Here is a 57,394-nt window from a genome sequence, read left to right as displayed (position 1 = left end):
CAGAACATTAAAAGTCCGCTCAGTCTGCGGGGTAAAGCGGTTCACATGTGACAGCGCGAGAGACATCTGTTCGAGTGCAGGGCGGATGTCGTTGGCCAGTTGAACGGCAGCATGTGTCGGGCTGATCCCCCGTCCTTCCCGGACAAATAGCTCTACTCCAATTTGCTTTTTTAGGCGTTTCAACGCAGTACTGACTCCGGGTTGGGTCATGTTGAGCGATTCGGCCGCAGCGGTTATCGACCGAAGCTCATAAACAGTCAGAAAAACGGATAGCAAATTGAAATCGGGTTTGGTCATTGTAAACACATAACGATTGATTATATTTTTATTAAAATTGACTTTATTTTTCATTATATGTCAAGGCGGTAATGTTTCTCTCCATTAGATGATTCACAGATTGCGATGGAGATAGATGATGATTAACCCTTGTGCTGCCCGCAGTGCCAACAAGCAAGGCTTGGACGCTTCCCACCATTCCTTCACTTCGACCCGCAAAGGCTTTTTGCTTACTCCTTTGGTTGCCTTTGGACTCACTTTTCAGGTGCATGCTAAAGAAAGTGACCTGCAGGATATGTCTGATCCTCTGGCCGTATACACGCAGGCGGGCGTTGGAGTGACGAATAATGGTCTGAACTTCAAACTGGGTATGACCTACGATACCGGCATTGATACCACCATGGGGATGAACATTATCGAGCTGAAAGGCCTGGCAGGGGATTTTTTACACCTTGGTGGTGATGACAGTTTTGACTCTGTTCGTTTCCGTAACTTTGGTTTGGATACCCAGACGGGTTGGGGCTCTCAGATAGATATCAGTTGGGACTTTGATAGCGGTCTGGGAAGTGCCTCTTACAGCAAAATCCACGCTTTACCAGCAGTGGGAGCTCTTCAATTATATCCTCTGGCTGGCGCAGGTTTAACAGTATCAGACACGGCAGAAATCAGAGGCACGGAAACCCCGATAGGCAGTGTGGGCTATGCCATCCCATCTACCTATGTCGTGGTAGGAACTTACTCCAAACTGACGGTCACCGACGATATTTGGCTGAATTATAATCCTATGTATATCAACACTCTGAATGACAATCACTATATGAAAGGAGTGATGGATGGTTGGCATCATGAAGTGGCAGCGAGCTACCAAATGAACCCTCGTCAGAATGTCAGGTTGTTCGGCAACTTCTCTGATTCAGATATCGCAGGCTCTACACGGGATTGGCGACTGGAGTTTAATCATCAGTTCTGAGGCTTATTACGGTGCGGTTCGGGATAACCGCTCTATCTGGCTATGAATCTTCTCAGCAAGTTTGTCGACTCCCCGTTGATTCATTTCAGCCTGCTGGCCTTTGATTTCGACAATCAGCTCAGGGTATGCCCGCTTTGCTTTCACGTTGACGACCTGAACTATCAGATAGGAAAACAGGAAGCTGGGTTTATGGATCCGGGTGATAACTATCCAGTCAGCGCCAAGACTCTCGCCAAGTTCAGCTGCGGAGTCCGCATGTTCAAACAGGTAACCAAACCCTTGGTTGGCATTTTCATAGGCGTCGAGTGGAATCTGTACAGTGTCATATCCATGTTCGCCATTCAGCGCTTTTCGTAGCATTGGGGCGAGGCTGGCAGTGCGTATGACTTCTTCAGTGTTGTTGTCGACCTGGGTTAAGTCTGCAAGCTCAAAACTGAGGACAGCAATACCAGAGGAGAGTGAGGAGGCACTGAAAAACAGCGCTGTTATCACGAGCGCTGTGGGGGTAGACAAGAAAAAACGGGCAGTCAGGCTGCCCGTATAGCGGTCAATCATCGTCATCATCTCGCCTTGGTTTGGATGATGCCTCCACGACAGGAACGCCATAATCCTGAAGGATCATGGCAATTTGCGGAGCGTTGGCATCCATTGCCATTTCGACTGTTTCTTTCCATGGACGCTCACCGTATCGCACGCCCATCGAGATGGCGAAATCAAACACCTTACTGCCTTCTGAGGTCATCGGGACGACGGTGACTTCAGACTGGTTCTTGGCAAAATAACCAGCAATTGGCCCCCAAATCACCAGAACATCGTACTCACCATCCGCTACCCGTTTTACCATCTTGCCTGGGTAGTCTTCTGGGTCTCCGTTCATGATGCGGAAGAACTCAGTATTATCTTTAAAGCCGTTTTCACGCAGCCATGAAACCGCAGGGGACGGCGCAAAAGCAGCCACTTTTAAGGACTGTTTCACCGATTCTGGCAAGTCAGCCAACGCTTGTTGACTATCTACCTCTGCTAATGCCCCTTCTTTTTTGAAAAGAAGTGAATAGGCTGAGCGGTAATAGGGCTTGGTGGTGGCCGCAATGTCGAACTGAACGGGTACACCAATGACCAAATCACAGGCAAAGCGACCGTTATTATCAGACCAGTTCTTCAGCGTGTTACGGATAAAGCCCATACGCTGGGGAAACCAGGCATATTCCACATCAAGCCCGAAATAATCACCGAGTTGCTCGGCGATTTTATTTTCGAACCCCTGTTGCTCGCGGTTGGAGTAAGGCAAGTTATTAGGGTCTGCGCAGACGCGGAGTTTGTCCGGCAGGGGGGATGGAAAGGATTTTTCTGCCGCGAGAGATGAACTGGTGAACGCCAGTGAGAGCGATATGATAAAAAGCGAAAACAAAGACTTCATGCTGACCTCCTACTTGGCTGCTGCGGTGACTTGCTGGGACACAAAGCACTCGTGCTCGGCGTCATCGCGAATGGTCAGAAGTCCTTTGCGCGCGCTGCGACTGTCTTTGGAAGAACGGAAGTAACCGCCCCGTTCTCCACGCATGTTGCGAAGGCGTACAAACGCATCGGCATGGACGTATTCTTCGAAGGTCATTTGGCTGGCAATTTTGTCAATCACACAACTGCATCCATACATGTTCACGTAGGTTGGTCCGCCTTTCAAAGCCATACACTCCTGCACATATTTCACGCGCTCAAGGGTCGGAAAATCGTTGGCACTGGCTGGTGCTGCCAGTAAAAACAGGGCGGGGATAACAAGTACGCTTATTCTTTTAACTGCTTGCATAAGCTGACTCCTTTACTTCAACACCTCTAAAGCACGCCTTCGGCTTCAAGATGCTTTTTGAATTTTTTTAGCAGCCCTTTGGCAGGGAGCAGAGATTTGTCTTTCTTGATTTCCTCGAAGTAGGCATCGATGGTGCCTTCGATATCGGAAGGGTTGCCGACCAATAAAATGCCACCCATGCGCGCGCCCCAATGCGGGGTACATTTGTAGACATAGATGCCTTCGTTATCAAAGACAAAGCTCACGTCTACGCCGAGTTCAGTCTGAATTTTCTCTGTGCCTTCCGGCACCATGGCGTCAATGGTTTCAATAAGATGAGCGGGCATATTGGTCCAGCTCACCCTGTCCCCCGGTTGGAGAATGACGAACATGGGGTCGAATTTCACACCGACGGCGCGCACTTCGTATTCTTCTGCAAAAGCGTTACTTACCAGCCCCAAAAACAATAAGAGTGACCCTATTAACGTCTTAGCCATACGCATTATCCTTTTGCTGCTTGTTGAGTGTAGATGCCCCAAAGGCAACTCAACCCGATGCAGTGCATCAGAGCTGAGAAAGGGGAGTAGATACTCCCCTTAGTGGTTATTTTTGATTTAGTTAGGCAGAGCAAAGACTGTTAACACACCGCCGAGTTGGGTGTAGTCAGACAGTTTACGGTAAGCACCTACTGCACCCAGGCCATCGGTGTCGCCTTCAAGCCCGGCGGCCATTCCGATGCCAGCCCAGCCACCGATACCAGAGAGGACAGCAATGTACTGTTTGCCATCATGCATGTAGGTATTGACGTTGCCGATGATGCCGGATGGGGTTTTGAAGCGGTAAAGCTCCTTGCCGGTCTTCTCATCCACTGCTTTCAGGTAGCCTTCCAGCGTACCGTAGAACACCACGCCGCCGCCAGTCGCCAGCGCGCCACTCCATACAGAGAATGGTTCTGGCAATGACCAGACGATTTCACCTTTCTCTGCATCCCAGGCAATGAAGTTACCCAGACCGCCATGGCTGTCCGGTGCAGGGAACATAGAAAGGGTTGCACCTACATAGGGTTGACCGGCGGTATAGGAAACTTCGAAAGGTTCATAGTTCATGCACACATGGTTAGTGGGCACGTAGAAAAGGCCAGTGCGTGGACTGTAGGTCGCTGGTTGTTGGTCTTTTGAACCAAGTGCAGCAGGGCAAATGCCTTTGGTATCAACATCCTCACCGTTTTGAGCGGTCGAGTATTTAGCAACAACTTGTGGACGACCGGTTTCCATATCCACATGGGTCGCCCAGTTCACTGCAGGGTCAAATTTCTCTGCGACCAGCAGCTCGCCAGTGACACGATCCAGAGTGTAACCAAAGCCATTTCGGTCAAAGTGCACCAGCAGTTTGCGGTCTTTACCCTTGAACTTCTTATCTACCAGGATCATCTCGTTGACGCCGTCGTAATCCCACTCATCATGCGGTGTCATTTGGTAGAGCCATTTCGCCATACCCGTATCCGCATCACGCGCCATGATGGTCATGGAATATTTGTTGTCGCCAGGACGTTGGGAAGGGTTCCACGTACTTGGATTACCTGTGCCGTAGTAGATGAGATTCAGTTCAGGATCGTAGCTAAACCAACCCCAGGTGGTACCGCCACCAATTTTCCACTGATCGCCTTCCCAGGTTTTCAGGCTGGCATCTTTGCCAATGGGCTTAAGCATTTCCGTGGTTTTTTCAGGATCGACGAGCATTTCTTCGTCCGGGCCTGTGCTGTAGGCGCGCCAAGCAACACTGCCGTCTTTGATGTTGTAAGCCGTGAGATAGCCGCGAACACCAAATTCACCGCCACTGATACCTGTGATGATCTTGTCTTTAACTACCAATGGCGCGTTAGTGTTGGTCGCACCGACTTTAGGATCGCCGTTCACCACTTTCCAGACAACTTTACCGGTTTTCTGATCCAGCGCGACGAGCGTGGTATCCGCTTGTTGCAGGAAGATCTTGCCGTCAGCGTAGGCAAGACCGCGGTTAACTGTGTCGCAGCACATCACAGCAATGACCGAGGAATCCTGTTTTGGTTCATAGACCCAGTTAAGTGCCTGGGTTTTGAGGTCGATTGAGAAGACTTTGTTGGGAAAAGGGGTATGGATGAACATGGTGTCACCCAACACAAGTGGACCGCCTTCATGACCTCTTAAAACGCCCGTTGAGAATGTCCAGGCGACCTGAAGGTCTTTGGCATTTTCTGCGTTGATCTGATTGAGAGGGCTATAGCGAGTCCCCGAGTAATCACCGCCCCACATGACCCATTGGTTTGGATCTTCCTGCAACTTGATGAGCTCATCATTCGCTTGCGAAGCTGCGGGAAACAGCAGGGTGAGGGATAACGTGGCGACTGCCGCCAGGCAGCGTCGTAACCTTACAGCACCGATCATATTTACTTCCTCCGTGACAGCACGTTAAGCCGGACACCAAGGGCATCCTGACTTCGGCTTTATTGACTCAATTTGTTTGCGTGTTCCGCGGAGTTGTGGGGACGCTGTGTTAGCCAATGTTCGCTCTGTCTGTAACCCCATCGTGGCGTGTTGGCGACATTCGCGATCTACAACTTAGGCGGTTTCGCGTTTATTGAATAAATCCAGAGATCATTTCGATTCAACTATCTGGCGCAGCAATCCGTGCCGCATGTTGAGGTCAAAACGTCGTGAATTGAGTGTATGGCAGCTTTTGAGGTTGTGTGAGGAGGAAAAGGACACAACACTTTTGTCCGCGGGCAACAATGTTTTAGGGGTGGGATTGTGCCGCTAAGTCTTAGAAAAACCTGACACTTTATGTGTCTTATTTTAGGGAAGGGACTCAATGGATGGCATAAGCGTCAGGTGCCATATCCTTAAAAGTCATTGGGATACGGCTCCGCTGTTGTGACGTTTTTTTATGAGACTTCGCAGAGCTGATATCAAATGTCCCATTCACTGGAAAATTCACGGCCAGTAGAGTCTTTCACGTCAGCTTTCAATTTACCGGTTTTGCCTTTATCAAGGTGAAAAGTAAAGGTGGGATTCTCACTGATGGAGATACCCCCGTTAAAGCGCATGACAGGTTCCCCCTCGAGGGTAATATTGACGTCACTCACGTAATCAGACGGGATCCAGTGGCGTGTGAGCTGGTCGATTTGCAGGCCGCTGTAGTTGGGATGACTGATTAAAAGTTGCATCATGCGCGAGTTCTCGCCCGCTAGGTCTTTAAGTTTCATTCTGCCCATTCGCTGGCGCGCCAGCATGTCATCAGCACCGGCAGGGGCTGAACAACCCCCCGAGGCTTTGACGAACTTACTGTGCATATGGAGTTTGCCATCAGCGGTTTGGGCTATCACCCGAACTGGACTGTAGGCATTGACCCTGACGCGGGTAGCGATGTTAGCGACACCGTTGTTCGGGCTCATGTCGAAGCTGCCGACAATCGGCGATGGATTGTTATCGACAATAAGATGTATGCGCTCAATAGGATTTGTATCGTCCTGACGCACATTGACCTTCACTTCAAGTGGCACCAGTGCGGCATCAATCGCGCGTTTCGGAGCGGTCAGCGAAACAATCTCTTCGCTTTCCACAATGTCAGGTGAGCCGGGAAACAGGCTGTCACGGATCAGTGGCCAGGTGGCGCTGTCGGTTTCAGATTCAGCAAAGCTTTGCAGTGGCAGGGCAGTGAGCAGTGCTGACAGCAGCAGGGGCGTTATTTTCATAGGAGAGTCCTCTCATCATTCCCATTCCAACTCCTTGTAAGCCTGAATCACATTGCGGGGATGAAATTCTCCATAAAGTTTCCATTCCCCGGGAGACGGCATGACGGTGGTGCTGGCTGTGTTGATATCGATGTTATCGTTGATAGCGGCACGAACAGCTTGTGCCAGAGAAGAGAGATAGCGCGTTTGCTTTTCAAAAGCCTGTTTTGATTTTTGTAGTGGGCCATGCCCCGGGATCACTTGGTTATAAGGCATGGCCTCAAGTTTTTCAGTTTCTGCCAACCAGCCAATCAGGTTGCCATCCAATGTCGGTAGATGATCGATAAACAGCAGATCGCCAGTGATCAGTGTCCCCGAGCTTTGATCGAACACTGAGAGATCATGGCGGGTGTGCGCACGTTCATGAGGCGTCAGTACTAACGTTCGGTTGCCGAGATCAAGCTTTGTGGTTTCATTGATCACCCGCGTTGCCCCAATCGGTGTGGTGCCGATAAACCACGGGTTGGTGAGTCGTTGCAGGTAATAACCTGATTTTGCGTCAAAGTCGCCGGGATAGCGGGCATGGGCGACAAACTCAGGTTTTTCATCGACAAAGGCGATGTTGCCGAAGTGATGATCGGGATGGACATGCGTATTGATCACAAAACGGATAGGTAAATCGGTTTGTCGCCTTATGACATTGAGTACCGCTTGGCCCGCCCGTTTACTGCCGCCTGTATCAATCACAGCAACGGCTTCTTCTCCGACAATATAGGTGATGTTGGCGACCGGATCGCTGTCGACGGTAAACAGATCAGCAATCTTCCCCTGATGCATGAAAACACCCGGTGCGACCTCACTAAATGCAAGCTCCAGCGATGCTTGCACGGGGAATGTAAGCATCAGAAAAAGCATGACCAGCAGACGATTCATGGCCTGACCGGATACTGCGTTTCGAGCGCATAACCCGCCTCTTTCCAGCCTTTGACACCCGCTCGATACCAATAGACTTCTTTAGCCCCCAGCTCAATCGCCCTTTTTCCCGCATTCCACGAATGCCAGCAGTTAGGCTCACAAAATATGACCACTGGCGCGTCAACCGGCAGTTGGTTTTGAAACAGATGGATGAGTGAGTCAGGAGCAATCCCGTGGCCGACATTGGCCAGCCATAAAGCTCCTGGCAAGGTCTCGCGTGAAGGCTCAATCCAAAGGGTATCGGATGAGAGGTTGTCGGGTTTATTAGGGGCGGGAAAAACATCAATCAACACCGGGCGTCGCGCTTTAATGAAAGTCGCAAGCTGCTCGGCAGAGGCGATGACCTGACCACCACTTAATGTCTCAGGAACTGCCGCCCGATAATTCTCGGTGCGGTAGTCATCGGGTTCAGGGATTGTTTCAGCGCTGATGCTTATGACTTGCAAGCTATACAATATCGCGCATATGAAACTGATTTCCTTGAATAATTTAAGGATATTCATACTACTTTATTCTGATAATACTCATACCTTAGTAGGAGTCGGGCAGAGCACTACACATTATGGGTTAACATTAGGATAACAATCAGACCGTCAAGGGGCGGGTTTTATTGTTGCAGCCATCAATAAACTTCTTTTCAGTGGGGCAAAGATGAACCGTTGGAGTGGTGTTGAAGAATTTGTTGAAGTTGTCAACAGTGGCAGTTTTACCGCCGCCGCACGTAAGTTGGGGGTATCTACTTCCCATGTCAGTCGTCGTATTGACGCGTTGGAAAGTCGGCTTACTACCCGCTTGCTCTATCGTACAACGCGACAAATCACGCTGACTGAAGTCGGCAAAATGTATTTCGAGCAGTGCAATGACCTCATTGAGAAATTCGCTGAGGTAGAAGCGCTGGTGACCCAGATGCAGACCGAGCCAGTTGGCACATTGAAAATCACGGCACCTTCGGTGTTCGGTGAGAAGTTCATTGCGCCACTCGCCAATGATTTCATCGAAGTGCACCCCAAGCTCAGTGTCGAATTTCATTTCACCAATGACGTGGTGGATTTGGTGCATGACGGCTATGACCTGGCGATTCGCACCGGGGATCTGAAAGACAGTACCCTGATGGCGAAAAAGCTCGCGCCGCGAAAACTTTTCGTTTGCGCTTCGCCTGCCTACCTCAAGGAATTCGGCGCACCTGCCAATTTAGAAGATCTGCAGAATCACAATTGTCTGGTAGGGCTGGTGGATAGCTGGAGTTTTCAGGATGGTGGCAACGCGGTGAACATCAAGCCGCAGGGGCGCTGGCATGGAAACAGTGGCAGTGCAGTACTGGATGCCGCTTTGCATGGTTTGGGTTTGGCTCAATTGCCAGACTATTACGTGAGCCAGAAAATCATCAGTGGCGAACTGGTAGAAGTCTTGTCGGATTATCAGGCCCCGGACTCGGCAGTCTGGGCGGTTTACCCGTTTAACCGCAACCTGTCAGCGAAAGTCAGGCTGTTCGTGGACTTTCTGTCAGACCATTTCCAGCATCACTTACCCTGGATGGTGGAAGAGCATCACAACAATGATGATCATCAGGAAGCGGCGGGCTAGGCCGGAATGACAAGCACAAAAAAAGCCAGCATGAATGCTGGCTTTCTTTTTAGCAAAACTTACAGGATATCCAGCAGTTCTACTTCGAATACCAGTGCTGCGAAAGGAGGGATCGCTGCACCCGCACCGCGCTCGCCGTATGCCAGGTCTTGTGGGATGTACAGTTTCCACTTAGAACCAACAGGCATCATTTGCAGGGCTTCAACCCAACCTTTGATCACGCCGGTTACTGGGAATTCAGCTGGTTGACCGCGCTCTACAGAGCTGTCGAACTTAGTGCCGTCAGTCAGGGTACCGTGGTAGTGAACACGTACTTGCTTGTCAGAAGTCGGGATTTCGCCGTTACCTTCAACCAGTACTTCGTACTGCAGGCCAGACTCGGTCACAGTCACTTCGTCACGCTTCGCGTTCTCAGCCAGGAAAGCTTCGCCTTCTGCTGCTGCTTCTTTTGCTGCTGCTTGGCGAACTTCTTCTGCTTGAGTGTGCAGTTCACGCAGTGCGTTGTTGATCTCGTCGATCTCAATCTCAGGCATGTTACCCGCCAGAGCGGTTGCGATACCTTTCGCGATTGCATCTACGTTCAGACCTTCCAGACCAGAACCTGCCAGTTGCTGACCCATTTGCAGACCGATGCCGTAGCTTGCTTTCTGCTCTACGGTTTCCAGTTTTACATCAGACATGTCGTCTCTCTTTATTTGCGGGTTTAAAGTGGGCAAGGATAACAGTTACAGGGCGTACGGGACAAATCGACTTACAGCTTTAAGGTTGTAATTAGGACGGAATTCTTTGAAAGTACAAATGTCAGACAATTGTTCAGGTTAAGTCGACTGTCTGACATTTTGCTGATATTGCAGATCTAGTATTCAGAGTTATTGGATTGACTGAGATACTGGAACTACCCCATGAGGAAATTGGGAGAGGTAATGACCTTGAAAGGAAAGCGCGAAAAAGGAACTGCATCCGCCACGCCGCCTCTGGGCGAGGTAGTGAAAAACGCGTTGGAAAAAGTGAAGGCTGCGTTGAGTCCTTTGGTTGAGCGTATTCAACCTCACTGGCAATCTCTGCCGAAATTACACCGCACCGCGATTTCAGTATTGGGCGCGCTGTTGGTCGTGCTTTTAATCTGGCCATCAAGCGAGGATTCTCTGCCGGAGACTAATACGGCTGGTGAACGCGTATCCGTGCCACTTGCGGTTGGACAACAGCAAGCCAGCAACGACGATGGCTTTGATGCTGACGGTGCGCAAGTGATTTCTACGCAGACTGTGGGTTCACAAAACGCCAGTACGGATTGGGTGAATTACGAAGTGAAGGGTGGTGATACGCTGTCTAACATCTTCCGCGCGCAGGATTTGCCGCTACCAGACCTTTACGCCATCTCAGCGATTGAGGGAGACGATAAGCCACTCAGCCGAATCCAGCCGGGACAACTACTTCGCTTTAAGCGCAATGACCAAGGCACCTTGGACATGCTGCAGATTGAAACGTCGGGTGCATCAGTGATTTTCTTCCGGTTGTCAGATGGCAGCTTTGCCCGCCGCAAGTAAATGCTGAAAACAGAGAAAGGCTGCCATGGAGCAGCCTTTTTTTATATCTGTTTACCGCCAATTAGGCTGCGACGCGGCGCATGTCGATGTGCGGAATGCCGTCCTCCAGATACTGCTCAGAAATTTCTTCAAAGCCGTGGCGACGATAGAACTCCCGCAGGTGATATTGAGCACCAATGGTGATCGGCGCTTTTGGCCACAAGTCTTGAGCCTGAATGATGGCCTGTTTGACCAGTTCACTGCCACAGCCGTTTCCGCGTTCAGTATTGGCGGTCACAATGCGTCCGATACTCATTTCCGGATAGGTGAGGCCTGCTGGCAGAATGCGGGCGTAGGCTGTCATTTTGTCATCGCGGTAGCCGAGCAAGTGTCGGGTTTCGGGATGGGTGTCATGGCCGTCCAGCTCCGGATACGGACAATTTTGTTCTACGACGAACACGTCGGTGCGCAACCTCAATAGGTCATAGAGTTGCCGGGTCGACAACTGACCAAAGGTCAGGGTTATCCATTGCATTATTGTTATTCCTGATTTTTAAAAATCTCTTGGGCTACTTTTTTCATAGCCCATTTCCCTTTGGGTAGCCGGATAACTTATAAAAAAACCGCGATCAAAGCCGCGGTTTTTCTGTATCAATTTTGGTTGTTTTCAATAATTAAACATTGGTGCAACCAATTATTAATCATTTTTTCAGGTCAATGCGGTACTGCGCGAAGCCCACATCATCTGTGCCCACTTTCTCCATTGGGTACTGACCTTTTGCCTTCACAAAATCAGCGGCTTTGTCACTTGGTGAGGTTTCAAATACCACGTTCAGATCAGCGTCAGTTTCGATTGGGGCAAACGACCAGTTATTGTCAGCCGTTGGGGTAACCACACCTTTCTCTTTGGTTACCGCACTGATGTAGTTGGCGACCACGGTACGGTTTTCATCCGGTGAGGCGAAGGCAATGAAGTCATTACCTGTGCCAGGGAATTTGCCCAGGTATGCACGATAGTTGTTAGTTGCAATCAGGAATGACTGCGCCATATCGACAGGTTTACCGTTGAAGGTCAGGTTCTGGATACGCTCGGCACCTTCGTTAACCAGTGTACAGTCACCGTCGTAACGTGCTGGCTGGGTGATATCCACCTGATAGTTCACGCCATCAATAACATCGAAGTTGTAGGTGCGGAAGCCATCCCAGTTAATGAGTGACTGCTGGGCGCTGGATTGAGGGTCGATTTGATTAAACTGACCCGCACTGCACTCCAGCCACTCTTTCACTTCTTTACCGGTGACTTTCAGTGCCACCAAGGTATTTGGATAAAGGTAGAGATCTGCTGCATTGCGGAATGTCAGCTCTCCTGCTTCCACCTCGGTGAAATTCGCTGGATCATTCTTACGGCCTCCGGCTTTAAAAGGCGCGGCTGCTGACAGCACAGGAATACCGTCCAAATCCGGGTCACCCTGAATGAAGCGCTCGACGTAATCTTTCTGTGCCAGGTTAACAATTTGAACCGTTGGGTCGTCCTGTACCAGCGAGAGGAAGCTGTACATTACGTCGTTTGCTTTACCGATCGGCTGATTGACGAAATCGCGGGTGCCTTTATGATCATGCGCCAGTACCTTACGCATTTCCATATCTGCAGCTGCCAATGATTTGCCATCAAAAATTGGGCGCGATTCGCTTTGTACCGGCGTGACAACCCACTCATCGCCTTGCTTGTCGAGTTGCAGATCCATGATACCGACATGGCTACCCCAGCGACCCGGCATTACGGCAGCAACACCTTTTATAGTGCCTTTTTCGTTATCGACGCCTTTGATGTTGTCAAAGCCTTTGCCCGGGAACACTGCGTGAGAGTGGCCGAAGGCGATGGCATCGATACCTTCAACATCGGCAAGGTAGTACACCGAGTTTTCTGCCATGGCTTTATATTCATCTTGCGACAGGCCAGAGTGCGGCACTGCTACAATCACGTCTGCGCCTTTGGCTTTCATCTCAGGCACCAGCTTTTCCGCGCTGGCTTTGATGTCTTCAGCAATCACTTTGCCTTCAAGGTTCTTCTTGTCCCACACCATGATTTGCGGTGGTACAAAACCGATATAACCGACTTTCACCAGATGAGCGTTGCCGTCGGTGTCTTTGAAGGTGTGTTCTTTGATGATGTAAGGATTGAAGTAGTGCTTACCAGTGTTGGCATCAATCACGTTAGCGGAGATATAGGGGAACTTCGCGCCTTCCAGCGAACGGTCGAGGAAGTCAAGGCCGTAGTTGAATTCGTGGTTACCGATGTTGCCCACATCGTAGTCCAGCAGGTTCATTGCCTTATAGACGGGGTGAACTTCGCCTTTCTCGATACCTTTCGCAGCCATGTAGTCACCCATCGGGCTGCCCTGAATTAGGTCACCATTATCGACCAATACGCTGTTTTCGACCTCTTCTTGTGCAGCCTTCACGAGCGTTGCAGTGCGCACCAGACCGATTTTTTCACTCGGCTTGTCCTTGTAGTAGTCGTAATCCATCACATTGGTGTGAATGTCGGTGGTCTCGATGATGCGCAGTTTAATGGTGTCCGCCATTGCTGGGCCTGCCATGGTAAGCATACCGGTCAGTACAGCGATGGAAAGCGGACGGGCTGAAAGAGTCATGATTATCTCCCAAGGACAGAAATGTGCCTGTATTTTGCATATCGACGACTAGGAATAGTTACATTTCATCTCTAACTGTGATCTATGACTTGATTAAGTGATATGTAATCGAATGCAGTGCTGGCGCGGCTTCGCGGCGGTTGGAGAAAACTTCGTCGCTATGAGAGTGAAGGTCTAATAGCCATAACGTTATAAAAAATGAATTTTTAGAATTTCAAGTAATAACATCAACTCTCTATAGTGGCCTCAATGGATTGAAAGGGCTGACACTATGGATTACTTGCCAATTTTCGCAAAGCTTGAAGGACGCGCTTGTCTGGTCGTCGGCGGCGGTGAAGTCGCATGGCGCAAAACGCGCATGCTGATGAAAGCCGGGGCGTCTGTCACCATCGTGGCGCCTGAAGCGGATCATGAAGTTATTGAAGCGGCTGAAAATGGCGAACTGGTGTGGCTGAAAGAAGGTTTTAAGCCGGAGCACCTCGACAACGTGTTTCTGGTGATTGCCGCCACTGATAACCCGCTGGTAAATGAGCTGGTATCTAAAGCTGCCGACAAACGTCGTGTGCTGGCGAACGTGGTGGATGACACCCCGAAGTGCAGCTTTATCGTTCCCTCTATTGTTGATCGCAGCCCAATTGTGATTGCGATATCTTCTGCCGGTAAATCACCGGTGTTAGCAAGACTCATCCGAGAGAAACTCGAAACCCTGATCCCGTCGCACGTTGGCCGTATGGCTAAACTGGCTGGCGATTTCCGCGACACCTTAAAACAGAAAATCTCGACCCTGAATGGTCGCCGTAAATTCTGGGAAATGGCATTTGATGGCCGTTTTTCCTCATTGGTTGCTTCTGGCGACGAAGAGGGTGCCAAAGCAGAGCTCGAGCGACTGACCGATGGCGTTTCCCTGCAAGGTGAAGTAGCGCTGATTGGCGCTGGCCCGGGCGACCCAGGTCTTCTGACCCTGCGTGCGCTGCAATTGATGCAGCAAGCCGACGTGGTGCTATACGACTATCTGGTCTCTGACGAAATCATGGAGCTTTGCCGCCGTGATGCCGAGCTGATTTGTGTCGGTAAGCGCGCGAGTTATCACAGCGTATCGCAGGAAGAAACCAACGCCATGTTGGTGAAGTATGCACAGAAAGGCCATCGCGTAGTGCGACTGAAAGGCGGCGACCCCTTCATGTTTGGCCGTGGTGGTGAAGAGCTACAAGTGCTGCAGGAAGCGGGCGTTCCATTTCAGGTGGTTCCGGGTATTACTGCCGCAGCAGGTGCAACCGCTTATGCCGGTATTCCGCTGACACATCGCGATTATGCACAAACAGCGATGTTCATTACCGGACACCTCAAGAAAGAAGATGACAGTTTCCGCTGGGCGACACTTGCGCGTGGTCGCCAGACGCTGGTGATTTACATGGGTCTGATGAAAAGCGCCCATATTCAGCAGCAATTAATTCAGCATGGACGTGACCCGGAGACTCCGGTCGCAATCATAGAAAACGGCACGCGTACCAACCAAAAAATCTATAAAGGCAAACTCAACGAGCTGGAGTCGCTGGCGGAAGGTGTAGGTTCACCTGCATTGATCGTCGTCGGCGAAGTGGTGCAGCTCGCAGACCAGTTGAACTGGTACGGAAAGCAATCATTCGAAGCGGTAGGTGATGTTCGTGCACCGTCCGTGGTTAATTTAGGCTAAGGAAACAACATAGAATGGAAGCCAAAACTCTTACCCACCTCAAGCAGCTTGAGGCAGAAAGTATCCACATCATTCGTGAAGTGGCGGCGGAATTCGATAACCCGGTGATGATGTACTCCATCGGTAAAGACAGTTCCGTGATGCTTCACCTGGCTCGTAAAGCCTTCTATCCGGGCAAGATCCCTTTCCCTCTTCTGCACGTCGACACTGACTGGAAGTTTAAGGAAATGATCAAGTTCCGCGATGAAACGGCGAAGAAATATGGCTTCGAACTTCTGGTACACAAAAACCCAGAAGGTCTGGCGGCGGGCATCAACCCGTTTGACCATGGTTCTTCCAAGCACACCGACATCATGAAAACCCAGGGTTTGAAGCAGGCGCTGAACAAGTACGGTTTTGACGCAGCATTCGGCGGTGCCCGTCGTGACGAAGAGAAAAGCCGCGCAAAAGAGCGTGTTTACAGCTTCCGCGACAAGAACCACGTTTGGGATCCAAAGAATCAGCGTCCTGAGCTGTGGCATACCTACAACGGTCAGGTGAACAAAGGCGAGAGCATCCGTGTGTTCCCGCTGTCGAACTGGACTGAGCTGGATATCTGGCAATACATCTACCTCGAAGGCATCGATATCGTGCCGCTGTACCTGTCTGACGTGCGCCCAGTGGTTGAACGTGACGGCATGCTGATCATGGTCGATGACGACCGTATGAAGCTGCAGGAAGGCGAGGAAATTGAACACAAGAGCGTCCGTTTCCGCACCCTGGGTTGTTACCCATTGACCGGTGCTGTGGAGTCGGAAGCCAACACCCTGACAGGGATTATTGAAGAGATGCTGGTGGCGACGTCGAGTGAGCGTCAAGGACGTGCGATCGACCACGATCAGTCCGCCTCCATGGAATTGAAGAAACGTCAGGGATACTTCTAAGGGATTAAACATGAATAGTGCTATTGAACAACAAGTGGCCGAGCTGGGTATCGAGGCCTATCTGGACCAACATCAGAACAAATCCCTGCTGCGTTTTCTGACTTGTGGCTCGGTGGATGACGGTAAAAGTACGCTGATCGGCCGCCTACTGCATGACTCTAAGCAAATTTATGAAGATCAGCTGGCAGCGATCCACGCGGACAGCCAGAAAGTGGGCACCACAGGTGAAAAACCGGATCTGGCGCTGTTGGTAGATGGTCTGGCCGCGGAGCGCGAGCAGGGCATCACCATCGACGTGGCATATCGCTACTTCTCGACTAAAAAACGTAAGTTCATCATCGCGGATACTCCGGGACATGAGCAGTACACCCGTAATATGGCGACCGGTGCGTCGACTTGTGATCTCGCTGTGATCCTGATTGATGCGCGTAAAGGCGTATTGGATCAAACCCGTCGTCACTCGTTTATCGCGAGCTCTTTGGGCATCCGCCACTTTGTGGTTGCGGTGAACAAAATGGATCTGGTGGATTTCGATCAGGCACGTTTTGAAAGCATCCGTGATGATTACCTGGCGTTTGCTGAAAAGCTGAATGCGGACATCGACATCAAACTGGTGCCACTGTCAGCGCTGGAAGGCGACAACGTGGTAGACCGCAGCCCAAGCACCCCTTGGTATGACGGCGAGACCCTGCTGACCTTGCTGGAAGATGTAAACGTGACTGCGGAGAAAGATAACAGTGCATTCCGTTTCCCAGTGCAGTACGTGAACCGTCCAAACCTCGACTTCCGTGGTTTCTCTGGCACCATCTCTGGTGGTGAAGTGCGCCCAGGTGATGAAATCAAAGTGCTGCCATCAGGTAAAACCTCGACAGTCGCGCGTATCGTGACCTTTGATGGTGACCTGGATTATGCACACGCAGGTCAGGCCGTAACCATTACCTTGACTGATGAAATCGACATCAGCCGCGGTGATTTGATTGTGCCAGCTGCTGATACCCAGCAAGCGACCAACAAACTGGCCGCACGCATTGTTTGGATGGCTGAGCAACCGCTGGAAGTGGGTCGTCAGTACGATGTCAAAGTCGCGGGCAAGAAAACCGTGGGTGCCGTGAGCAAAATCCGTCATCAGGTGGACATCAACTCGCTGGAAACGTTCGACACTGAAAGCCTGCCACTGAACGGCATCGCTGAGTGTGAGGTTGAACTGACCGAATCTGTGCCGCTCGACGTTTACACCGATTGCGCCGACACTGGTGGCTTCATCCTGATTGATCGCCTGACCAACGTGACCGTGGGTGCAGGTATGATCAGCGAGCTGCTCGAAGACAATGTTGCCCAAACTTCAGGTACTGATATCTCTGCGTTTGAGGTAGAACTCAACGCGCTGATCCGCAAGCACTTCCCACACTGGAATGCACGCGACATCAGTAAGCTGTTGGGGTAATTCCAATGAGCTGGGATCAGTCTCTGGTATTGGGATTGCTGCTGGCGATTGTGGCAGGTTTGGTGTTTACCAAAATCAAACCTGCCGTGCTTTTCGCAGGCGTAGCTTTCGTTGCATTTCAATCCGGACTGGTATCGGTGGAAGCGATGGCAGGGAACTTCACCAACAGTTCCCTGTTAACGCTGGTACTCCTCATCCTTGCCTCTGCGGCACTGGAAAAAACACGTTTGGTCAGCTGGGTCAGCGGGCAACTTGCCAGCGGCCGTTTAGGAACCGTCGTCGCTAAATTAGGCGTCTCGACCGCGTTTCTAAGCTCTTTTACCAACAACACCGCTGTCGTGGTTTCTCTGATTGGTGCGGTGAAGCGTAACCGTCGTCATGCGCCATCACGACTGCTGATTCCTCTTTCTTACGCAGCCATTCTTGGTGGCACCCTTACCCTGATTGGCACCTCGACAAACCTCATCATTAACAGCTTTGTGGAAAGTGCTGGTCTGCCTACACTGAGCTTCTTTGCGCCATCGACGATTGGCCTTGCCGTATTGGCTGGCGGTCTTTTGGTGTTGATCCCGTTTTGTTATCTCCTTCCTAACTATGACGACGACAGTGATGACGATTTGCCATATGTATTGGAAGCAGAAGTCAAAAGGGGCTCGCCATTAGCGGGTAAAACCGTGTCTGAAAATGGGTTGCGTGCGCTTCGCCGTTTGTATCTGGCCGAAATTGTTCGCGATGGTGAGCTTATCGCCCCGGTTTGTCCGGATACTGTGATGCGCGAAGGGGACAAGCTTCAGTTCTGTGGCGATGTGGAGAGCGTGGCGACCTTGCAGGAAATCGAAGGTTTAGCGCTGTTTGGTCAGCATCACATCAACGGGCAGAACCTGCTTGAAGTGGTAGTGAGCCATAGTGCATCGATTCTCGGTAAGACGCTGAAAGAGGCCAAATTCCGTGAAAACTTTGATGCGGTCGTCGTCGCCATCCGTCGCGGTCATGAAAAGCTCGAAGGCGGTTTAGGCAATATTACCCTGCTTGCCGGTGACACTTTGGTGATTGTCCCTGGTAAAGGATTTGCGAAAGAGCAACAACGCATGCAGCGCGAATTCGTGCTGGTAAATGGCTTGGACTCCAGCGCACGCCTCGATAGCAAAATGAGCACTTGGGTGCTGGCAGGTTTTGCCGCGGTAATTGGTTCCGCTTTGATGGAGTGGATGCCACTGCTGAATGGCTTGGCGGCCTATCTGACTGTGCTGTTGCTGACAGGCGTCGTGAATCTGGTGGAGCTGAAACGCCGCTTCCCGGTTGAGATCGTGGTGATTGTTGGCAGTGCGCTAAGTCTTGCGCAGTTGATGATTGAGTCTGGGCTTTCTGAGCAAATGGGCGAGCTGTTTATCTACTGGTTTAACGGCTGGGGCGTTTATGGCGCGCTGATTGCAACCTATTTGCTGACGCTGGTGTTAACGGAGCTTGTGACCAACAATGCCGCGGCTGCACTGTCATTTCCGATCGGATATAGCCTCGCTCTCGGATATGGCGTAGATCCGATGCCGTTTATTATGGCAGTCTTGTTTGGCGCCAGTGCGAGCTTTATTTCGCCATATGGTTACCAGACTAACCTTCTGGTCTACAGTGTGGGTAATTATCAGTTAACGGATTACCTGCGGATTGGATTGCCGTTGTCGTTGGTGTACTCCGCATTGGTGTTGGGTCTTATCCCTCTGTTTTTTCCATTTTAATCACCTCAAAGGCCAATAGAGCCTGAGATGAGGTCAACAAAGGATTGAGTTATGAGTGCAGCGGATACGCCGCATCCGGATGAAAACGTCGTTTGGCATAAACACGTTATCGACAAGCAATACCGCGCAGAACAGAAAAAACAGCGTCCGGCGCTGCTTTGGTTTACTGGCCTTTCAGGCTCTGGCAAATCCACCGTGGCTGGCGCGCTGGAAAGCAAACTGGCACAGATGGGTTACCACACCTATCTGCTCGATGGTGACAACGTACGTCACGGTCTGTGCCGTGATCTGGGCTTTTCCGATCACGACCGCCGCGAAAACATCCGCCGTGTGGGTGAAGTTGCGAAACTGATGACAGATGCGGGTTTGATTGTCTTCTCCGCGTTTATCTCCCCGTTCCGTGAAGAGCGCCAATTAGTGCGTGAACTTCTGCCTGAAGGTGAGTTCTTGGAGGTATTTGTCGATACGCCTTTGGAAGTGTGTGAGTCACGCGACCCGAAAGGCCTCTACAAAAAAGCCCGTGCGGGCGAAATCAAAGCCTTCACCGGTATCAGCTCTGCCTATGAAGCGCCGGAAGCACCGGAGGTGCATCTTCATACTGACGAGCATTCCGTTGAAGCTTTGGTTGATCAGTGCATTGCATCACTGCGCCAGGCAGGCATTATCGGCTGACTCTGATTGTTGCTGAAAAATGAAAAACGGCTGGGATTTCCCAGCCGTTTTTGTTTCCAGCCTTTCAGTGCTTCATCCCCAAAATAGGGTGGAGATTAGGCTTTCTCGTTGACGGTGGAGCCTACATCACTCTCTACAACAAAAGCTTTGGAAAGCAGCGCCATCAGGGCATCGAGATATTCAGGATGGGCTTTTTGACCCACCAGTTTTGCCAGTTCATTGCCTGTTGGGCTGAAGCGATAGTAGTAAATCCGAATGCCTTTTTTCAGTGGCGTGAGCATAAAGGTTTTGTTTTGCCCCATCAGTGGGAAGGAAGCAGGCGGCTCAAGCAGGCCAGATTCCAATTCGGTTCTCAATATGAGTCCCAAATCCATCAAGAGCATCAGGTCGGTGAATGGCAATTTGAAATTTCCCAGCGCCAAACGCTCGGCAATGTCCGGTTTGAAATAGCGCTTCATGCCATCTTCCGGTTTTCTAAACCCCGTAATGAGTTTGTTGCTGCCATCGCCGCCGAAGGTACAGGCCAATGCGCAAGCACGTTGAAGAGCTTGTGCTTCGCGTTGTGTCATGGTCTCCAGTAATGACAGGGCCTTCAGCGAAGTACTACCGGGTCTGATGATTTCCTGTTTCAGAATTCGCGCCCACAAATTCTGCATGCCATCGCCATAGATGTTCTTCGCCATTTCAAAGAATCGGTACAGCCAGTCAGGATCCGGTGAGCTCGCTGTTTCATCGCGGCAAAGATCGTTACAGGTCTTGATGATTTGCTCAAGATTTTCCTGCTGCTTTTGTTTGATCTCAAGCTGGCGGTAAGCAGCACGTGTAGTCAGGGTATCGTGTTCAATATCGTGCAACTTTGCATCAATATGGTGAGCTGCTGCAATGGCGGCCAGACGATGCTGGCTGGATTTGATGTGGCTCTCCTGCTGGCTTTGTGACTTTTCGCCACGCTTCGGGCTCTCTTTTTCGACGCTTTCTGCTTCAATCACGACAGGTTTGTTTGGTTCGGCCATGCTGTACCCGCTTTGAACACGTTAAGGTGATGTTTTCGCGATGATTTAGCGCAATTCGTGTGCAATCAACTATGTTAAAATTAAATTAAACTTGTTAACATTTGATCCATGTATGGAAGCGAAAGGAGGATCATTGCAGTGAAGAAGTTCAAAATGAATTCTGTCAATCTCCTGCTTGTCGCGTTTTACATTGCCACGCTGCTCTATCTTTCTCAGTTTATCGGCTAAATTCCGCTAAACATTAAAAAAACCCGCAAAGAGCGGGTTTTTTCGTTTCAGGGAGTGAGCAAGATCACTTCATCAGCTTATTCACCAAATCAATGACTTGAGTGATTTCTGCTTCGTCCAGGGGACCCTCTTTGACAAAACGGACGGTACCCTCAGTGTCCAGCACGACAATGGCTGAGCTTTCGTCCTGAAGTCGCCATGCGCCAGCAACAGCACCACTTTTATCCAAGATAATAGACGACCAACTGAATTCTTTTTTGCTGTCTTCCGCAGAAGATTTTACAAAACCACCCGTCCCCCAAATGGCGTCATCTTGGTTGATGATGGTGGTGGTTTGATATTTATCGCGTGGGAAATCAGCGACTTTGACCGCTTCAATCAAAGGCGCATTCATTTCCTTTGCGCTGCTGCGGCCAGCAATAGCTTGAATGATACGGACTTTGCCGTTAAGGCCAGCACTGTTCCAGGTTTCGTAACCGATTTTGTCGCCATTCAGGGTGAGTTCACCGTGCTTTTCAACGGAGACAGAAGGCAATGCCTGCCCGTTTGAGAGATTGTGAGCCGAGGCAAAGGTTGAGATGAGAGCAGTCGCCAAGGCTAGAGTTTTAATACGACGCATGAGTGATTGTTTCCTGTTCATTGATGTATTTGTTTTTATGCGTAACCCCTCTGAATTTGTTCAGTTTACGGGGTACGGTATTGAATATAGCTGATACAGAAAGTGAGCCCGAACCAATAACTGGCCCAACCACTCAAAATGAGAAATTCAACTCAGTTTAAATTGAATCTTTTTCAAGACACTGTGTCGTAATTTTGCCATGTGAGGATTTTTGTCTACGCTTATTTGGTTGTGGTAGATAACTAAACAATCTTCGTCTTTCTGATTGTTTGGGTTTGTTCGGGAAACCTATGTCGATTTTGTTGTCAAAAAAGTGATGGCGACAGCCCCGAATACTTGGCATTTAGATTGCATCGTACAAATGTCAGCCAATGTGGAAAGCATTGGTGTGTGATGCAGGTCTTTTATCATAGGCATGGAGGAGTTCATCAATGTTGCGCATTTTTAACCAATACCGCCCTCGTCAGGTTGCCCGTTATGTGAAAGGCTTTTTCCGCGGCAGAGTATATATCGATGGCGTGGGAGCCTTTGAGTTTGACCGAGGCAGACTGTTACCACCGCACAATAAAGACAAGCGCGCGCTGGCGGTGATGACCGAGGTTAACAACGAAATCAAGGCCATGGCAGCTGCCGCCTGACTTCGCTAGAGAACATACAAAAACGCCCGTCATCTGACGGGCGTTTTGCTTTTCAGGGGTTATCTTTCCCAAGGTGGCAGACAAACTCCCGTACCACCAATACCGCAATAGCCGTTTGGATTTTTCTCCAGGTACTGCTGGTGATAGGTTTCGGCAAAGTAGTAAGGGCCTGCCGGAGCAATCTCTGTCGTGATCTCTGCTTTGCCTTCTGCAATCAATGCTGCTTGGTAAGCATCTCGGCTGGCTATTGATGCTGCCTTCTGTGCCTCATCGAAGTAATAGATCGCCGAGCGGTACTGAGTACCTTTGTCATTTCCCTGACGCATACCTTGCGTTGGATCGTGGCTCTGCCAAAATTGTGTCAGAATTTCTTCCAGTGAAATGCGCTCAGGGTCGAAAACGACCTGCACCACTTCGGTGTGACCTGTCTGGGCGCTGCACACGTCTCTGTAAGTGGGGTTCACGGTAAAGCCACCGCTGTAGCCGACTGATGTGGATGTTACGCCATCAAGTTTCCAGAACAGTCGTTCTGCGCCCCAGAAACAACCCATGCCCAAAAGGATTTGAGCTTGGCCTGCAGGTGCCTCTTTGCTCAACATTGAGCCATTGACGGCATGCGCTTCAGCCGGAATAATTTCCTCGAGTCGATCTGGCAACGCCTGATCCGCGGTGATGGAGAGTTGCTTGTGATTGTTAAGCATATATCGACTCCTTGTCGTGTCTGGGTTGCGCCTGTTTTTCTGTCGAGTTTCCACAATCGGAACTGAACAGGCAGGAAAACTAAAGAACGGCGCAATGAGCATATTCTTTCATTGATGCCGGAATCCTCTCAAGGTGCTTGTGTAAGTTGATTCTGCCGGGCACTCAAATGATCCGTTGAGGACATTTTTCCTTGCTTTGATGCATATTTGCAACAGAACAACCGAACTCATGGACGGTCATACTGTCACTATTCTATTTTTAACAGGCTCTCAGGGTGAGAGAAAAGCATACGGTTGATGATTAAGAAACGATTAATACCTTGGGTTGTAGTCACAGCAACATGGGTGCCTGGGGTGGCAATCGCTGATGTGGATTTCGAAATCAAAGGGTTGGACGATGCCCTTGAGAAGAACGTTTCCGTTTACCTGGACGCCATACCTGATGGCGAGCGAAAGCTGACCTTCCGGTTCCAATCCCGCGTAACAGACGAAATCAATAAAGCGCTGCAGGCTCTGGGATATTACGACCCAACCATTACTTATACCGTCGAAGATAAAACGTCGATCGACGATGCCACTGTGGTGCTGGATATTGCGCCCGGCGAACCTGTGCGCATTGCAGAAGTGGATGTCGAGCTGACTGGGGATGCTAAAACTGATGAAGCATTTACTGATCTTCTGAAAACCGCGCCGAAAGTCGGCGACGTGCTTAACCAGGGGCAATACGATGCCCTGAAATCGTCGATTCAAAGCCTTGCAGTGCGTCGCGGCTATTTTGATGCGGAATACACCCTCTCAAGGTTGGAAGTCGCCCCAGGCCGTCATCAGGCTTTCATTCGTCTCCATTTCAGTAGTGGGATGCGCTATCACTTTGGCCCAGTGGTGTATCACAACAGCCAGATCAATGAAGAGCGCCTCGACAGCATGCTGACTTTCAAGGAAGGGGACCCGTATCTGGTCTCCGATCTTGGGGCTTTTAACCAATCGTTATCCAACACGGGTTGGTTCTCTTCTGTGCTAGTCGAAGCAGGCATTGATGTTCTGCGTGATGATCGCGTCCCTATTTCGGTGAATCTTGCACCTTCCCCGCGAAACCAGTTTGAAACCGGTATTGGTTATTCCACTGATGTGGGACCGCGCGTCAAAATTGGTTGGAAAAAGCCATGGTTTAACAGTCGTGGCCATAGTCTGAATACAGATTTGTACGTCTCCAAACCGAAGCAAACACTTGAATCAACCTACAAAATCCCACTTGAGGATGTACAGCGTGAGTACTATCAGGTGCAGGTTGGTCTGGAAAACCTCGATAACAATGACACCGAAAGCCTTGAGCTCACCTCTTCGATTTCCCGACATTGGAAGTACGACACGGGCTGGCAGCGTGCGCTATATCTTCGCTGGCTTTACTCGGACTACACCCAGGGCAGTGTCTCGAATATTTCGAATTTGATTCTGCCGGGTATTAACTTCTCGCGCGTCCGAAGCCGTGGTGGTGCGATGCCGTATTGGGGCGACAAACAGTCGATCACCTTTGAAGCTGGCGATCCTGCACTGCTATCAGACATCAGCCTGTTTCGTGTAGTGGGGCAAACGGCTTGGATTCGAAGCCTGAATAGCGATAACCGTTTCCTGACCCGGGTCAATGCAGGCGGTATTTTTACCGACGAGTTTGATCGCGTACCGCCATCTCTTCGCTTCTTTGCTGGCGGTGATAACAGCATTCGTGGCTATAGCTATGAATCCATTTCCCCCCGTGATGACGAAGGTAAACTTGAAGGCGGCTCCTACATGACAACTGGCACACTGGAATATAACTACCGTGTGACAGGAAACTGGTGGGGGGCGCTATTTGTGGATGGCGGTGACGCCTGGACAAGTAGCGATCCGGAATGGAAAACTTCAGCCGGTGTGGGCGTAAGGTGGGAGTCGCCCGTTGGCCCTATCCGCTTCGATATTGCCCACGGTTTTGATAACAAAGACGATGATTTCATGATCCACTTTAGTCTTGGACCAGAACTATGATGCGTTGGATTAAGCGATTTGTTATCGCCATCGTATTGTTGTTAGTTTTGGTTGTAGCTGGTGTGTTTGCGGTATTGTTGACACCTGCCGGCGTGAAACTCGCGGTCTGGGGCGCTCAGAAAGCCCTGCCGGAGTTAACTATCGAAAAAAGCAGTGGAGCACTGCTGAACGGATTTGCACTGGAAGGTGTGGCGTTCAGCATGGAAGGCTTTTCGCTGTCGGGTAAATCCCTTTCCCTTGATATCAACAGCCGGTGTCTGAGTGGTCCTGCGCTGTGCGTCGAGTCACTGACGGGTGATGGCATAGAGGTAGTGGTCGGAGAAACCGAACCTTCACCGGAATCACCGCCTTCGGAGCCACTGACTGAAATCAAAACGCCAGTGCCGCTGTTTCTCAATGGTATCGCGCTTTCTGATATATCTCTCGATATTCTCGGCACCAAGGTGCATTGGGACAGCCTGACCACGTCTGCGCAAATGCAGGGTAATACGGTGACCTTAAAACCGACAGAGTGGAAAGGCATACAGGTAAAGCTTGCTCAAAGCGAGGAAAAACCCGCTGAGACGGAACCTACAACTGCGGGCACGACACCGATTGAGCTGCCCACGGTGAATATCCCGCTCAACGTAGTGATTGAAGGCTTTGCACTGAAAGATGCAGAACTCCAGTTGCCACAAAAACAGGTGATTCACGAGTTCTTTGTGAAAGGAAAAGCGGGTGGTTCTGACATTGCACTTGAAGAAGTGCGCCTCGATGCAGAGCAGGGCAAAGTGTCGCTCAATGGCGATATCAAACTGCAGGAAAACTATCCGCTGAACCTTGCTGCCAAGGCCAATGTTAGGATGGAGCCGTTGCAGGGACACTCACTGACGCTGGATGCAAACGGTGACCTTCGCGATTTGGCGCTGAAAGCCAACCTCAACGGTGTGTTACAGGCGGTGCTTTCCGGAAAGCTTGATGCGCTTGACCCGGACTTACCGTTTAACGTGCTGCTGACCAGCAAGAACCTGCAGTGGCCGATTGACAGTAAAGCCGAATACACACTGGCTTCCACGGCGATTAACGCCAGCGGTAGCCTGAAAAAATACAGTGCATCGGTCAAAACCCAAGCGTCCGGTGAAGCGATTCCGGATATCGACTTGTCGACCAAATTAACGGGCGATCTCGGCAACGTGATGTTGGGTGATATCTCTTTGAAAACCCTCGGTGGCAGCATTGATGGCTGGGCGAGTGTCGATTGGTCTAAGCAGGTGAAATGGCAAACCCGACTGGCATTTTCCGATATTCAACCTGGGCTACAGTGGCCGGAGGCAGAAGGAAAGCTCTCCGGTGAGGTGCAAAACAGTGGTGAGCTGACCGAGCAAGGTGGTTGGTTAGTGCGCTTGCCAGAGCTTGATATAGAGGGGATCATCCGCGATCAGGCGCTGGACTTAAGTGGCCAGCTCAATGCTTCCGACGTGAAAGGAAAAGGTGACCTGCTGGTAGAAACCAATGGGCTTTCCCTTCGCCATGGCCCGAACCAGATTGATGTATCCGGCAAGGTGGATAAAGCGTTGGCACTGAAACTCAACCTGAATCTGCCGACGCTTTCCGCATCTATACCACAAGCCGGTGGCAGCATCAAAGGCAATATCGGTCTTTCCGGCACGCTCGAAAAACCGGAAGCTGCACTGCAAATCAATGCCAATGCTCTGCGTTGGGAAGAGTTGGTGACCGTGCAGGATGTCAGCATTCGTGGCTCAGTGACGCCATTACCTTTTATTGGTGGCGGGCTGATTGTTGAAGTAAACGGCGTGAAAGCTGAAGGCGTAGAGGTAAAAAGCCTGGCCCTCCGCGCGTCAGGCGATGAGAAAGACCAAACGGTGAGCCTCAAGGTCGATGGTAAGCCAGTCGGCGCAAATCTCTCTGTTCGAGGCAGTTTGGATCGGGAAAAAGGCTGGAAGGGAGCCTTGTATTCTTCTTCCGTTAAAACGCCTGTGGGACCATGGAAACTGATGAACGATGTGCCACTGAATGTGGATTTCAAATCCGGCGCAGTCGATATTGGCGCGTTCTGCTGGATGCAAAACCAAAGCAAAATCTGTCTGGATAAGCCAGCGAAAGTGGCTGACAGCGGGGAGGCTCAGCTTTCTATCGTCGATTTCAACCTGGATATTGTGCAGTCCTTTCTACCTGTGACGACCACGATTGAAGGACAGGTTAATGCAAACGCCAACGTGGCTTGGAAGCCCAATGCTTTGCCAGATCTGAAAGCGTCAGTGAACTTGTCGAAAGGTCAGGTGACCGAACAATTGGATGCACCGCTGACCATTGGTTGGGATGCGGTGAATCTGGACGCGACGCTTGCCAACAACACCTTGAATGCTGATTTATTGTTGGCGTTGACGGACAACGGCAAGGTGTCTTTGAATGCGGTGATGGGGAATCTGGAAAGCCAGAAACGCACGCTCAAGAGCACCTTCGGTATCGATAGTATTGACCTTGATATTCTGGCACCGGCGCTGGGTGAAGACACCACACTGGCAGGTATGCTGAACGGAAACGTTGTCCTTAATGGCGATCTGGATGCGCCAACGGCGAACGGCAGCATTGAGCTGAGCGGCCTGAAATTGCAAAGCCTCGCTGCGCCAGTAGAAGTGAGTGAAGGCAAGATCACTACCACGCTCAATGGCACCAGTGGCCGTATTAACGGTGATATTAAAACACCGGATGGTGACTTGGTGCTGGCGGGTAACGCGGACTGGAAAGATCTCAATGCCTGGCTGGCGTCACTGAATGTGAAGGGCCAGCGATTGAAGGTCGTGTTGCCGCCAATGGTGGCGTTGGAAGTGAGCCCTGATATGACGCTCAATGCTTCACCAAAGTCTGTGAACGTGAATGGTAATGTGTCGGTGCCTTGGGGGCGCATTGTCGTTGAGAACTTGCCTGAATCAGCAGTGCAGGTGTCCAGTGATGTGGTAATTCTGAATGACGAGCTCAAACCAGTCAAAGAAGAAGAAACCAACCCAATCACAGTGAATGCCAAGATTGCCGTCAATATTGGTGACGATGTCCGTCTTGAAGCCTTTGGTTTGAAAACCAATTTGGTGGGTAAGCTTGATGTGGCGAGCAACAACAAAGGGCCAAGCGTTAACGGCGAGATCAATCTGGAAGAAGGGACATATCGGTCATTTGGTCAGGATCTTCAAATCAAAAAAGGTCAGATCCTCTTTAATGGTCCGCCAGAGCAGCCTTATCTGCAGGTAGAAGCGATCCGAAATCCTGATGCCATTGAAGATGGGGTCGAAGCGGGTATCCGAGTGACAGGACCTGCTGATGCGCCGGAAGTACAGGTATTCTCAGACCCTGCTATGCCGCAGGCGAACGCATTATCATATCTGACGCGTGGTCGGAATCTGGACAGTGAATCTGATGGTAATGCCATGACCTCCATGCTGATCGGCCTTGGCCTCTCTCAAAGCGGAAAGCTGGTGGGGCAAATCGGTGAAGCGTTTGGCGTTCAGGATCTCTCGGTTGATACCTCGGGTAGCGGTAATGATGAGAAAGTGGAAGTTTCTGGCTACATCTTGCCAGGGCTGCAGGTGAAATATGGGGTGGGTATCTTTACCAGCCTGCCGGAATTCACCGTGCGCTACCGATTGTTGTCAGATCTTTATGTTGAGGCGGTTTCAGGCGCAGACAATGCCGTCGATCTGCTTTATCAGTTCAGTATCAAGTAATCTCAAAACGAAAAGCCCGGTTGCAAAACCGGGCTTTCTTTTTAGAGGCTTACTCTTCGTCTGGGAAGTTCTCGAGGAACTCTTCGACTTTCTCAACCATGTGGGTTGAGCCGACAAAAAACGGCACACGTTGGTGTAGCTCGGTAGGTTTGATATCCATAATACGCTGCGCACCGTCTGACGCCTTACCGCCCGCTTGCTCAATAATGAAGGCCATAGGGTTGCACTCATAAAGCAGACGTAGTTTGCCGCTTGGGTAAGCCGCTGTGCTTGGATACAGGTATAGGCCGCCTTTCAGCATATTGCGGTGAAAGTCTGACACCAGTGAGCCGATGTAGCGCGAAGTGTATGGACGGCCATCTGCAGGTTCATTTTCCTGACAGTATTTGATGTACTTTTTCACTCCGAGCGGGAAACGGATGTAGTTCCCTTCATTGATGGAGTAGATTTTTCCATCTTCCGGGATCGTCATGTTCTCGTGGGACAAGCAAAACGCACCAATGGATGGGTCATAGGTGAAACCGTGTACGCCGTTACCAGTGGTGTAAACCAGCATGGTTGAAGAGCCATAGATGATATAGCCGGCAGCAACCTGTTGATTACCTGGCTGGAGAAAATCTTCCATCGTAGCTGGCTGCCCAATGGGAGAAACGCGGCGGTAAATGGAGAAGATGGTGCCTACCGATACGTTCACATCGATGTTGGAGGAGCCATCGAGTGGGTCCATCAGGATGACATATTTGGCGTTACGACCGAGTTCGGTATCGAAGATGACCGCGTCATCCTCTTCTTCACTCGCCACTCCACACACTTGATCGCGTGCAGCCATCGCGGCTTTGAATTTTTCGTTCGCGTAGACGTCCAATTTTTGTTGTTCTTCGCCTTGGACGTTCTCACCACCAAATGCGCCAGTGATATCAGCGAGCCCAGCTTTGTTGATTTCACGGTTAACGATTTTGGCGGCCAGTCGGATAGAGGAGAGTAATGAGCTGAGTTCTCCACTGGCGCTAGGGTATTCATGTTGTTTTTCAACAATGAACTCGCCAAGTGTACGCATATCGGACATTCCAGATCCTTTTGATGTCTGTTATTAGATTCTTGGGTAAGATGCTGGAAAACAAAGTTGCGAGCGAAGTGCAAAAAGGCCTTTGCTTTCCTGGTTAATTTCGAGCGTCCAGCGCGCCGCTTGGGTGACAGGCAAAAATTTTTGCCAAAAACGTGACGTCACAACCGGACAAAAAATCAACTTGTTACACATTTTATAGTGTAGAACTTTTTATTCGTATCGAAGTAATTTGGACATGTCGGGATCTGTGATCCTTGGAGATACAGAACGACAGTTTTAAGCTGACGGAACCTTATGCATATACACATTTTGGGGATTTGCGGCACCTTTATGGGCGGCGCAGCCATTCTTGCGAGACAACTGGGTCATAAAGTGACAGGTTGTGACGCCAATGTTTACCCGCCAATGAGCACACTGTTGGAATCTCAGGGTATTGAGATTATTCAGGGTTATGACCCTTCTCAGCTTGATCCTGCGCCGGATCTGGTGGTGGTGGGTAATGCCATGAGCCGCGGCAATCCGTGTGTGGAATATGTGCTGAATCACAACCTCAACTACACATCTGGCCCACAGTGGCTGTTGGATTTTCTGCTGAAAGATCGTTGGGTGCTGGCGGTGGCGGGCACGCACGGCAAAACCACGACAGCAAGCATGCTGGCGTGGGTACTGGAAGATTGTGGCTACCAGCCAGGCTTTCTGATAGGTGGAGTACCTGGGAACTTCGGCGTGTCTGCGCGCCTCGGTGAAACCATGTTCTTTGTGGTCGAAGCCGATGAATACGACAGTGCTTTTTTTGACAAGCGTTCTAAGTTCGTTCATTACCATCCGCGGACACTGATCATGAACAATCTTGAGTTCGATCATGCGGACATCTTCGACGATCTGCATGCGATCAAACGTCAATTCCATCATTTGGTGCGCACTGTACCGGGTATAGGCCGTATCATTGCACCTTCGAATGACGAGAACATCAAATCAACCTTGGAGATGGGCTGCTGGAGCGAGTTGGAGTTTGCTGGCGAAGACGGTATCTGGAAGGTAGAAAAGCGCGTAGCTGACGGCAGTGAATTTGATGTTTGGTTTGAGGGCGAGTTGGTTGGCAGCGTGAAGTGGGATTTGATTGGTGATCACAATGTCAGCAATGCACTGATGACCGTCGCCGCTGCCCGTCACGTCGGTGTCACCCCAGATCTGGCTTGTGAGGCGTTAGGCAGTTTCATCAACACCAAACGCCGTCTCGAGCACAAAGGCGATTTCAATGGTGTCACGGTATACGACGATTTCGCCCACCACCCAACGGCAATTAAAACCACCTTGGAAGGACTTCGTGCCAAAGTGGGTGAACGCCGAATCCTTGCTGTGCTGGAGCCGAGATCCAACACGATGAAGCTTGGCGTACATAAAGATGAGATTGCCCCGTCATTGGATGCCGCTGATAAGGTATTGTTGTTCCAACCGGAACACATCAAATGGTCTGTTAAAGACGTGGCGGATGCATGCAAAGCACCAGCGCAAACCTTTGACGAGATTGATGCATTGGTTTCAGGCATCGTCAGCGAGGCCAATGCAGGCGACGTTATACTTGTGATGAGTAACGGCGGTTTTGGCGGCATTCACGACAAACTGAAAGCTGCGTTAGAACAACGATAAGGGAAACATGGCAACTTCAATGAGCGACAAACGCATCACACTGGCATGGAGCGGTGCATCAGGCGCGCCTTATGGACTTCGCCTGCTAGAGTGCTTGTTGGCGGCAGACTACGAAGTTTATCTTTTGGTGTCATCCGCAGCACGCGTAGTGCTGGCTACTGAACACGGTTTGAAACTGCCATCAGGTCCCGAAGCGGCAAAAGAAGCCTTGGTGAAGCACCTCAATGCACCGACTGATAAATTGGTGGTGTGTGGTAAAGAAGATTGGTTCTCGCCAGTCGCATCTGGCTCCGCAGCGCCCAAAAAAATGGTAGTGTGCCCGTGCTCTGCTGGCTCGCTGGCGGCGATTGCCCATGGGATGTCGGATAATTTGGCAGAACGTGCTGCAGATGTGGTGCTGAAAGAGTGTGGCCAATTGCTGTTGGTAGTGCGCGAAACCCCGTTTTCTACATTGCATTTAGAGAACATGCTGAAGCTATCGCAGATGGGCGTGACCATCATGCCGGCTGCACCAGGCTTTTATCATCAACCCAAATCTATCGACGATCTGGTGGACTTTATGGTGGCGCGTATCCTCGATCATCTCGGTATCGAACAAGTCCTTGTACCAAGGTGGGGCTACGATCAGCGAGATAAATGAGCGAATAAGATACGAGAAAAGCCATCTGTAAAGATGGCTTTTGTGTTTATGGCAATCACTTACTTGCTGTAGTGCTTCATGCTCATGGTGCTGGTATCGATTTTTTCGACAAAGGGTCCTGCTGCAGGTGCTTGCATGAAGCTATTCATTGATGCCTCAGCGTCGGCTTCTGTTTCCCAGTGCACAACCACCAACCATTCACCATTTTGGCCTTTTGCGGATTCACGGCTAATAAAACCGGGTTGTTTGGTGACGTGTTCAACTTCCACTGCTTTATCAAGCGGTGCGAAGGTTTCGTAACTTACCCCTTCCTTCAGTTTGAAGGTGGCAATTTCGATCACCTCAGCAACGGCGAGTGTTGGCATCAACAGCAGCACTGGCAAAGAGAGCGTACGCAGAGTGTGTGTCATTGGCTTCATTATGTTCTCCAGTCCTTGGTTTCAATCTCATCAGGTAAGACTTTAAGTGTCGTCGATAAGTTACTGCCTTGTGGAACAAAAATTGGGAAAAGAAAAGGGCAGTGAAATCACTGCCCTTTCTAATAACGCTTGATGCCGATTAGCCTTGTGGCTTCATGATCAACACGTTGATTTTTGACTGCTCCAGCACCTTTGAAGCCACAGAACCGATGATCAGTTTGTTAGCTTTAGAGCGCTTGTGGCTAGGCATCACAATCAAATCACAGCCCAGGCTGTCAGCGGTTTTGACGATGGCTTTGTAAGGCTTGCCTTCTGCCACTGACAAATCGTACGCCACGCCTTCTGGAACGATGCGTTCAGCAAAGGCTTTCAGGTTGTTACGAACGTCCTGCTTCATTTGACGGGCAGCATCTTCCGGGAAGTAAGACTGCACCATGGAGTTGTGAATGCCTGGCAGAGCGGTCAACAGGTGCAGCGTGGCGCCGGTTTGTCCTGCAAGCCAAACAGCATGTTCAACGGCTTTATCAGCGAAGCTTTCATCATTCAAATCAACAGGGACCAGAATGTGTTTATACATGTCGTCTACTCTCTTGTGTGGTAGTAACCGGGGCGTGATGCCCCGGACCGATTACGCTGTTTGTTGTTCTGCAACTTTGATGCGACGGCGTTGGTTCCAAGCCATAGCAGCAAGCAGAAGCAGGGTAGGAACAAATACCCACTCTTTGGCTGGTCGATCTGCCGGTGTACTCACCTGAACAATCTCCCAGTCGAAGTCGATACCCGCGTCCGATGCAGGGCTGCCCCACTGAACCATATCGACCAGCTTAGCCCCTTCCTCATCACGTAGTTCCAAACCGGTAGACATCACACGCGCCAGACCTTCAGCCTGTGCATAGTCAACAGGTAGGTGAACGTGTTTGGTCACGATATCACCGTCGATGGTTTCACCGCGGACCTGTAAGTTAAGCGTTTGACCATCAGGCAGTTTTTCTGCGACTTCAATGATAGACGAGCCTGGGTAATCGTTAGTTGCCGGATGAATTTGATCCCACCAGTAGCCAGGACGGAACAGTGAGAAAGTGATCAACAGCAGGAGCAGCGTTTCCCACCATTTGTTCTTGGTGAACCACCAACCTTGAGTGGCAGCTGAAAATGCGAGCATTGCTATAACCGCTGAGCCTATGGTCAGCATGAGGTGTACTGGCCCTTCAATATCCATCAACAGCAGTTGGGTGTTGAAGATGAACATAAACGGCAGGATCGCAGTACGGATATCGTAAGTGAAACCCTGAATACCAGTTTTGATTGGGTCAGATTTTGCAATCGCCGCTGCCGCAAATGCCGCCAGACCAACTGGTGGGGTGTCATCTGCCAGAATGCCGAAGTAGAACACAAACAAGTGAACGGCGATCAGCGGGATGATGAGTCCTTCCTGCGCACCCAGTGTTACGATAACTGGCGCCATCAGGGTAGATACCACGATGTAGTTTGCTGTGGTTGGCAGACCCATACCCAAGATCAGGCTGATGATTGCGGTGAACAGCAGCATCAACATGATGTTACCGCCGGAGATGAACTCAACGAAGTCCGTCATCACAAGACCGATACCGGTCAGTGTGACCACACCTACCACAATGCCCGCTGCAGCAGTCGCTACACCGATACCAATCATGTTACGTGCACCGGCAACAAAGCCTTCCGCCAAGTCGACGAAACCGTTTTTGATTTCTTCACCGAAGTTAGACTCGCCATGGAAGAAAGCAAACAGTGGGCGTTGGGTGACCACGATGAACATCATGAACAGGGTCGCCCAGAATGCAGACAAACCTGGTGAGAAGCGTTCAACCATCAGACACCATACCAGCACCACGATTGGCAGCAGGTAGTAGAGACCTGAACGTGCAGTTGGACCCGGATCGGGTAGCTCAGAAAGGTCGGTATCTGCTGGGTCTTCTACCGCCTCTTTCTTGTATTGCGCTGAGTATCGAACCAGTGCGATATAGGCAATGAAAATTGCCACTGCAATGATTGGGCTCGCCGCAGCACCGAACACGTCTTTGGTCCAGCCAATACCGTAGTAAACGGCAAAGCTCAGCACACAGATACCAATCACGATGGTCAGGAAGCTCAGCAGAGACTGTACCAGCGTCGATTGGTGGCGACGTGGAAGGCCTGTCATGCCTGCCTTACAAGCTTCAAGGTGAACGATGTAGATAAGTGCGATGTAAGAAATGATGGCAGGCAAAATCGCCGCTTTAATCACTTCAATGTAAGGAATACCGACGTACTCCACCATCAGGAAGGCTGCCGCACCCATGATAGGTGGCGTCAGCTGACCATTGGTTGATGCAGCAACCTCTACTGCACCCGCTTTTGTTCCTGGGAAACCAACACGTTTCATCAGTGGAATGGTGAATACACCAGTCGTTACCACGTTCGCGATGGATGAACCGGAAATCAGGCCTGACAGACCAGAAGCGACAACGGCTGCTTTTGCCGGACCGCCACGCATATGACCGAGCATAGAAAAGGCCACTTTGATGAAGTAGCCACCTGCACCTGCACGATCAAGCAAGGCACCGAAGAGTACAAACAGGAAGACAAAAGACGTTGATACACCCAGTGCGACACCAAATACACCTTCGGTAGTCAGCCACATGTGGGACATGGCTTTGTTCAGGCTTGCTCCTTTATGCGCGATAACATCGGGCATATGAGGACCTGCGAAGGTGTAGAGTAGAAATACCAGTGCGACGACCATTAGCGGAGGGCCAAGAGCGCGTCGTGTTGCTTCCAGCAGCAAAATCATACCTGTGACTGCAACAACGATATCAAAGCTTGTTGGAGCACCAGCGCGGGAGGCAAGCTCGGTGTAGAAAAGGAAGAGATACCCGGCTGAGAAGCTACCTGCGGCCGCAAAAATCCAATCCTGGACAGGAATACGGTCTCGAGGAGAGCTTTTCAGAGCGGGATAAGCGGTGAATGCCAGAAAGATAGCAAACGCCAAGTGAATCGATCGTGCCTCGGTATCATTGAGCGCGACAGTAAATGGTGAGGCATACCAGAGCTGGAAAATTGACCAGCACAAGGGAACAAACCAGAGGATCTTTCCCGGTAAACCTGACGGAGCGCGGGCTCCGGTGTCCGCTTGAGCGACAATGTCCTGCGCTTCTTGCGGTGTCTCGGTCGTCTTCGTCATGCCATTGTCCTTTAATCGGCAAGTAAAAGTGTAAAAAAACCTGACATCAGATGCGGATAACCCGCAACAAAGCGGGCTATCTCCACAGCGTGTTTTATACGCCTTTATTGTCTTCACCTAATGACGAGTACTGCTTTGCACGGTCTTGTGTAAGACTCAGTTTATTTTGTGTATTTAGGATTCTTTGGTTATGGATGATAACAAATCCGTTTCCAAAATTTAAAACTAGCGAAATATTTTGTCATGGTCTTTCGCATCGAATTGAGGTGTGAGGGAAGATAAAAGTGGGAAAGTCTCAATATTGAGATGAAATAGTGTCTCGGGATGTGAATGGTTGGATAAAGAAATAGGCAGGGTGATTGGAAAATCATCCTGCCTATTTGGAAGGTTTCTCAGTTTGAATTAGCGGGAATAATCGAAAAGTCCGCAAACGGCTTCAAACAGGCGCGCAGTGGTGGTAGAGCGCGTTGGGGTGATAAAGATGGTGTCGTCACCGGCTACCACGCCCAGAATACCTTCGGCTTTACCCAGAGAGTCCAGTAAGCGGGCAATAAGTTGTGCCGCCCCCGGACCTGTATGGATAACAACGAGAGCATCGTTGTAGTCGATATCCATCACCAATTCTTTCAGCGGGCTGCTGGTGGTTGGTACGCCAAGTTCAACAGGAAGGCAGTACACCATTTCCATTTTTGCGTTGCGAGTACGTACAGCGCCAAACTTGGTCAGCATGCGAGAGACTTTAGACTGGTTAATGTTCTCAAAGCCTTGCGCTTTCAGAGCATCCACGATTTCGCCCTGGGAGCTGAATTTTTCTTCTTTCAGGATGGCTTTAAAAGCCTTCACCAATTGATCTTGTTTATCTGAATTGCGCATATTTCTTCTTTCTTCCCCGTGTCAGGATGGCGCATTCTTGCATAGTGATTCAGTCGCGAGCAATAAAATCAGCGGTAAAGTGACGCACCTATCACCTTTCAACAGGCCTTGATGGCTTTGAAGAGAAAAATGAGAAGCGCGGCTTATCCTCAGGTTGATATGCTTGTGGTTATCGGCCACGGGAACGTATCATGCGGAAAGGTCCGTTATGCATACGGGGTTGTCAGTGAATTTAAGTAAACCACCTTATGCTGACTTACCTCGTATCCAAGGTCTGAAATAATAAAATCGTAAATAAGGAGAACGAGATGAAAGTTGCTGTGATTGGCGCCGCTGGTGGCATTGGTCAAGCTTTAGCCCTGCTTTTGAAAAACCGTCTGCCTGCGGGTTCTGATCTGGCTCTGTATGACATCGCCCCTGTAACTCCAGGTGTTGCGGTGGATCTTAGCCACATCCCGACCCCAGTATCGATCAAAGGTTACAGCGGTGAAGATCCAACACCTGCACTGGAAGGTGCTGATGTTGTTCTGATCTCAGCTGGTGTAGCGCGTAAACCAGGTATGGATCGTTCTGATCTGTTCAACGTGAACGCGGGTATCGTTCGTTCTCTGAGTGAAAGAATTGCTGATGTGTGCCCGAAAGCACTGATCGGTATCATCACTAACCCAGTAAACACCACCGTTGCAATTGCGGCAGAAGTGCTGAAAGCAAAAGGTGTTTACGACAAGAACCGTCTTTTCGGTGTAACAACACTGGATATCATCCGCTCTGAAACCTTCGTAGCAGAGCTGAAAGGCAAAGATCCAAGCGATGTTCGCGTACCAGTTATCGGTGGTCACTCTGGCGTGACTATTCTGCCGCTGCTGTCTCAGGTTGAAGGTGTTGAGTTCACTGAAGAAGAAGTGGCTGCTCTGACACCTCGTATCCAAAACGCAGGTACTGAAGTGGTTGAAGCAAAAGCGGGTGGCGGTTCTGCAACTCTGTCTATGGGTCAAGCAGCATGTCGCTTTGGTCTGGCGCTGGTTCGCGCAGCTCAAGGCGAGCAAGACGTTGTTGAGTGTGCTTATGTGGAAGGTGACGGCAAATACGCGCGCTTCTTCGCTCAACCGGTACGTCTGGGCAAAAACGGTGTGGAAGAGATCCTGGATCACGGCCCACTGAGTGCGTTCGAGCAAAACGCACTGGACAGCATGCTGGATACACTGCGTAAAGATATCCAACTGGGCGAAGAGTTCGTTAAGTAACTTTTCCCTGAAAAGAAAAAAAGCGGCTTGGCAGCCGCTTTTTTTATGTCTGCAATTATCCGGCTATTCGCGAATGACTTTGCTGTCGAGTGTTTTACCTAAGCGCTCGACCCAAAAGTTAATCGCATCTTTGGCATCGTCCAGTGAATCGATCATGGTAGACAGGTCTTTATTCCCGACTTCACGATCTATAACAGCAAAGAGCGGTTTGTCATCGCTGGCATCACTGACCAACAACTCGATAGTGGCACTACCAACATTGGTGTGTTCACCGGTGGTGATCTTTGAGATGGTCGAAATACCTAATCCGACAGGCAGCAGGCTACTGGTTATTGCCAAAACTGGATTTGGGGTTTCAACATTACTGATAGCAATACTGAGTCGAAGCGTATCGTCTTCTGGCTTATCTACAATGCGCTTGTGCGGAGCAATTTTCTCTTTGAGTGATTGCGCCAGATACTCAGTTAATTCATGAATATCTTCGTCATCCAGCTCATTGTCTTCTGAGGTTAAGACGTAAATTCTGTCCAAAACGACGGAGTCATATTGTGCAAGCTTGCGTTTTAATCTGGCTTCATCACGCAGTCCTACCCGCGCCCATACCAAATCAACGCCGCCTTCAGGGCCAGCTTTAAAATCTTCGTACGAGGTGAATGAAGTCGCGGGAATACGGTTGCCTCCGGCACAGCCGAAAAGTATGGCACTGCCTAATACAATGGCAGCGGCTTTCATGGGGAAGTGCGTCAACATTTCTTCCTTAAAATCGCATCAAAAAAGAAAGCGCACCCTAGGGTGCGTTAAACAAGATTATTTTTTACGGTGCACAGCAATGTGTGCCAGCGCTTTGAGTGCCTCTTTATATTCCGACTCGGGAACCGATGCTAGGGCTTCTATGGCTTTTTCTGCTTCTTCCTCTGCACGTTGTCGCGTGTATTCGAGTGAGCCACATTGTTCCATGCAAGCGAGGATAGGATCGAGCTTGTCCAGGCCATTGCCTTGTTCGATCGCTTCGCGGATCATGGCTGACTGCTCTGGATTACCATTCGCCATGGCGTGAAGTAACGGCAAAGTCGGTTTACCTTCAGCCAGGTCGTCACCGGTATTTTTACCCATCTCATCGCCTTGTGAGGTGTAATCCATCACGTCATCGATGAGCTGGAAAGCAGTCCCAAGGTAGCGGCCGTAATCCTGCATCGCTTTTTCAATATCTTCAGATGAATCTGACAGGATCGCACCGATCTGGGTCGCAGCTTCAAAAAGACGTGCAGTTTTTGAGTAGATCACCTGCATGTAACTTTCTTCAGTAGTGTCGGGGTCATTACAGTTCATCAACTGCAAAACCTCGCCTTCTGCGATCACATTGGTAGCTTCACTCATCAGATCGAGGATCCTCAAAGATCGAAGCTCAGTCATCATCTGGAAAGAGCGCGTATAGATGTAGTCGCCAACCAGCACGCTGGCTGCATTGCCAAACATAGCATTGGCTGTTGCTTTGCCACGGCGCAGGTCAGATTCATCGACGACATCGTCGTGCAGTAGGGTAGCGGTATGGATAAATTCGATAAAGGCAGCAGCGGTGATATGTCCTTCACCGTGATAATTCAGCGCGCGGGCTGACAAAACAGCAAGCATTGGGCGCAGGCGTTTGCCTCCGCCACTGACGATATAAAAGCCTAATTGATTAATTAAGGCGACGTCAGAATTCAGTTGCGCAAGTATTTTTTTGTCCACTTTTGCCATGTCATCGGCAGTCAGTGCTTGGATGGTGTTAAAATCCATTGATGCGTCCGGTCCAAGGGAAGATTGCAGTTTGCTGCTCTCGTTTTTGCGATGATAGTACACTAAAATTCCTTACTCGACACAGTATCAATGTTGGCAAAATAGACGGTTAAATACAGTGAACAGGTTTTCACCAATTTTCTTTCACTACCCCCTTGCCAGAAGGCGAATCTTACCGTAGAATTCGCGCCCTATTGATGAATTAAATGCGCACCCCTCACTGCACAATTTTTAAACGCAGAAGGCTGTGCGGAAATGCGGAGAAAACCATGTACGCAGTTTTCCAAAGTGGTGGTAAACAACACCGTGTAAGCGAAGGCCAAACTATTCGCTTGGAAAAGCTAGACATTGAAACTGGCTCAACTGTTGAGTTTGATTCTGTTCTGCTGGTAGCTAACGGCGAAGAAATCACCGTTGGTGCACCGTTCGTAGCAGGCGGTAAAGTAACTGCTGAAGTAGTTACTCACGGTCGTGGCGACAAAGTGAAAATCGTTAAGTTCCGTCGTCGTAAGCATTCTCGTAAGCAAATGGGCCACCGTCAGTGGTTCACTGAAGTCAAAATTACTGGCATCAGCGCTTAATCTAGGAGAAGAGATAAATGGCACATAAAAAAGCTGGCGGTTCTACTCGTAACGGCCGTGATTCAGAAAGCAAACGTCTTGGTGTTAAGCGCTTCGGCGGTGAATCTGTTCTGGCAGGTAACATCATCGTTCGTCAACGTGGTACTAAATTCCACGCGGGCACTAACGTAGGTTGCGGTAAAGACCACACTCTATTCGCTCTGTCTGACGGCAAAGTGAAATTCGAAGTTAAAGGTCCTAAGAACCGTAAATTCGTTAGCATCGAAGCTGAATAATAGCACTCGATACTGATTTTGAAGCCCTGCCTTACGGCGGGGCTTTTTGTTGCATAGCTAAGTGACTTTGGGTGAAGTTATTTAGCTATACAACAGCAATCTAAGCTCAGGCGGCTCAGCAGCGAATTTACGCATGCCGCGTATCATTCGCGGCTTGAAGGGAATCGCGTCACGCGGATGTCACAGATGTCACGAATGCATCTGTAGGCATACATAGCGTGGCAATACTGAACGCAACCCGGTTTTTGATCCTAAGATCTTTTTAATGGATAAGGATCATCGGCCAGAAGTGCTCCAACAGGGTGCTGCTCGATCGCCAATGTTAACCCAAGAACACGTAATACCTGCCTGAAGGTGGGTGGTGCAGGGTATGGAGAAGAAAAATGAAATTTGTAGATGAAGCGGTAATCCGCGTTGAAGCCGGCGATGGCGGTAACGGTACGGTCAGTTTCCGTCGTGAAAAATACGTGCCTAAAGGTGGTCCTGACGGCGGTGACGGCGGCGATGGTGGCGACGTTTACCTGCTGGCAGATGAAAACCTGAACACCCTGATTGACTATCGCTTTGAGCGTTTTCACGCTGCTGGCCGTGGTGAAAATGGCCGTGGTGGTAACTGTACCGGTAAGCGTGGTGACGATCTGATATTGAACGTCCCTGTGGGAACCCGTGCTGTCGATGAAGACACCGGTGAAGTCATTGCAGACCTGACTCATCATGGTATGAAAATCATGGTGGCAAAGGGCGGCTGGCACGGCTTGGGTAATACCCGTTTCAAATCCTCTGTAAACCGTGCTCCTCGCCAAAAATCGATGGGTACTAAGGGCGAACTGCGCCACTTGCGTCTTGAGCTGCTTCTGTTGGCTGACGTGGGTATGTTGGGTTTGCCTAATGCGGGTAAATCAACCTTTATCCGTGCGGTATCAGCAGCGAAGCCAAAAGTGGCGGACTATCCGTTTACCACTCTGGTGCCAAGCCTGGGTGTGGTGCGTGTTGCTGACAACAAGAGCTTTGTTGTTGCCGATATCCCAGGTCTGATTGAAGGTGCTGCGGAAGGTGCTGGCCTCGGTATTCGATTCCTGAAACACCTTGAGCGCTGTCGTGTGCTGCTACACATGATTGACCTGATGCCTGTTGATGGTTCTGATCCTGTCGATAATGCATTCACCATCATTGAAGAGCTTCAACGCTACAGCGAGAAGCTGGCTGATAAGCCACGTTGGATCCTGTTCAACAAGATCGACCTGATGAGTGAAGAAGATGCGGAAGCGGAAATCGAGCGTATCCTTGATGCATTAGGTTGGGATGAACCTTACTACGCGATTTCTGCCATCAATAAAGGCAATACTCAGCAGCTCACTTACGATCTGATGGAATTCATCGAATCGCTGCCAACGGCAATTGAGCAGGAAGAAGTGGCTGAAGAAGCTAAAGTTGAATTCAAGTGGGACGACTACCACGAGCAGGAAATCAAGAAGCAGTCCAAGTCTGATGACGAGGACGATGATGACTGGGATGATTGGAACGAAGATGATTACGACGTAGAAATCATCTACCGTCCATAATTCGGAATACATAAAAAACCGCCTGGATAAAGGCGGTTTTTTTTCGTCCAAATCAAAGTAACCTGAGTTTACGTGGCGTAAAACAACTGGGTTGAGAACGTTTCAGGGAGGGTGAGCTTTGCAAGATGCAGTATGGATGGATGAACCTACACAGCGGGAAGTATCGAGGCTGGTAAGCCATACCGGTCAAATGCTATTGCAGCACGGTGCTGAGAGTAAACTGGTCAGCGATATTTGCTGTAGGCTTGGTGAGGCATTGGGTCTGGACAGTGTCGAGCTTTCGCTGTCAGCAAGCTCGATGGTGATTACCACGATCACTCACCAACATTGCATCACCACGGCTAGACGCTGTCCGGATCGCGGCATAAACATGCGGGTGATCACTGAGATCCAACGAATTCTCATTATGACGGAAAAAGGACTGCTGGATCGTGATGGGGTTAAAGCCAGACTTTCAAAGCTGTCTCCAGACCGTTATAACCGCTGGCTGGTCGCAGTGATGGTAGGCCTTGCCTGTGCAAGCTTTAGTCGACTCTCAGGAGGAGACTGGGCTGTCTTTAGCATCACTTTTCTGGCTTCTTTCATCGGTATGTTAGTTAGGCAAGAGATAGCTCACCGCCATTTTAATCCTTTACTGAATTTTGGTGTCACCGCTTTCGTGACAACTGTCATTTCCAGTATTGGTGCTATGCACCAAGTAGGAAACCAGCCTTATTTGGCTATGGCGTCATCTGTACTTATGTTGGTACCGGGCTTCCCCCTTATCAATGCCGTCTCTGATATGGTCAAGGGGTATGTGAACATGGGCATTGCCCGATGGGTTTTCGCCAGCTTGCTGACGCTATCCACCTGTCTAGGTATTGTTGGTGCAATGAATCTGACTGGGATCTGGGGGTGGTTATGAATTTGTTTTTGTCACTGCTTCACGACATGCTGTTTGCGGCGATTCCAGCTGTCGGTTTTGGTCTTGTTTTCAACGTACCAGCTAGGGCTTTAAAGTACTGCGCTATTCTGGGGGCTTTGGGCCATGGTAGTCGATTTATATTGATGCATTATGGGGTTACTATCGAATGGGCGACCCTTGCAGGCGCAATGCTGGTTGGCATGGTGGGCGTTTACTGGTCTCAGCGATTGCTCGCCCATCCCAAGGTATTTACTGTCGCTGCCATTATTCCTATGGTGCCGGGGGTGTTTGCCTTCAAAGCCATGATTGCATTGGTTGAAATTAACAGCCTAGGGTATAGCGATGCACTCTGGGCGACGCTAATGAACAATGCCATCAAATCCCTCTTCATCATTGCAGCGTTGGCAATAGGTCTCGCGATGCCGGGGCTTTTGTTTTACCGACGTAAACCTGTGGTGTAGCATGTCGCAGCCGTTTGAAAATAAAGGATCAAGAGCAGATGAAGATCAGTATGATCGCCGCAATGGCGAAGGGACGTGTGATAGGGAAAGACAACGCCATGCCTTGGCATCTGCCTGCCGATTTTGCTTGGTTTAAACAAAATACCCTGGGTAAGCCTGTGATTATGGGTCGGAAGACCTACGAGTCCATTGGCCGTCCGCTTCCAGGTCGACGCAACATAGTGATCAGCCGGGATGAGAACTGGTCCGCTGAAGGGGTGGAAAGCACCATCAGTATTGACGCAGCAATTGCGTTGGCTGGCAACGTTGAAGAAGTCGTGATCATTGGTGGTGGTACGATTTACCAGGCTTGCATGCCACGTGCCGACAAGCTTTGTCTGACTTTTATTGACGCAGAGATAGAGGGAGATACCTGTTTTCCTGACTGGGGAGCAGGGTGGTCAGAAACCCATCGAGAGTCTTATCAGTCCGATGAAAAGAACCGCTATAACATGGATTTTGTTGTGCTAGAGCGGCCTTAACGATTAGGCGTGGATCGGGCAGGGGCGCGAAAACCTTTGTCCGTCTTCCCATCTCACCATGGTAAGAGAACCACCCCATACACACCCAGTATCCAACCCAAGCAGGTTATCTGTTAGTACTCCACCCAGTGCGGCCCAATGACCAAAAACCAGAGTTTCGTTAATCGTGCGACGGTTTGGCATTTGAAACCAAGGCATGAGACTTCGATCTTTAACTTTCTCTGGGGGGAGTTTACACGCCATATCCAGGCTTCCATCTGGCTTACAGAAACGCATCCGAGTCATCGCATTGATGGTATAGCGATACTTTTCGATGCCTTCTAATTTCGGTGACCAGAGGGCGGGTTCGTTAGCGTACATGTTCTCAAGTAACCAAGCATAACGGTCACTTCTAAGGACACTTTCTACTTCTTTCGCGTGCTTTTTTGCGGTTTTAATATTCCAGACGGGAGGAATGCCTGCATGGGTCATCACGAATCCCGGACTCTCACCATTGGCCTGTTCAACATGGATCAGCAAGGGCTGTTGGCGGAGCCACTCAAGCAACTCTTCACGATCGTCTGCTTCCAGTATCGGCAGGGTTTTGTCTTTACCTTTCGGTTTCATGATCCCTTCCGATACCGCTAAAAGGTGGAGATCATGATTCCCCAGAACGGTATGACCATGTTCTCCTAGGGATTTAACAAACCTCAATACTGCAAGGGAATCTGGACCGCGCGCTACTAGATCTCCAGCTATGTATAGGTGATCGCTGGATGGATCGAAGCTAGCTTCTTTCAATAGCGCGTTAAGATCGTCAAAACAGCCCTGAATGTCACCGACAAGGTAAGTAGCCACAGATTCGCCTAGTGGAGAATATTAGGAAGTGCGAGACGGAATGGTGAGACTTCGATGTCGAACTCTTTTTCGTCTACATCGATCATGGTGTAAAAGCCTTGCATTACACCCACTGGTGTTTCCAGCACAGTGCCGCTGGTGTAGGTATATTCATCGCCCGCTTCGATAAGGGGCTGCTCACCCACAACCCCTTCACCTTCGATCACCAGTTTTTTGCCGTTGGCATCGGTGACCAGCCATTTACGGCGAAGAAGCTGTGCATGACGAGCACCATTGTTTTCAATGGTGATCGTATAGGAAAACACATAACGTTTTTTATCCGGTTCAGATTGCTCTTCTACATAGTGAGTCAGCACGCGAACCGTAAAGTTGTTGTTTATCATCCCTGAAGTGTTCCCTGAAATTATTGTTGATGGTTTGCATCCATCCAGTTTGCCAGTGCAACAAACTGTGCCAACGAGAGACTCTCTGGGCGCGCCGAAGGATCGATTCCCAGCGATTCCATGGTCTCTGCATCAATAAGCGATTTGAAACAGTTACGCACGGTTTTACGGCGTTGGTTAAAGCCCTCACGGCAAACACGCTCCAACCATTTAAGGCTAGTGGTTGGGTGTGGCAGCTCTTTGTGCGGAATAAGGCGTACAACGGCCGAGTCCACTTTTGGCGCTGGCTTAAATGCCGTTGGTGGTACTTCCAGCACTGGCACTACCTTACAGTAGTATTGTGCCATTACAGTCAAACGGCCATAGGCTTTACTGTTAGGACCTGCAGCTAGACGGTTAACCACTTCTTTTTGAAGCATAAAGTGCATATCTTTCACTTTACCTGCAAAGCTGAACAGGTGGAACATTAGCGGTGTTGATACGTTGTACGGCAGGTTACCGAAAATACGAAGTGGGTTCTCTTCAGACGACAGTTGCGTAAAGTCGAACTTCATCGCATCGCCTTCATAGATGGTCAGTTTATCTGCCAAGTCTGGGTGATGGCGAAGACGTTCAGCCAAATCGCGGTCAAGCTCAACCACGCTCAGTTTGTCGACTTCTCGGGCAACAGGCTCAGTCAATGCACCGAGGCCTGGACCGATTTCAACGAGGTTCTCGCCTGGCTGAGGGTTGATGGCAGAAACAATGCCGTCAATGATGTACGGATCGTTCAGGAAGTTCTGGCCGAAGCGCTTACGGGCACGGTGGCCGAGATGGACTTTATCGCTCATGCTTTCTTATCTACTAATTCGAGGGCGTGGGATAGCGCTGTCCGCAGGCTTCCAGTATCCGCCGTTCCGGTACCTGCTAAATCCAATGCGGTACCATGATCTACTGAAGTTCGGATGAAAGGCAGCCCAAGAGTGATGTTGACTGACTTTCCAAATCCTTTGAATTTTAACACAGGCAATCCCTGATCGTGATACATCGCCAATACGGCGTCCGCATCTTTTAGGTACTTGTCCTGGAATAGTGTGTCTGCTGGAAGAGGGCCAATGAGATTCATTCCCTGTTCGCGAAGCTTCTCAAGTGCTGGCTCGATGATATCTATCTCTTCGCGGCCCAGACAGCCATCTTCCCCAGCATGGGGATTCAAGCCACAGACATAAATCTTGGGCTCTGCGATTCCGAATTTGGATTTGAGGTCGTCATTCAAAATGCCAATCACTTGAAACAGACGATCTTCGGTAATGGCTTTCGACACATATGCCAAAGGGATATGGGTAGTCACTAAGGCTACCCGGAGACCTTCTGTCGCCAGCATCATCACCACTTGTTGTACGTTGGCGTGGTGCTGGAAAAACTCTGTGTGGCCACTGAAAGATACACCTGCACGGTTAATCACGCCCTTGTGAACCGGGCCTGTTACCATCGCGGCAAACTCGCCCTGCATGTTGCCTTCGGCTGCGCGGGTGAGAGTATTGAGGACATAGTGACCGTTGGCTTCATTGAGCTCGCCTGCCACTACGTCAGCTTCAAGCGACTCATCACAAACCACTAAAACGCCCGGTTCATGGGCCTTGGGAGCCGCTGATGGATCGTAATCTTCAAAGCGGATATCAATGTTAAGCTGCTTAGCACGCTCCGCTAACATTGCCTTATTGGCACAAATCACCAGCTCGTGCGGCCAGTTATCATGTGCCAACGCCAATACCAAGTCCGGACCTATTCCCGCAGGTTCACCTGGGGTGATGGCGATACGTTTTGTGTTAGCTGTCTTCATCAAGATTACCCACCTGCTCTACGTAAGCGCCAGCACGAAGCTCCTGTAACCAAGCCTGCGCCTCTTCGTTGAACTTACGGTTCAGTAGCATACGGTATGCTCGGTTCTGCACTGCTGCATCGGTACGATCAGCCTGGCGGCGTTCCAATACCTCGACAATGTGCCAGCCGTGAACCGTTTTAAATGGTTCGCTGATGTCACCCTCAGGCAAGGTGTCTACTTTGTCTTTAAACTCAGGAACATAAAGCTCTGATGTCTGCCAGCCAAGGTCACCGCCTTTCACCGCCGAACCAGGGTCTGCACTGTATTGTTTGGCTAAATCGTCAAAGCTTTTCTCGCCTTTGTTGATTTGTTCGATCATTTGGCTGAGCTGGCGCTTAGCACCATCGTCACTAAGGACGATAGAAGGCTTGATCAGAATATGACGCGCCTTCACTTCCGTTACGGCAACAGACTGAAGGCCTTTCACATCAGCGATTTTTAGGATGTGGTAACCCACGCCGCTACGGAACGGACCAATGATGGCACCCTTACCATTGTTTTTAATCTGATCTGCGAAGATAGTTGGCATTTCTTCCAAACGCATCCATCCCCAGTCTCCGCCATCAAGCGCTTTTGGACCTTTAGAGTTTGCCAGCGCTAACGCTTTGAAGTTACTTCCGGCTTCAAGGTCAGATACCAACTTGTTTGCCTTCTCCGCGACAGCATCACGCTCGTCTTTCTCTGCCCCTTCATCTAATCGAAGTTGTATATGGCTCAGACGATATTCGACATTTTCAAGATTTTTTGCATTGAGCTGGGATGCCAATGATTCTACTTCTTGAGGAAGTATGTTGATGCGGCGGCGAACCTGAGCATTACGTGCTTCGCTGATGGTCATCTCGCGGCGAATTTGGTCGCGGTAAGACGACCAGGTAATACCGTTGCGTTTCAGCTCTTCACGCAGTTGGGACACTGAAATACTCTTGTCCGTGGCGATAGAATCAATGGCCTGCTCAAGGCGGGTATCATCAATACGAATACCTAGACGCTTGGCTTCCTGAAGCTGAAGCTCTTCTATGATGAGCTGATCAAGAATTTGTTGCTCAAGCACATCTTCCGGTGGCAGGTTTGCCGTATCTGCGTTCAAAGCGACGGTCTTTTTCAGAGACTCTACATCACTTGAAAGGATGACACCTTCATTGACCACAGTGATAACGCGATCTAGTTCTGCAGGAGAGGCAGATACGTTTAACGAACTGGCTGAGATTGCGGCTGCCAGTAAAGCTTTCGTCCATTTATTCATTTGCGTTTCCAAAATCTCAAAATTAGTTCTTCAGGCCAAATGGGTTTCGGTAGCCCAAGGCGTTACCGCTGGCAGTGCTGTAGCCAAATCCTGCATTCGCACCAAGACCAAGTAAGCTGAATGACAAGCTGATGTTATTGTCGTAACGCGCAGTATCATTGATATTGCTACGCGCGAGCAAATATTCGTTGTAGCTTAAGCCTATAACCCAACAATCAGAGCGATAAGTAATACCCAGTTGATTTTCCAGCATCAGATCCTGAGTAAGGTCGTGGAAGTATTGACCACGCACCGTCACACCATCCGCAATAGGGAATCCTGTCACCAAACCTACCTGTGAAATTCCATCTTCAGTGATTTGATCCAGGTTGCCAAATCCTACAGAGTTAGATATGTAGTCCTTCGCTACATAACGGTAACTGGTCTGCGCAAAGAAACCACCGTCGCGGTATTCCACAGTTGCATTACCAAACTGCACGTCGCTGAGATTGCTGTCATATTCCAACGATCCTCTGACAAACAGATAGTCATTAAGGTTGAGCTCACTTTCAATTGCCCAAGCGGAATAATTGATCGAGGTGTCTTCTTGATTAGCGAAGCGATCAAGATAGTAAATCTGACCAAATGCCAAGTTAAAACGCTCTTTATATCCATTATCGAAGAAACGGGTCGCAGCACCGACAGTCACCTGATTGGCTGGGTTGATGTAATCGACGCTACTGTACTGATTGGCTCGGAACAGGCCATAGTAATCGGTTTGCAAACGAGCCGTATCATACCCGCCACCTGAATAGTTGACAGGATTGTAAATGCCAGACTGATCAACGTCTTTGATATAGAGATATTGAGCCTGTGGCTCTAAGGTTTGGGTATATGGCGTATCGAAGAAAGCGCCGTTACGTTCTAACGTCACGACGGCATGTAGTCTTGCCATCGGCACCACTCGCGAGACGGTCTCTTCGAGTTCCTCACCATTGACGCCAGTGACACCATCAATGTTTGATTGGTCGTAATAGGTATAAAAGACCTTGCCTTCAGCAGTGGCACTTATCCATGGCAGGTTGTATGGCAGCACAATAGTCGGCTCGACATTAAAACGGAGCGCGTCAGGCTTACTGTTATCGTCCGTCGCAAACTTACTGATTTGCGTCGGCATGTAGAAATCGATGCCGTACTCCGTGGCTGGTCGGTAATAGTTCATCGCGAGTTGTGGGAGTAGGCGATATACAGACGTGTTGGGGCTCAACGGCTGGAAATTTCGGATGCTTAATGTGGAATCCCAGTTCAGGTCGCGATAGGACACCTCTCCAGTTTGAAGAAGGGTATTATCTTCCCGGTTACCCACACGCGAATCTGTATGGCGGGTGAAATAACTGAAGTCACTGACTTTACTGTAATCAACATCGTACAACCAATGGTCTTGAATGCCTGAATGAGTCCAGTTGAATCCCCAACTCTTATCGAACTCAGGGTAGAGTTTATCTTCCCCCATATATTCGAGTACCATGCTGCCTGAACCCATCTCGGTCAGGTAGCGAGGCTCCAAAGTCATAAATAATCCACGGTTAGACATATATCTTGGGGTGATACGCATGTCAGCCTGCGGATGGATATTCCAGTAGAACGGTGTCTCCAGTTCGAAGCCATCGCTATCGTTCCAACTGATCGATGGGTACAAGAAGCCAGTCAGGCGGCCGTCTTCGACTGGTACACGAAGATAAGGCAGATAGAAGATAGGGGTATCCAGTACCTCAAAGCGGGCATGGTAAAGATCAGCGAATATGTCACCGTCTTCTTTTTCCAATTTCCCTGCGCTGAATCGCCAGCTCTTGTCGTCGTCAGGGCACGTGGTGTAGGTACCATCCTCGAGCTCGTAGAAAGTCGTACCATTTTTGAAGACGCGTTTGGCTTCTCCGCGACCTGGTGTACACATCATTTTGTACTGGGCGTCATTTAGCGTGGTGTCTTCGTTATCCAAATTGGTCTGTAAAGACTCGCCCGAAATAGCAATCTGGCCGTCGTGGAAATAAACATTGCCCTCCGCCGTGACAATGTTTTCTGGTTGGCGCAAGGTTGCAGAATCCGCTTTTACCGTTCGATTGCCTTGAGTCACGATCACATCGCCACGGTAAATGGCCTTTTCGTTGGCTTTCGCTTCAGCACTGTCGGCGACGATTTTGACGGGAAGATTATTGATATCTTCAGCGCTGCCAGCGTTCGGATTACAGCGATATTCCGGTGCAAGGCATTTTCCTGTCGGGATCACCAAAGGATCGGTGCTGCTCTGAGTGGCTTGGCTCTCTTCCGCCATGGCCTGTCCATATAGGGCAAGGCAAATCATCGAGGATAAAAAACTTCTGGCAGTCAGTGACATTAAAACTCAATCCTGTTGTTGGCATACAGCACTGGTATACTCTTGCGCTGCGTCCTGGCAAATTTTTGCTGAAAAATGGGGGTTATGATAATGCAAATCATGCCTCACGGCACCTGCTTGCTGGCTTAAACGAGATAAATTAATCAAATAGAGAAATAAACATGGCGGTTTGGGGAAAAGTGTTGGGGGCATTCTTTGGCTTCCTGCTCGGTGGTCCTTTCGGGTTATTGTTAGGTCTGTTTTTAGGGCATAAGTTCGATAAGGCGAGACAAAACGTTTCCTTTGGCGGTGGTTTTCAGGGACAGAACCAGCAAGCGCGTCAACAGGCTTACTTTCATGCCACTTTTGCAGTGATGGGACATGTTGCCAAAGCCAAAGGTCAGGTGACACAAAATGAGATCCGTCTTGCGACCAATCTAATGGATCGTATGGCTTTGCATGGTGATGCCAGACGGCAGGCTCAAGATGCATTCCGTGAAGGTAAAGACGCCACGTTCCCGCTGGAAGACACATTGGAATCCGTTCGTCGCAATTGTGGTGGTCGCTTTGACCTGCTCCAGTTTTTCCTTGAAGTACAAATTCAGGCTGCGTATGCCGATGGTTCTATGCATCCCAGCGAACGTCAGGTACTTTACACGATTGCCGGTACGCTAGGCTTTTCCCGTCAACAACTTGAGCAGCGCTTGGCGATGCAGGAAGCGGCTTACCAGTTTTACCAGCAACAGGGCGGCCAACATCAAGGTCAGCAACAATGGCAGCAAGGCTTTGGTGGACCAAACATCGCTGATGCATACAAGATTCTTGGTGTTGATGAAGACGCCAATGCTCAGACCGTAAAACGTGCTCACAGAAAGCTGATGAATGAACACCATCCTGACAAACTTGCAGCAAAAGGCCTACCGCCAGAGATGATGGAGATAGCGAAACAAAAAGCGCAAGAAATTCAGGCAGCGTACGACCTGATTAAAAAAGAAAAGGGCTTTAAATAAGCCCTTACACGAGATTCTGTGGTTTACCTTCGATAAAGGCATTCAAGTTGTCGGTAAGTTGATTTGCCAGTGTCTGGATGCTGGAATCGCTGCCCCAAGCGACATGAGGGGTTAGGATTAAGTTAGGCATTCCTGCATGAGCCAACAATGGGTTGCTGGTTGTGGCAGGCTCTTCGGTAAACACATCCACTCCAGCGCCAGCAATTTCGCCATTCTTAAGTGCTTCAACTAGCGCCACTTCATTCACTAAGCCACCTCGTCCAGTGTTGATCAAGATCGAAGTCGGCTTCATTTTGGCAAGTTCTTCAGCGCCAATCAGGTTTCGGGTTTCATCGCTGAGCGGACAATGCAGGGTCAGGATATCAGCTTGTTTCAGGGCTTCCTCAAATGAAACATACCCGTCTCGGACAGATGTTGCGCCTTTTCGTTCTGAGCGAATCACCTTCATGCCGACAGCTTTAGCGAGTAGTTCTACCGCCTGTCCCAAACTGCCTGACCCAATGATACCGAGCGTGGCGCCAGCAATATCACCGATAGGATGAGTAAAGAAGCAAAATTGGTTCTTCTCTTTCCAAACACCCAGCTCAATGTCCCTGTGGTAGGCATTGATATTTCGTCTCAGTGCAAAAGCGAGTGCGATGACATGTTCTGGCACGGAACCAGTGGCATAACCACGGATATTACAAACGGGGAGATTGTTGGCTTTGCACCAGCGGACATCGACATTGTTATAGCCTGTCGCGGCCACGGCAATCAGCTTGAGCGATGGGAGTTGCGCCAGTAACTCGCCGCTGAGGATAACTTTGTTGGCTACAACAATGGTGGCATCTTTGAGTCTACTTAATACTTCTTCGGGCGATGTTTCTTCGAAGCTTTCCCATTGGTGAGGAAAAGAGGGCGAGGGAATACGGATATGAGAGGGGATAGTCGTACTATCCAGAAAGACAATCTTTTCCATGGCGGGCTTCCTTTTTCCGCCAGTGTAAATCCGAACTATTGATTACTTCAACAGTTCAGGGTCAGCTTTGATGCCTCGTCGTACCAGCGTGTCACTCGGCGCACTGCTGTAAAAATCACAAGGCGCAGACAAATGCATCGGCTCTCCCGAACCTGGATGCAGGAAGCAAAGCTCTCCAGCGTGAAGTTGCAGTCTTGGTGAGTATTTCAGTGCCTGCGGATGAGCATAAAACTCGTCGCCGACAATTGGGTGTTCTAGCGCCAGCATGTGAACACGAAGCTGGTGGGAGCGGCCTGTGATAGGAAGAAGACGCACCAGTGTTGTTTTCTTTTCCCGCTTAATCACTTCGTAGTCTGTTACTGATGGCTTGCCATTTTCGAAGCACACCATTTGCTTTGGGCGGTTTGGCCAGTCACAAATCAGCGGCAGGTCGATTCGGCCTTCATCCTGCCCAACACTACCCCACACGCGAGCGTAATAGAGCTTGTGGGTCACACGCTCACGGAACTGGGCTTTCAGGTGGCGTTCTGCCTCTTTGTGTTTAGCAAACACAATCAGGCCAGATGTCGACATATCGAGTCGGTGAACCAGCTCAGCGTCAGGATATTCCGCCTTGATGCGTGACCATGCACTATCATAATGCGCAGGATCGCGTCCCGGGTTGGTCAGAAGACCACTTGGTTTGTTGATGGCAATGATGTCGTCGTCCTGATAGATAACATCCAGCCAGGGTTCCGTTGGCGGGTTATAGATAAAGTCGCTCATGGCTTTACTCGAAAAGGAACTGCTCGAAGTTTAAACGGGCGGCAGTTTAGCATGCTGCTGTGGAAAGAGAAGTCTGGTAAAAGAAAGGCACTGCCGAAGCAGTGCCTTTCTTTTGGGCTAGCTTAGATTACTGATGGCTGACCACGATCACACGCAGCGCATCCAGATTCACCTGTGCCTGATTGATGTAGCCGCGAAGTTCACCCATTTGGGTTTCAATCGCTTCCAGCTCATCATCACGGATATTCGGGTTAACGGCTTTCAGCGCCTGAAGGCGATCCAGTTCAGAGCGAAGCTTAGCTGTCATCTCGGCTTCTGCGGCTTCTTTGACCACGGCCAGTTGTTTTTCAGCCAGCGGGTCGCCCATTTCGATCAGGCCATGAATTTGGGTTTGAACTGAGGACACCAGTTTGCTTGCCAGATGGCGATTTACTGGGCTCAGTTGGCGGTGGAAGCCTTCAAACTCTACCTGAGCTGCCAGATCGTTACCTTTTGCATCCAGAAGCACACGGATTGGGGTCGCTGGCAGGAACTGGTGAATGCCTGAGCTCTTCGGGGCCTGTGCATCTGCCACGTACAGCAGCTCAAGGAACAGGGTGCCGACTGGTAGGGCTTTGTTCTTCAACAAAGAGACTGCGGTGGTACCCACATCTTCAGAAAGCAATAGATCGATACCGCCTTGGATCATTGGGTGTTCCCAACTAATAAAGTGCAGGTCTTCACGGGACAGCGCAGTTTCGCGGTCAAAGGTGATTGTGCAGCCTTCGCTTGGCAGGCCAGGGTAGCTCGATACCAACATGTGCTCTGAAGGCGTTACGACAATGGCATTCTCGCCTTTGTCGTCCTGATTCAGACCAACCGTGTCAAACAGACCTAACGCGAAGGTAACAAGATTGGTGTCACCGTCATGGGAGGCGATGGTTTCTGCCAGCGCCTTGGCACTGGCTCCGCCATTGGAATGCATTTCCAGCAGACGGTCGCGGCCTTTTTCAAGCTCCGCTTTCAGTCTGTGGTGCATCTCGGCACTGGTTTCAACCAGCGTATCCAGAGACTCATCGAGGCTGCCTTTTGCCAGCAGTTGCAGCAAATCTTCCTGAACGTGTTCGAAGACAGCTCGGCCCGTCGGACAGGTCTCTTCAAAGGCGTTCAGGCCTTCATTGTACCAACGTGCAAGCAGTGCCTGCGATGTGCCTTCCATGAATGGGACGTGAATTTCGATGTCACGCTTCTGGCCGATACGGTCCAGGCGGCCGATACGCTGCTCCAACAAGTCGGGGTTCATTGGCAAATCGAACATCACCAATTGGTTAGCAAACTGGAAGTTACGGCCTTCTGAGCCGATTTCAGAACAGATCAGCACCTGTGCGCCGGCTTCATCCTGGGCGAAGTAAGCGGCTGCTTTATCGCGCTCCAGAATCGACATGCCTTCATGGAAAACAGTACCGCGGATACCTTCACGTTCGCGAAGTGCTTGCTCCAGCGACAATGCAGTCTGTGCGCGTGAACAGATCACCAGCACTTTTTCCTGACGGTTGGATTTGAGTAAATCCAGCAGCCAGTCAATTCGTGGGTCGAAGCCCCACCAAGAGGCGTTTTCACCTTCAAATTGCTGGTAAATATCTTCAGGGTACAGCCATTGAACCGCTTTTTGCTCGATAGACTGGCTACTACCGCCCATCATGGCGGCAACACGCATCGAGGTCTGGTACTGGCTTGGCAGTGCCAGCGGGTACAGGTTCAAATGGCGTTGCGGAAAGCCTTGAATCGCCGCGCGGGTGTTACGGAACAACACGCGGCCTGTACCATGGCGGTCCATCAGGTTATCAATCAGCTCGTTACGAGCGTCACGGCGTTGGTCGTTATCGACATCACCAGCTTCGATAATACGCAGTAGCGGCTCAACATCCTGCTCGGAAAGCAGTTCGGTAATGCTGTTTTTCGCCTCGTTGCTGAGCTTGTCTTCAGACAGCAACTGGCTCACTGCATCAGCGACCGGTGCGTATTGGGTTTCTTCTTCCACAAACGCCTGATAGTCATAGAAACGGTCTGGGTCGAGAAGACGCAGACGGGCAAAATGACTTTCGTGACCGAGCTGTTCTGGGGTTGCCGTCAGCAGCAGTACGCCTGGGGTGTTTTCAGCGATGCCTTCAATCACCTGATACTCGCGGCTGGCTTTCTCTTCGCTCCACTCAAGGTGATGCGCTTCGTCGACTACGAGCAAATCCCATTCGCCTTCGGCGGCTTGCTCCGCACGTTTACGGCTTTTACGCAGGAAGTCCAGTGAACACAGTACCAACTGCGCAGTATCAAACGGGTTATCTGAATCCGCAAACGCTTCGATGCAGCGCTCTTCGTCGAAAATGGAGAAGTGCAGATTGAAGCGACGAAGCATCTCAACCAGCCACTGGTGCTGGAGGGTTTCCGGCACAACAACCAAAACGCGGGACGCACGGCCAGACAGCACCTGCTGGTGGATGATCATGCCTGCTTCAATGGTTTTACCCAGACCTACTTCGTCAGCCAGCAATACGCGTGGTGCGTGACGGCGACCTACTTCATGGGCAATGAAAAGCTGGTGAGGGATCAATCCCGCGCGCATTCCACACAGGCCGCGCATCGGACTCTTGTGCTGTTCGTACTGGTTCTTCAGAGCGCGGTAGCGCAGTGCAAATCGGTCCATGCGATCGATTTGACCGGCAAATAGCTTGTCCTGCGGGCGGTTAAAACGGATTTGGTGGCTCAGGAAAATTTCACGAAGCAGCGTGTTTTCTTCACCCGTGTCGGTGCGTGTACCCACATAGGTCAGCACGCCGCCTTCCTCTTCAACACGTTCAACAGTCAGAAACCAGCCTTCATGACTTTCAATGGTATCGCCTACGTTAAACATCACGCGCGTAATGGGCGCATCGTTATTGGCGTAGAGTCGATTTTCTTCACTGGCTGGGAACATCAGGGTCACAGTACGCGCATCAAGCGCAACAACTGTACCCAGACCCAGGTCACTTTCGGTATCGCTGATCCAACGTTGTCCGAGGGCGTAAGACATAGGGGAGAAACCTCTGGTTAAAGCTGACACAAATTGGAGATGACGTGCCTCATGCGAACTACAGTGTAGGCCATGATGCGCACGGAGAAAAAGGTTGCCAATGGTACTCGAACTTGTGAGCAGGGTCACGGCGAATGTTGGAAATTTGGCGGTCGTAACAAACAAGTAACAAATTCGTGAAAATGTGGCGTAGTCGACGGGTAAACACTGAAATATGTCTTACGATTAAGATTATGCAGACACAGACTTTTTTAGCGTAGTGGCTGTATTTACCCGATTACCGTGGCACGCGGTTTGCTTGCGGGATCAGGGGAAACTCGTGGGGCTCCCACAAGCCTATGCAACCAAGGAGGTGCCTATGGGCGATGCCGATCGGAAATTCTTTGTGCTGGACACCAACATCCTGCTTCATGAACCTTTCGCCATCTATTCCTTTCAAGAACATGACGTGATCATTCCCATGACCGTCCTCGAAGAGCTCGACCGGATCAAAGACAGCAAGCGGGACGTCTCCCGTGACGCACGTGTCGCGATTCGTGCCCTCGAAGATATCTTTAAAGACGCCACCCCAGACCAGATTGCTGAAGGCATTATTGTCGGCAAAGAAGGCAGCACTGGGACCGTCTCCATTTTTGCAGACTACGAAATTAAGGAAACCGTTCAGGCGTTTGCCGACAAAGCGGGAGACAACCGTATCCTCAATGCGGTGCTGCACCTGCAGGCGAAACGCTCGCCCAGAACCGTGGTACTGGTCACCAAAGACATCAACATGCGCCTGCGTGCGAAAGGGGCTGGCGTACTGTTTGTTGAAGACTACCGTACCGACCAGCTGATTGACGATGTCAGCCTGCTGACTAAAGGCTTCCAGGTCTTTGAAGG

The 57,394-nt window shown here is 50.2% G+C and carries 53 protein-coding genes (2 of these 53 only partly in view); 22 read left to right on the top strand and 31 right to left on the bottom strand.

Annotated features, from left to right (window positions below; all coding sequences use genetic code 11):
• Positions 1-297, bottom strand: partial view of a LysR family transcriptional regulator gene (locus GCE9029_RS20910; RefSeq protein ID WP_062666737.1) — the start only. The gene continues 606 nt to the left of window position 1, outside the view; the window shows 297 of its 903 coding nt (coding positions 1-297); it begins with the start codon at positions 295-297; the stop codon falls past the left edge of the window.
• 115 nt (positions 298-412) lie between these two features.
• Here GCE9029_RS20910 and GCE9029_RS20905 point away from each other — a divergent pair, with 115 nt between their 5' ends.
• Complete coding sequence (locus tag GCE9029_RS20905; RefSeq protein ID WP_231870175.1) at positions 413-1,246, top strand: hypothetical protein; 834 nt, start codon at positions 413-415, stop codon at positions 1,244-1,246.
• Between the two features lie 6 nt (positions 1,247-1,252).
• Here GCE9029_RS20905 and GCE9029_RS20900 read toward each other — a convergent pair whose 3' ends face one another.
• The 8 genes from GCE9029_RS20900 to GCE9029_RS20865 form a co-directional block, all read right to left on the bottom strand.
• The gene (locus GCE9029_RS20900) at positions 1,253-1,810 is read right to left on the bottom strand and encodes a DUF2380 domain-containing protein (protein ID WP_231870174.1); all 558 of its coding nucleotides are present in this window, start codon (positions 1,808-1,810) and stop codon (positions 1,253-1,255) included.
• Positions 1,794-2,663: a quinoprotein dehydrogenase-associated putative ABC transporter substrate-binding protein gene (locus GCE9029_RS20895; RefSeq protein WP_062666586.1), complete on the bottom strand. Its 870-nt coding sequence runs from the start codon at positions 2,661-2,663 to the stop codon at positions 1,794-1,796. The genes GCE9029_RS20900 and GCE9029_RS20895 overlap by 17 nt, the downstream gene beginning before the upstream one ends.
• A gap of 9 nt (positions 2,664-2,672) precedes the next feature.
• A complete protein-coding gene (locus GCE9029_RS20890; RefSeq protein WP_062666584.1) occupies positions 2,673-3,050 on the bottom strand; it encodes a hypothetical protein in 378 nt (125 codons plus the stop codon).
• Positions 3,051-3,076: 26 nt separating this feature from the next.
• A complete protein-coding gene (locus tag GCE9029_RS20885; protein ID WP_062666581.1) occupies positions 3,077-3,526 on the bottom strand; it encodes a plastocyanin/azurin family copper-binding protein in 450 nt (149 codons plus the stop codon).
• Between the two features lie 117 nt (positions 3,527-3,643).
• A complete protein-coding gene (locus GCE9029_RS20880; RefSeq protein WP_062666579.1) occupies positions 3,644-5,452 on the bottom strand; it encodes a methanol/ethanol family PQQ-dependent dehydrogenase in 1,809 nt (602 codons plus the stop codon).
• 521 nt (positions 5,453-5,973) lie between these two features.
• Positions 5,974-6,759, bottom strand: a complete 786-nt coding sequence (locus tag GCE9029_RS20875; protein WP_062666577.1) for a quinoprotein dehydrogenase-associated SoxYZ-like carrier — start codon at positions 6,757-6,759, stop codon at positions 5,974-5,976.
• 15 nt (positions 6,760-6,774) lie between these two features.
• The gene (locus GCE9029_RS20870; protein ID WP_062666575.1) at positions 6,775-7,671 is read right to left on the bottom strand and encodes a quinoprotein relay system zinc metallohydrolase 2; all 897 of its coding nucleotides are present in this window, start codon (positions 7,669-7,671) and stop codon (positions 6,775-6,777) included.
• A complete protein-coding gene (locus tag GCE9029_RS20865; RefSeq protein ID WP_082804407.1) occupies positions 7,668-8,216 on the bottom strand; it encodes a rhodanese-like domain-containing protein in 549 nt (182 codons plus the stop codon). Before GCE9029_RS20865 ends, GCE9029_RS20870 begins: the two co-directional genes overlap by 4 nt.
• 148 nt (positions 8,217-8,364) lie before the next feature.
• On the opposite strand from GCE9029_RS20865, the gene GCE9029_RS20860 reads away from it, so the two are divergent.
• Positions 8,365-9,297 carry a LysR family transcriptional regulator gene (locus GCE9029_RS20860; RefSeq protein WP_062666574.1) on the top strand — a complete coding sequence of 311 codons (933 nt, stop codon included), beginning with the start codon at positions 8,365-8,367 and terminating at the stop codon, positions 9,295-9,297.
• Between the two features lie 59 nt (positions 9,298-9,356).
• On the opposite strand, the gene bamJ is transcribed toward GCE9029_RS20860, so the two are convergent.
• Complete coding sequence (gene bamJ, locus GCE9029_RS20855) at positions 9,357-9,977, bottom strand: BamJ family beta-barrel-assembly machinery protein (protein ID WP_002539493.1); 621 nt, start codon at positions 9,975-9,977, stop codon at positions 9,357-9,359.
• A 243-nt stretch (positions 9,978-10,220) separates the two neighbouring features.
• Here bamJ and GCE9029_RS20850 point away from each other — a divergent pair, with 243 nt between their 5' ends.
• Complete coding sequence (locus GCE9029_RS20850) at positions 10,221-10,844, top strand: LysM-like peptidoglycan-binding domain-containing protein (RefSeq protein ID WP_062666573.1); 624 nt, start codon at positions 10,221-10,223, stop codon at positions 10,842-10,844.
• Between the two features lie 61 nt (positions 10,845-10,905).
• On the opposite strand, the gene GCE9029_RS20845 is transcribed toward GCE9029_RS20850, so the two are convergent.
• On the bottom strand, positions 10,906-11,358 hold the full coding sequence (locus GCE9029_RS20845) for a GNAT family N-acetyltransferase (protein WP_062666572.1): 453 nt from the start codon (positions 11,356-11,358) through the stop codon (positions 10,906-10,908).
• Positions 11,359-11,524: 166 nt separating this feature from the next.
• Positions 11,525-13,477, bottom strand: a complete 1,953-nt coding sequence (locus GCE9029_RS20840) for a bifunctional 2',3'-cyclic-nucleotide 2'-phosphodiesterase/3'-nucleotidase (RefSeq protein WP_062666571.1) — start codon at positions 13,475-13,477, stop codon at positions 11,525-11,527.
• A gap of 271 nt (positions 13,478-13,748) precedes the next feature.
• Here GCE9029_RS20840 and cysG point away from each other — a divergent pair, with 271 nt between their 5' ends.
• Genes cysG through cysC form a run of 5 tightly spaced genes read left to right on the top strand, consistent with a single transcriptional unit; the run spans position 13,749 to position 19,942 of the window.
• Positions 13,749-15,170, top strand: a complete 1,422-nt coding sequence (cysG, locus tag GCE9029_RS20835) for a siroheme synthase CysG (RefSeq protein ID WP_062666570.1) — start codon at positions 13,749-13,751, stop codon at positions 15,168-15,170.
• 14 nt (positions 15,171-15,184) lie between these two features.
• Positions 15,185-16,093, top strand: coding sequence for a sulfate adenylyltransferase subunit CysD (gene cysD, locus GCE9029_RS20830; RefSeq protein ID WP_002536513.1), 909 nt, complete (start codon positions 15,185-15,187; stop codon positions 16,091-16,093).
• Between the two features lie 10 nt (positions 16,094-16,103).
• Positions 16,104-17,537 carry a sulfate adenylyltransferase subunit CysN gene (cysN, locus tag GCE9029_RS20825; RefSeq protein ID WP_062666568.1) on the top strand — a complete coding sequence of 478 codons (1,434 nt, stop codon included), beginning with the start codon at positions 16,104-16,106 and terminating at the stop codon, positions 17,535-17,537.
• A gap of 5 nt (positions 17,538-17,542) precedes the next feature.
• Positions 17,543-19,270 carry an SLC13 family permease gene (locus GCE9029_RS20820; RefSeq protein WP_062666566.1) on the top strand — a complete coding sequence of 576 codons (1,728 nt, stop codon included), beginning with the start codon at positions 17,543-17,545 and terminating at the stop codon, positions 19,268-19,270.
• A gap of 51 nt (positions 19,271-19,321) precedes the next feature.
• On the top strand, positions 19,322-19,942 hold the full coding sequence (gene cysC / locus GCE9029_RS20815; protein ID WP_002536509.1) for an adenylyl-sulfate kinase: 621 nt from the start codon (positions 19,322-19,324) through the stop codon (positions 19,940-19,942).
• A 95-nt stretch (positions 19,943-20,037) separates the two neighbouring features.
• On the opposite strand, the gene GCE9029_RS20810 is transcribed toward cysC, so the two are convergent.
• Positions 20,038-20,955: a TIGR03899 family protein gene (locus GCE9029_RS20810; protein ID WP_062666564.1), complete on the bottom strand. Its 918-nt coding sequence runs from the start codon at positions 20,953-20,955 to the stop codon at positions 20,038-20,040.
• A gap of 292 nt (positions 20,956-21,247) precedes the next feature.
• On the bottom strand, positions 21,248-21,802 hold the full coding sequence (locus tag GCE9029_RS20805) for a YtfJ family protein (RefSeq protein ID WP_062666562.1): 555 nt from the start codon (positions 21,800-21,802) through the stop codon (positions 21,248-21,250).
• Between the two features lie 431 nt (positions 21,803-22,233).
• Between GCE9029_RS20805 and GCE9029_RS20800 the strand changes: the two genes are divergently transcribed.
• On the top strand, positions 22,234-22,440 hold the full coding sequence (locus GCE9029_RS20800) for a DUF1107 domain-containing protein (RefSeq protein WP_062666560.1): 207 nt from the start codon (positions 22,234-22,236) through the stop codon (positions 22,438-22,440).
• Between the two features lie 59 nt (positions 22,441-22,499).
• Here the strand turns inward: GCE9029_RS20800 and msrA are convergent, their stop codons facing one another.
• Positions 22,500-23,141, bottom strand: a complete 642-nt coding sequence (gene msrA / locus GCE9029_RS20795; protein ID WP_062666558.1) for a peptide-methionine (S)-S-oxide reductase MsrA — start codon at positions 23,139-23,141, stop codon at positions 22,500-22,502.
• 297 nt (positions 23,142-23,438) lie between these two features.
• Here msrA and tamA point away from each other — a divergent pair, with 297 nt between their 5' ends.
• A complete protein-coding gene (gene tamA / locus GCE9029_RS20790) occupies positions 23,439-25,163 on the top strand; it encodes an autotransporter assembly complex protein TamA (protein WP_062666556.1) in 1,725 nt (574 codons plus the stop codon).
• Positions 25,160-28,882, top strand: a complete 3,723-nt coding sequence (gene tamB / locus GCE9029_RS20785; RefSeq protein WP_062666554.1) for an autotransporter assembly complex protein TamB — start codon at positions 25,160-25,162, stop codon at positions 28,880-28,882. The genes tamA and tamB overlap by 4 nt, the downstream gene beginning before the upstream one ends.
• 49 nt (positions 28,883-28,931) lie before the next feature.
• Here tamB and fbp read toward each other — a convergent pair whose 3' ends face one another.
• The gene (gene fbp / locus GCE9029_RS20780) at positions 28,932-29,948 is read right to left on the bottom strand and encodes a class 1 fructose-bisphosphatase (RefSeq protein WP_062666551.1); all 1,017 of its coding nucleotides are present in this window, start codon (positions 29,946-29,948) and stop codon (positions 28,932-28,934) included.
• 294 nt (positions 29,949-30,242) lie between these two features.
• On the opposite strand from fbp, the gene mpl reads away from it, so the two are divergent.
• Both mpl and GCE9029_RS20770 read left to right on the top strand, forming a co-directional pair.
• The gene (gene mpl / locus GCE9029_RS20775) at positions 30,243-31,598 is read left to right on the top strand and encodes a UDP-N-acetylmuramate:L-alanyl-gamma-D-glutamyl-meso-diaminopimelate ligase (protein ID WP_082804406.1); all 1,356 of its coding nucleotides are present in this window, start codon (positions 30,243-30,245) and stop codon (positions 31,596-31,598) included.
• 7 nt (positions 31,599-31,605) lie between these two features.
• A complete protein-coding gene (locus GCE9029_RS20770; RefSeq protein WP_062666549.1) occupies positions 31,606-32,238 on the top strand; it encodes a flavin prenyltransferase UbiX in 633 nt (210 codons plus the stop codon).
• Positions 32,239-32,297: 59 nt separating this feature from the next.
• Here GCE9029_RS20770 and GCE9029_RS20765 read toward each other — a convergent pair whose 3' ends face one another.
• From GCE9029_RS20765 to argR, 4 genes are all read right to left on the bottom strand, one after another.
• A complete protein-coding gene (locus GCE9029_RS20765) occupies positions 32,298-32,657 on the bottom strand; it encodes an antibiotic biosynthesis monooxygenase family protein (protein ID WP_062666547.1) in 360 nt (119 codons plus the stop codon).
• Positions 32,658-32,796: 139 nt separating this feature from the next.
• On the bottom strand, positions 32,797-33,234 hold the full coding sequence (locus GCE9029_RS20760; protein WP_062666545.1) for a universal stress protein: 438 nt from the start codon (positions 33,232-33,234) through the stop codon (positions 32,797-32,799).
• Positions 33,235-33,285: 51 nt separating this feature from the next.
• Positions 33,286-35,856 carry a TRAP transporter permease gene (locus GCE9029_RS20755; protein ID WP_062666543.1) on the bottom strand — a complete coding sequence of 857 codons (2,571 nt, stop codon included), beginning with the start codon at positions 35,854-35,856 and terminating at the stop codon, positions 33,286-33,288.
• A gap of 402 nt (positions 35,857-36,258) precedes the next feature.
• Positions 36,259-36,729, bottom strand: coding sequence for a transcriptional regulator ArgR (argR, locus tag GCE9029_RS20750; protein ID WP_046303052.1), 471 nt, complete (start codon positions 36,727-36,729; stop codon positions 36,259-36,261).
• Between the two features lie 308 nt (positions 36,730-37,037).
• Between argR and mdh the strand changes: the two genes are divergently transcribed.
• Positions 37,038-37,973, top strand: a complete 936-nt coding sequence (gene mdh, locus GCE9029_RS20745) for a malate dehydrogenase (protein ID WP_062666541.1) — start codon at positions 37,038-37,040, stop codon at positions 37,971-37,973.
• A gap of 63 nt (positions 37,974-38,036) precedes the next feature.
• Here the strand turns inward: mdh and GCE9029_RS20740 are convergent, their stop codons facing one another.
• Both GCE9029_RS20740 and ispB read right to left on the bottom strand, forming a co-directional pair.
• Positions 38,037-38,723 carry a DUF3313 domain-containing protein gene (locus tag GCE9029_RS20740; protein ID WP_231870173.1) on the bottom strand — a complete coding sequence of 229 codons (687 nt, stop codon included), beginning with the start codon at positions 38,721-38,723 and terminating at the stop codon, positions 38,037-38,039.
• 57 nt (positions 38,724-38,780) lie between these two features.
• Positions 38,781-39,752, bottom strand: a complete 972-nt coding sequence (gene ispB / locus GCE9029_RS20735) for an octaprenyl diphosphate synthase (RefSeq protein ID WP_062666726.1) — start codon at positions 39,750-39,752, stop codon at positions 38,781-38,783.
• 269 nt (positions 39,753-40,021) lie between these two features.
• On the opposite strand from ispB, the gene rplU reads away from it, so the two are divergent.
• The 6 genes from rplU (at position 40,022) to folA (ending at position 44,056) form a co-directional block, all read left to right on the top strand.
• Entirely contained in the window at positions 40,022-40,333 is a 312-nt protein-coding gene (gene rplU / locus GCE9029_RS20730; RefSeq protein ID WP_002536481.1) for a 50S ribosomal protein L21, read from the top strand.
• A gap of 17 nt (positions 40,334-40,350) precedes the next feature.
• Entirely contained in the window at positions 40,351-40,608 is a 258-nt protein-coding gene (rpmA, locus tag GCE9029_RS20725) for a 50S ribosomal protein L27 (protein ID WP_002536479.1), read from the top strand.
• 383 nt (positions 40,609-40,991) lie between these two features.
• On the top strand, positions 40,992-42,170 hold the full coding sequence (cgtA, locus tag GCE9029_RS20720) for an Obg family GTPase CgtA (RefSeq protein WP_062666538.1): 1,179 nt from the start codon (positions 40,992-40,994) through the stop codon (positions 42,168-42,170).
• Positions 42,171-42,306: 136 nt separating this feature from the next.
• Positions 42,307-43,074 carry a threonine/serine exporter family protein gene (locus GCE9029_RS20715; RefSeq protein ID WP_062666724.1) on the top strand — a complete coding sequence of 256 codons (768 nt, stop codon included), beginning with the start codon at positions 42,307-42,309 and terminating at the stop codon, positions 43,072-43,074.
• Entirely contained in the window at positions 43,071-43,535 is a 465-nt protein-coding gene (locus GCE9029_RS20710; protein ID WP_062666535.1) for a threonine/serine exporter family protein, read from the top strand. Before GCE9029_RS20715 ends, GCE9029_RS20710 begins: the two co-directional genes overlap by 4 nt.
• 38 nt (positions 43,536-43,573) lie before the next feature.
• Positions 43,574-44,056, top strand: coding sequence for a type 3 dihydrofolate reductase (gene folA / locus GCE9029_RS20705; protein WP_062666533.1), 483 nt, complete (start codon positions 43,574-43,576; stop codon positions 44,054-44,056).
• Between the two features lie 3 nt (positions 44,057-44,059).
• Here folA and GCE9029_RS20700 read toward each other — a convergent pair whose 3' ends face one another.
• The 6 genes from GCE9029_RS20700 to lptD are packed head-to-tail and all read right to left on the bottom strand — an operon-like array spanning position 44,060 to position 50,757.
• Positions 44,060-44,893 (bottom strand): symmetrical bis(5'-nucleosyl)-tetraphosphatase, encoded by an 834-nt coding sequence (locus GCE9029_RS20700; protein ID WP_062666531.1) that lies wholly within the window; start codon positions 44,891-44,893, stop codon positions 44,060-44,062.
• An 8-nt stretch (positions 44,894-44,901) separates the two neighbouring features.
• Positions 44,902-45,276 (bottom strand): Co2+/Mg2+ efflux facilitator ApaG/CorD, encoded by a 375-nt coding sequence (gene apaG, locus GCE9029_RS20695; RefSeq protein WP_062666529.1) that lies wholly within the window; start codon positions 45,274-45,276, stop codon positions 44,902-44,904.
• 20 nt (positions 45,277-45,296) lie between these two features.
• Positions 45,297-46,106 (bottom strand): 16S rRNA (adenine(1518)-N(6)/adenine(1519)-N(6))-dimethyltransferase RsmA, encoded by an 810-nt coding sequence (gene rsmA, locus GCE9029_RS20690; RefSeq protein WP_062666528.1) that lies wholly within the window; start codon positions 46,104-46,106, stop codon positions 45,297-45,299.
• On the bottom strand, positions 46,103-47,098 hold the full coding sequence (gene pdxA / locus GCE9029_RS20685) for a 4-hydroxythreonine-4-phosphate dehydrogenase PdxA (RefSeq protein WP_062666525.1): 996 nt from the start codon (positions 47,096-47,098) through the stop codon (positions 46,103-46,105). Before pdxA ends, rsmA begins: the two co-directional genes overlap by 4 nt.
• On the bottom strand, positions 47,085-48,383 hold the full coding sequence (gene surA / locus GCE9029_RS20680; RefSeq protein ID WP_062666523.1) for a peptidylprolyl isomerase SurA: 1,299 nt from the start codon (positions 48,381-48,383) through the stop codon (positions 47,085-47,087). The genes pdxA and surA overlap by 14 nt, the downstream gene beginning before the upstream one ends.
• Positions 48,384-48,405: 22 nt before the next feature.
• Positions 48,406-50,757, bottom strand: coding sequence for an LPS assembly protein LptD (gene lptD, locus GCE9029_RS20675; RefSeq protein WP_062666522.1), 2,352 nt, complete (start codon positions 50,755-50,757; stop codon positions 48,406-48,408).
• A gap of 161 nt (positions 50,758-50,918) precedes the next feature.
• Between lptD and djlA the strand changes: the two genes are divergently transcribed.
• Positions 50,919-51,746 (top strand): co-chaperone DjlA, encoded by an 828-nt coding sequence (djlA, locus tag GCE9029_RS20670; RefSeq protein WP_062666520.1) that lies wholly within the window; start codon positions 50,919-50,921, stop codon positions 51,744-51,746.
• 4 nt (positions 51,747-51,750) lie between these two features.
• Here djlA and GCE9029_RS20665 read toward each other — a convergent pair whose 3' ends face one another.
• The 3 genes from GCE9029_RS20665 to rapA form a co-directional block, all read right to left on the bottom strand.
• Positions 51,751-52,704, bottom strand: coding sequence for a D-2-hydroxyacid dehydrogenase (locus tag GCE9029_RS20665; protein ID WP_062666518.1), 954 nt, complete (start codon positions 52,702-52,704; stop codon positions 51,751-51,753).
• A gap of 42 nt (positions 52,705-52,746) precedes the next feature.
• Positions 52,747-53,469, bottom strand: a complete 723-nt coding sequence (gene rluA / locus GCE9029_RS20660) for a bifunctional tRNA pseudouridine(32) synthase/23S rRNA pseudouridine(746) synthase RluA (RefSeq protein WP_063856919.1) — start codon at positions 53,467-53,469, stop codon at positions 52,747-52,749.
• A gap of 127 nt (positions 53,470-53,596) precedes the next feature.
• Complete coding sequence (gene rapA / locus GCE9029_RS20655; RefSeq protein ID WP_062666516.1) at positions 53,597-56,515, bottom strand: RNA polymerase-associated protein RapA; 2,919 nt, start codon at positions 56,513-56,515, stop codon at positions 53,597-53,599.
• 358 nt (positions 56,516-56,873) lie between these two features.
• Here rapA and GCE9029_RS20650 point away from each other — a divergent pair, with 358 nt between their 5' ends.
• A protein-coding gene (locus GCE9029_RS20650) for a PhoH family protein (protein ID WP_062666513.1) crosses the window boundary here: on the top strand, positions 56,874-57,394 show its 5' portion. The gene runs 853 nt beyond the window's last position; the window shows 521 of its 1,374 coding nt (coding positions 1-521); its start codon is at positions 56,874-56,876; its stop codon lies beyond the right edge, outside the window.

It is taken from the genome of Grimontia celer (genome assembly GCF_900055185.1).
GTDB classification, from domain to species: domain Bacteria; phylum Pseudomonadota; class Gammaproteobacteria; order Enterobacterales; family Vibrionaceae; genus Enterovibrio; species Enterovibrio celer.
Note: the sequence above shows the minus strand (reverse complement) of the source record. Positions and strands in the feature narration are given on the sequence as shown.

What these genes read in the sequence shown, in the direction of transcription:
- GCE9029_RS20905 (WP_231870175.1), top strand. Translation starts at nt 413, where the DNA reads ATGATGATTAACCCTTGTGCTGCCCGCAGTGCCAACAAGCAAGGCTTG.
- GCE9029_RS20900 (WP_231870174.1), bottom strand. Translation starts at nt 1,810, where the DNA reads ATGATGACGATGATTGACCGCTATACGGGCAGCCTGACTGCCCGTTTT.
- GCE9029_RS20895 (WP_062666586.1), bottom strand. Translation starts at nt 2,663, where the DNA reads ATGAAGTCTTTGTTTTCGCTTTTTATCATATCGCTCTCACTGGCGTTC.
- GCE9029_RS20890 (WP_062666584.1), bottom strand. Translation starts at nt 3,050, where the DNA reads ATGCAAGCAGTTAAAAGAATAAGCGTACTTGTTATCCCCGCCCTGTTT.
- GCE9029_RS20885 (WP_062666581.1), bottom strand. Translation starts at nt 3,526, where the DNA reads ATGGCTAAGACGTTAATAGGGTCACTCTTATTGTTTTTGGGGCTGGTA.
- GCE9029_RS20880 (WP_062666579.1), bottom strand. Translation starts at nt 5,452, where the DNA reads ATGATCGGTGCTGTAAGGTTACGACGCTGCCTGGCGGCAGTCGCCACG.
- GCE9029_RS20875 (WP_062666577.1), bottom strand. Translation starts at nt 6,759, where the DNA reads ATGAAAATAACGCCCCTGCTGCTGTCAGCACTGCTCACTGCCCTGCCA.
- GCE9029_RS20870 (WP_062666575.1), bottom strand. Translation starts at nt 7,671, where the DNA reads ATGAATCGTCTGCTGGTCATGCTTTTTCTGATGCTTACATTCCCCGTG.
- GCE9029_RS20865 (WP_082804407.1), bottom strand. Translation starts at nt 8,216, where the DNA reads ATGAATATCCTTAAATTATTCAAGGAAATCAGTTTCATATGCGCGATA.
- GCE9029_RS20860 (WP_062666574.1), top strand. Translation starts at nt 8,365, where the DNA reads ATGAACCGTTGGAGTGGTGTTGAAGAATTTGTTGAAGTTGTCAACAGT.
- bamJ (WP_002539493.1), bottom strand. Translation starts at nt 9,977, where the DNA reads ATGTCTGATGTAAAACTGGAAACCGTAGAGCAGAAAGCAAGCTACGGC.
- GCE9029_RS20850 (WP_062666573.1), top strand. Translation starts at nt 10,221, where the DNA reads ATGACCTTGAAAGGAAAGCGCGAAAAAGGAACTGCATCCGCCACGCCG.
- GCE9029_RS20845 (WP_062666572.1), bottom strand. Translation starts at nt 11,358, where the DNA reads ATGCAATGGATAACCCTGACCTTTGGTCAGTTGTCGACCCGGCAACTC.
- GCE9029_RS20840 (WP_062666571.1), bottom strand. Translation starts at nt 13,477, where the DNA reads ATGACTCTTTCAGCCCGTCCGCTTTCCATCGCTGTACTGACCGGTATG.
- cysG (WP_062666570.1), top strand. Translation starts at nt 13,749, where the DNA reads ATGGATTACTTGCCAATTTTCGCAAAGCTTGAAGGACGCGCTTGTCTG.
- cysD (WP_002536513.1), top strand. Translation starts at nt 15,185, where the DNA reads ATGGAAGCCAAAACTCTTACCCACCTCAAGCAGCTTGAGGCAGAAAGT.
- cysN (WP_062666568.1), top strand. Translation starts at nt 16,104, where the DNA reads ATGAATAGTGCTATTGAACAACAAGTGGCCGAGCTGGGTATCGAGGCC.
- GCE9029_RS20820 (WP_062666566.1), top strand. Translation starts at nt 17,543, where the DNA reads ATGAGCTGGGATCAGTCTCTGGTATTGGGATTGCTGCTGGCGATTGTG.
- cysC (WP_002536509.1), top strand. Translation starts at nt 19,322, where the DNA reads ATGAGTGCAGCGGATACGCCGCATCCGGATGAAAACGTCGTTTGGCAT.
- GCE9029_RS20810 (WP_062666564.1), bottom strand. Translation starts at nt 20,955, where the DNA reads ATGGCCGAACCAAACAAACCTGTCGTGATTGAAGCAGAAAGCGTCGAA.
- GCE9029_RS20805 (WP_062666562.1), bottom strand. Translation starts at nt 21,802, where the DNA reads ATGCGTCGTATTAAAACTCTAGCCTTGGCGACTGCTCTCATCTCAACC.
- GCE9029_RS20800 (WP_062666560.1), top strand. Translation starts at nt 22,234, where the DNA reads ATGTTGCGCATTTTTAACCAATACCGCCCTCGTCAGGTTGCCCGTTAT.
- msrA (WP_062666558.1), bottom strand. Translation starts at nt 23,141, where the DNA reads ATGCTTAACAATCACAAGCAACTCTCCATCACCGCGGATCAGGCGTTG.
- tamA (WP_062666556.1), top strand. Translation starts at nt 23,439, where the DNA reads ATGATTAAGAAACGATTAATACCTTGGGTTGTAGTCACAGCAACATGG.
- tamB (WP_062666554.1), top strand. Translation starts at nt 25,160, where the DNA reads ATGATGCGTTGGATTAAGCGATTTGTTATCGCCATCGTATTGTTGTTA.
- fbp (WP_062666551.1), bottom strand. Translation starts at nt 29,948, where the DNA reads ATGTCCGATATGCGTACACTTGGCGAGTTCATTGTTGAAAAACAACAT.
- mpl (WP_082804406.1), top strand. Translation starts at nt 30,243, where the DNA reads ATGCATATACACATTTTGGGGATTTGCGGCACCTTTATGGGCGGCGCA.
- GCE9029_RS20770 (WP_062666549.1), top strand. Translation starts at nt 31,606, where the DNA reads ATGGCAACTTCAATGAGCGACAAACGCATCACACTGGCATGGAGCGGT.
- GCE9029_RS20765 (WP_062666547.1), bottom strand. Translation starts at nt 32,657, where the DNA reads ATGAAGCCAATGACACACACTCTGCGTACGCTCTCTTTGCCAGTGCTG.
- GCE9029_RS20760 (WP_062666545.1), bottom strand. Translation starts at nt 33,234, where the DNA reads ATGTATAAACACATTCTGGTCCCTGTTGATTTGAATGATGAAAGCTTC.
- GCE9029_RS20755 (WP_062666543.1), bottom strand. Translation starts at nt 35,856, where the DNA reads ATGACGAAGACGACCGAGACACCGCAAGAAGCGCAGGACATTGTCGCT.
- argR (WP_046303052.1), bottom strand. Translation starts at nt 36,729, where the DNA reads ATGCGCAATTCAGATAAACAAGATCAATTGGTGAAGGCTTTTAAAGCC.
- mdh (WP_062666541.1), top strand. Translation starts at nt 37,038, where the DNA reads ATGAAAGTTGCTGTGATTGGCGCCGCTGGTGGCATTGGTCAAGCTTTA.
- GCE9029_RS20740 (WP_231870173.1), bottom strand. Translation starts at nt 38,723, where the DNA reads ATGTTGACGCACTTCCCCATGAAAGCCGCTGCCATTGTATTAGGCAGT.
- ispB (WP_062666726.1), bottom strand. Translation starts at nt 39,752, where the DNA reads ATGGATTTTAACACCATCCAAGCACTGACTGCCGATGACATGGCAAAA.
- rplU (WP_002536481.1), top strand. Translation starts at nt 40,022, where the DNA reads ATGTACGCAGTTTTCCAAAGTGGTGGTAAACAACACCGTGTAAGCGAA.
- rpmA (WP_002536479.1), top strand. Translation starts at nt 40,351, where the DNA reads ATGGCACATAAAAAAGCTGGCGGTTCTACTCGTAACGGCCGTGATTCA.
- cgtA (WP_062666538.1), top strand. Translation starts at nt 40,992, where the DNA reads ATGAAATTTGTAGATGAAGCGGTAATCCGCGTTGAAGCCGGCGATGGC.
- GCE9029_RS20715 (WP_062666724.1), top strand. Translation starts at nt 42,307, where the DNA reads ATGGATGAACCTACACAGCGGGAAGTATCGAGGCTGGTAAGCCATACC.
- GCE9029_RS20710 (WP_062666535.1), top strand. Translation starts at nt 43,071, where the DNA reads ATGAATTTGTTTTTGTCACTGCTTCACGACATGCTGTTTGCGGCGATT.
- folA (WP_062666533.1), top strand. Translation starts at nt 43,574, where the DNA reads ATGAAGATCAGTATGATCGCCGCAATGGCGAAGGGACGTGTGATAGGG.
- apaG (WP_062666529.1), bottom strand. Translation starts at nt 45,276, where the DNA reads ATGATAAACAACAACTTTACGGTTCGCGTGCTGACTCACTATGTAGAA.
- rsmA (WP_062666528.1), bottom strand. Translation starts at nt 46,106, where the DNA reads ATGAGCGATAAAGTCCATCTCGGCCACCGTGCCCGTAAGCGCTTCGGC.
- pdxA (WP_062666525.1), bottom strand. Translation starts at nt 47,098, where the DNA reads ATGAAGACAGCTAACACAAAACGTATCGCCATCACCCCAGGTGAACCT.
- surA (WP_062666523.1), bottom strand. Translation starts at nt 48,383, where the DNA reads ATGAATAAATGGACGAAAGCTTTACTGGCAGCCGCAATCTCAGCCAGT.
- lptD (WP_062666522.1), bottom strand. Translation starts at nt 50,757, where the DNA reads ATGTCACTGACTGCCAGAAGTTTTTTATCCTCGATGATTTGCCTTGCC.
- djlA (WP_062666520.1), top strand. Translation starts at nt 50,919, where the DNA reads ATGGCGGTTTGGGGAAAAGTGTTGGGGGCATTCTTTGGCTTCCTGCTC.
- GCE9029_RS20665 (WP_062666518.1), bottom strand. Translation starts at nt 52,704, where the DNA reads ATGGAAAAGATTGTCTTTCTGGATAGTACGACTATCCCCTCTCATATC.
- rluA (WP_063856919.1), bottom strand. Translation starts at nt 53,469, where the DNA reads ATGAGCGACTTTATCTATAACCCGCCAACGGAACCCTGGCTGGATGTT.
- rapA (WP_062666516.1), bottom strand. Translation starts at nt 56,515, where the DNA reads ATGTCTTACGCCCTCGGACAACGTTGGATCAGCGATACCGAAAGTGAC.